General features: G+C 39.1%; 55 protein-coding genes, 1 tRNA gene, 1 pseudogene, 1 riboswitch and 1 other annotated feature (1 of these 59 running past the window's edge). Of the genes and pseudogenes, 44 read left to right on the top strand and 13 right to left on the bottom strand.

Annotated elements, in window-relative coordinates; translation table 11 throughout:
* The 4 genes from ACWATA_RS04735 to ACWATA_RS04750 all read left to right on the top strand — a co-directional run.
* Positions 1 to 80: the 3' portion of a GNAT family N-acetyltransferase gene (locus ACWATA_RS04735; protein ID WP_033579878.1), read on the top strand. The gene continues 403 nt to the left of window position 1, outside the view; 80 of the gene's 483 nt are visible here — the last part of the coding sequence; the start codon falls outside the window, past its left edge; its stop codon occupies positions 78 to 80.
* Positions 77 to 1003 carry a DMT family transporter gene (locus ACWATA_RS04740; protein WP_224980519.1) on the top strand — a complete coding sequence of 309 codons (927 nt, stop codon included), beginning with the start codon at positions 77 to 79 and terminating at the stop codon, positions 1001 to 1003. The genes ACWATA_RS04735 and ACWATA_RS04740 overlap by 4 nt, the downstream gene beginning before the upstream one ends.
* Before the next feature lie 24 nt (positions 1004 to 1027).
* A complete protein-coding gene (locus tag ACWATA_RS04745) occupies positions 1028 to 1966 on the top strand; it encodes an MBL fold metallo-hydrolase (RefSeq protein WP_028415077.1) in 939 nt (312 codons plus the stop codon).
* A 207-nt stretch (positions 1967 to 2173) separates the two neighbouring features.
* Positions 2174 to 3025 carry a VOC family protein gene (locus tag ACWATA_RS04750; RefSeq protein WP_034270678.1) on the top strand — a complete coding sequence of 284 codons (852 nt, stop codon included), beginning with the start codon at positions 2174 to 2176 and terminating at the stop codon, positions 3023 to 3025.
* Positions 3026 to 3498: 473 nt separating this feature from the next.
* On the opposite strand, the gene ACWATA_RS04755 is transcribed toward ACWATA_RS04750, so the two are convergent.
* Positions 3499 to 4884, bottom strand: coding sequence for a protoporphyrinogen oxidase (locus tag ACWATA_RS04755; protein WP_224980518.1), 1386 nt, complete (start codon positions 4882 to 4884; stop codon positions 3499 to 3501).
* A 221-nt stretch (positions 4885 to 5105) separates the two neighbouring features.
* On the opposite strand from ACWATA_RS04755, the gene ACWATA_RS04760 reads away from it, so the two are divergent.
* The 6 genes from ACWATA_RS04760 to ACWATA_RS04785 all read left to right on the top strand — a co-directional run bounded on the left by ACWATA_RS04760 (position 5106) and on the right by ACWATA_RS04785 (position 10810).
* Complete coding sequence (locus ACWATA_RS04760) at positions 5106 to 6431, top strand: metallophosphoesterase (RefSeq protein ID WP_033579882.1); 1326 nt, start codon at positions 5106 to 5108, stop codon at positions 6429 to 6431.
* Between the two features lie 158 nt (positions 6432 to 6589).
* Positions 6590 to 7009, top strand: a complete 420-nt coding sequence (locus tag ACWATA_RS04765) for a GtrA family protein (protein ID WP_033579883.1) — start codon at positions 6590 to 6592, stop codon at positions 7007 to 7009.
* A gap of 37 nt (positions 7010 to 7046) precedes the next feature.
* Positions 7047 to 8732 carry a DUF6044 family protein gene (locus ACWATA_RS04770; protein WP_473049601.1) on the top strand — a complete coding sequence of 562 codons (1686 nt, stop codon included), beginning with the start codon at positions 7047 to 7049 and terminating at the stop codon, positions 8730 to 8732.
* A 12-nt stretch (positions 8733 to 8744) separates the two neighbouring features.
* Positions 8745 to 9734 (top strand): glycosyltransferase family 2 protein, encoded by a 990-nt coding sequence (locus ACWATA_RS04775; RefSeq protein ID WP_048019921.1) that lies wholly within the window; start codon positions 8745 to 8747, stop codon positions 9732 to 9734.
* 107 nt (positions 9735 to 9841) lie between these two features.
* Positions 9842 to 10282 (top strand): YozF family protein, encoded by a 441-nt coding sequence (locus tag ACWATA_RS04780; RefSeq protein ID WP_473049602.1) that lies wholly within the window; start codon positions 9842 to 9844, stop codon positions 10280 to 10282.
* Between the two features lie 81 nt (positions 10283 to 10363).
* Complete coding sequence (locus ACWATA_RS04785) at positions 10364 to 10810, top strand: GNAT family N-acetyltransferase (protein WP_028415070.1); 447 nt, start codon at positions 10364 to 10366, stop codon at positions 10808 to 10810.
* A gap of 12 nt (positions 10811 to 10822) precedes the next feature.
* Here the strand turns inward: ACWATA_RS04785 and ACWATA_RS04790 are convergent, their stop codons facing one another.
* Positions 10823 to 11119, bottom strand: coding sequence for a hypothetical protein (locus ACWATA_RS04790; protein WP_033579886.1), 297 nt, complete (start codon positions 11117 to 11119; stop codon positions 10823 to 10825).
* A gap of 121 nt (positions 11120 to 11240) precedes the next feature.
* A riboswitch (SAM riboswitch) is annotated at positions 11241 to 11342 on the top strand.
* Positions 11343 to 11405: 63 nt separating this feature from the next.
* Here ACWATA_RS04790 and ACWATA_RS04795 point away from each other — a divergent pair.
* The 4 genes from ACWATA_RS04795 to ACWATA_RS04810 all read left to right on the top strand — a co-directional run bounded on the left by ACWATA_RS04795 (position 11406) and on the right by ACWATA_RS04810 (position 14808).
* Positions 11406 to 11750, top strand: a complete 345-nt coding sequence (locus ACWATA_RS04795) for a hypothetical protein (protein WP_230624677.1) — start codon at positions 11406 to 11408, stop codon at positions 11748 to 11750.
* Positions 11751 to 11850: 100 nt separating this feature from the next.
* Positions 11851 to 12009 (top strand): DUF1540 domain-containing protein, encoded by a 159-nt coding sequence (locus ACWATA_RS04800; RefSeq protein WP_016765258.1) that lies wholly within the window; start codon positions 11851 to 11853, stop codon positions 12007 to 12009.
* 315 nt (positions 12010 to 12324) lie between these two features.
* Positions 12325 to 13728: an alanine permease AlaP gene (alaP, locus tag ACWATA_RS04805; RefSeq protein WP_224980516.1), complete on the top strand. Its 1404-nt coding sequence runs from the start codon at positions 12325 to 12327 to the stop codon at positions 13726 to 13728.
* 240 nt (positions 13729 to 13968) lie between these two features.
* Positions 13969 to 14808, top strand: coding sequence for a GNAT family N-acetyltransferase (locus tag ACWATA_RS04810; protein WP_034270652.1), 840 nt, complete (start codon positions 13969 to 13971; stop codon positions 14806 to 14808).
* Between the two features lie 29 nt (positions 14809 to 14837).
* Here the strand turns inward: ACWATA_RS04810 and ACWATA_RS04815 are convergent, their stop codons facing one another.
* A complete protein-coding gene (locus ACWATA_RS04815; protein WP_034270649.1) occupies positions 14838 to 15236 on the bottom strand; it encodes a GNAT family N-acetyltransferase in 399 nt (132 codons plus the stop codon).
* 112 nt (positions 15237 to 15348) lie between these two features.
* On the opposite strand from ACWATA_RS04815, the gene pdxR reads away from it, so the two are divergent.
* Both pdxR and ACWATA_RS04825 read left to right on the top strand, forming a co-directional pair.
* Entirely contained in the window at positions 15349 to 16758 is a 1410-nt protein-coding gene (gene pdxR, locus ACWATA_RS04820) for a MocR-like pyridoxine biosynthesis transcription factor PdxR (protein ID WP_049166046.1), read from the top strand.
* 22 nt (positions 16759 to 16780) lie between these two features.
* Positions 16781 to 17290 (top strand): hypothetical protein, encoded by a 510-nt coding sequence (locus tag ACWATA_RS04825; RefSeq protein ID WP_034270643.1) that lies wholly within the window; start codon positions 16781 to 16783, stop codon positions 17288 to 17290.
* Positions 17291 to 17351: 61 nt separating this feature from the next.
* Here ACWATA_RS04825 and ACWATA_RS04830 read toward each other — a convergent pair whose 3' ends face one another.
* Positions 17352 to 18071, bottom strand: coding sequence for a poly-gamma-glutamate hydrolase family protein (locus tag ACWATA_RS04830; protein WP_034270640.1), 720 nt, complete (start codon positions 18069 to 18071; stop codon positions 17352 to 17354).
* Between the two features lie 55 nt (positions 18072 to 18126).
* Positions 18127 to 18225: pseudogene (locus ACWATA_RS04835) on the bottom strand (class I SAM-dependent methyltransferase); the annotation flags it as partial.
* A 105-nt stretch (positions 18226 to 18330) separates the two neighbouring features.
* Between ACWATA_RS04835 and ACWATA_RS04840 the strand changes: the two are divergent.
* From ACWATA_RS04840 to ACWATA_RS04850, 3 genes are all read left to right on the top strand, one after another.
* Entirely contained in the window at positions 18331 to 18993 is a 663-nt protein-coding gene (locus tag ACWATA_RS04840) for an MgtC/SapB family protein (RefSeq protein WP_034270637.1), read from the top strand.
* A 275-nt stretch (positions 18994 to 19268) separates the two neighbouring features.
* A complete protein-coding gene (locus ACWATA_RS04845) occupies positions 19269 to 19910 on the top strand; it encodes an NAD(P)-dependent oxidoreductase (RefSeq protein ID WP_224980515.1) in 642 nt (213 codons plus the stop codon).
* Between the two features lie 72 nt (positions 19911 to 19982).
* A complete protein-coding gene (locus tag ACWATA_RS04850) occupies positions 19983 to 20477 on the top strand; it encodes a GNAT family N-acetyltransferase (protein WP_098113626.1) in 495 nt (164 codons plus the stop codon).
* Between the two features lie 21 nt (positions 20478 to 20498).
* On the opposite strand, the gene ACWATA_RS04855 is transcribed toward ACWATA_RS04850, so the two are convergent.
* Complete coding sequence (locus tag ACWATA_RS04855; RefSeq protein WP_028415058.1) at positions 20499 to 21248, bottom strand: sulfite exporter TauE/SafE family protein; 750 nt, start codon at positions 21246 to 21248, stop codon at positions 20499 to 20501.
* A gap of 156 nt (positions 21249 to 21404) precedes the next feature.
* Here ACWATA_RS04855 and ACWATA_RS04860 point away from each other — a divergent pair, with 156 nt between their 5' ends.
* The 4 genes from ACWATA_RS04860 to ACWATA_RS04875 all read left to right on the top strand — a co-directional run bounded on the left by ACWATA_RS04860 (position 21405) and on the right by ACWATA_RS04875 (position 24984).
* Positions 21405 to 22304: a LysR family transcriptional regulator gene (locus ACWATA_RS04860; RefSeq protein WP_033579892.1), complete on the top strand. Its 900-nt coding sequence runs from the start codon at positions 21405 to 21407 to the stop codon at positions 22302 to 22304.
* Positions 22301 to 22939: a hypothetical protein gene (locus tag ACWATA_RS04865; protein ID WP_224980513.1), complete on the top strand. Its 639-nt coding sequence runs from the start codon at positions 22301 to 22303 to the stop codon at positions 22937 to 22939. The genes ACWATA_RS04860 and ACWATA_RS04865 overlap by 4 nt, the downstream gene beginning before the upstream one ends.
* Positions 22940 to 23060: 121 nt before the next feature.
* Positions 23061 to 23627: a TetR/AcrR family transcriptional regulator gene (locus ACWATA_RS04870; protein ID WP_033579894.1), complete on the top strand. Its 567-nt coding sequence runs from the start codon at positions 23061 to 23063 to the stop codon at positions 23625 to 23627.
* A 130-nt stretch (positions 23628 to 23757) separates the two neighbouring features.
* Complete coding sequence (locus ACWATA_RS04875) at positions 23758 to 24984, top strand: DUF819 family protein (protein ID WP_176343495.1); 1227 nt, start codon at positions 23758 to 23760, stop codon at positions 24982 to 24984.
* Between the two features lie 42 nt (positions 24985 to 25026).
* Here ACWATA_RS04875 and ACWATA_RS04880 read toward each other — a convergent pair whose 3' ends face one another.
* Positions 25027 to 26397, bottom strand: coding sequence for an amino acid permease (locus ACWATA_RS04880; protein WP_049166042.1), 1371 nt, complete (start codon positions 26395 to 26397; stop codon positions 25027 to 25029).
* 67 nt (positions 26398 to 26464) lie between these two features.
* Positions 26465 to 26696: a binding site (T-box leader), on the bottom strand.
* A gap of 246 nt (positions 26697 to 26942) precedes the next feature.
* Between ACWATA_RS04880 and ACWATA_RS04885 the strand changes: the two genes are divergently transcribed.
* The 7 genes from ACWATA_RS04885 (at position 26943) to ACWATA_RS04915 (ending at position 34276) form a co-directional block, all read left to right on the top strand.
* The gene (locus ACWATA_RS04885) at positions 26943 to 27818 is read left to right on the top strand and encodes a DUF4405 domain-containing protein (RefSeq protein ID WP_255219847.1); all 876 of its coding nucleotides are present in this window, start codon (positions 26943 to 26945) and stop codon (positions 27816 to 27818) included.
* A 109-nt stretch (positions 27819 to 27927) separates the two neighbouring features.
* The gene (locus ACWATA_RS04890; protein ID WP_033580328.1) at positions 27928 to 28113 is read left to right on the top strand and encodes a Fur-regulated basic protein FbpA; all 186 of its coding nucleotides are present in this window, start codon (positions 27928 to 27930) and stop codon (positions 28111 to 28113) included.
* Between the two features lie 194 nt (positions 28114 to 28307).
* On the top strand, positions 28308 to 29435 hold the full coding sequence (locus ACWATA_RS04895) for an NADH-dependent flavin oxidoreductase (RefSeq protein ID WP_033579898.1): 1128 nt from the start codon (positions 28308 to 28310) through the stop codon (positions 29433 to 29435).
* A 151-nt stretch (positions 29436 to 29586) separates the two neighbouring features.
* Complete coding sequence (locus ACWATA_RS04900; protein WP_047749974.1) at positions 29587 to 30486, top strand: DMT family transporter; 900 nt, start codon at positions 29587 to 29589, stop codon at positions 30484 to 30486.
* A 51-nt stretch (positions 30487 to 30537) separates the two neighbouring features.
* Positions 30538 to 30891 carry a cupin domain-containing protein gene (locus ACWATA_RS04905; RefSeq protein ID WP_028415049.1) on the top strand — a complete coding sequence of 118 codons (354 nt, stop codon included), beginning with the start codon at positions 30538 to 30540 and terminating at the stop codon, positions 30889 to 30891.
* 406 nt (positions 30892 to 31297) lie between these two features.
* Positions 31298 to 33220, top strand: coding sequence for a lipoteichoic acid synthase (gene ltaS, locus ACWATA_RS04910; protein ID WP_028415048.1), 1923 nt, complete (start codon positions 31298 to 31300; stop codon positions 33218 to 33220).
* Positions 33221 to 33307: 87 nt separating this feature from the next.
* Positions 33308 to 34276 carry an LCP family protein gene (locus ACWATA_RS04915; RefSeq protein WP_028415047.1) on the top strand — a complete coding sequence of 323 codons (969 nt, stop codon included), beginning with the start codon at positions 33308 to 33310 and terminating at the stop codon, positions 34274 to 34276.
* 37 nt (positions 34277 to 34313) lie between these two features.
* On the opposite strand, the gene ACWATA_RS04920 is transcribed toward ACWATA_RS04915, so the two are convergent.
* Positions 34314 to 34895 (bottom strand): YitT family protein, encoded by a 582-nt coding sequence (locus ACWATA_RS04920; RefSeq protein ID WP_013058630.1) that lies wholly within the window; start codon positions 34893 to 34895, stop codon positions 34314 to 34316.
* 200 nt (positions 34896 to 35095) lie between these two features.
* Between ACWATA_RS04920 and ACWATA_RS04925 the strand changes: the two genes are divergently transcribed.
* Positions 35096 to 35593 (top strand): GNAT family N-acetyltransferase, encoded by a 498-nt coding sequence (locus tag ACWATA_RS04925; protein WP_028415046.1) that lies wholly within the window; start codon positions 35096 to 35098, stop codon positions 35591 to 35593.
* Positions 35594 to 35635: 42 nt separating this feature from the next.
* Here the strand turns inward: ACWATA_RS04925 and ACWATA_RS04930 are convergent, their stop codons facing one another.
* A complete protein-coding gene (locus tag ACWATA_RS04930) occupies positions 35636 to 37678 on the bottom strand; it encodes a catalase (RefSeq protein ID WP_224980511.1) in 2043 nt (680 codons plus the stop codon).
* A gap of 172 nt (positions 37679 to 37850) precedes the next feature.
* Between ACWATA_RS04930 and ACWATA_RS04935 the strand changes: the two genes are divergently transcribed.
* Entirely contained in the window at positions 37851 to 38822 is a 972-nt protein-coding gene (locus ACWATA_RS04935) for an NAD(P)H-dependent flavin oxidoreductase (RefSeq protein WP_224980509.1), read from the top strand.
* 70 nt (positions 38823 to 38892) lie between these two features.
* The gene (locus ACWATA_RS04940) at positions 38893 to 39288 is read left to right on the top strand and encodes a hypothetical protein (RefSeq protein ID WP_028415042.1); all 396 of its coding nucleotides are present in this window, start codon (positions 38893 to 38895) and stop codon (positions 39286 to 39288) included.
* Positions 39289 to 39315: 27 nt separating this feature from the next.
* Here ACWATA_RS04940 and ACWATA_RS04945 read toward each other — a convergent pair whose 3' ends face one another.
* Positions 39316 to 40668 carry a cation:dicarboxylate symporter family transporter gene (locus ACWATA_RS04945; RefSeq protein ID WP_165636139.1) on the bottom strand — a complete coding sequence of 451 codons (1353 nt, stop codon included), beginning with the start codon at positions 40666 to 40668 and terminating at the stop codon, positions 39316 to 39318.
* 233 nt (positions 40669 to 40901) lie between these two features.
* Complete coding sequence (locus ACWATA_RS04950; protein ID WP_224980507.1) at positions 40902 to 41666, bottom strand: sulfite exporter TauE/SafE family protein; 765 nt, start codon at positions 41664 to 41666, stop codon at positions 40902 to 40904.
* A gap of 271 nt (positions 41667 to 41937) precedes the next feature.
* Here ACWATA_RS04950 and ACWATA_RS04955 point away from each other — a divergent pair, with 271 nt between their 5' ends.
* The 6 genes from ACWATA_RS04955 (at position 41938) to ACWATA_RS04980 (ending at position 49661) form a co-directional block, all read left to right on the top strand.
* Positions 41938 to 43212, top strand: a complete 1275-nt coding sequence (locus ACWATA_RS04955) for an ATP-binding protein (RefSeq protein ID WP_028415039.1) — start codon at positions 41938 to 41940, stop codon at positions 43210 to 43212.
* Between the two features lie 146 nt (positions 43213 to 43358).
* Positions 43359 to 44375, top strand: a complete 1017-nt coding sequence (locus ACWATA_RS04960) for a LacI family DNA-binding transcriptional regulator (protein ID WP_028415038.1) — start codon at positions 43359 to 43361, stop codon at positions 44373 to 44375.
* A gap of 87 nt (positions 44376 to 44462) precedes the next feature.
* Positions 44463 to 46583 (top strand): amylo-alpha-1,6-glucosidase, encoded by a 2121-nt coding sequence (locus ACWATA_RS04965; RefSeq protein ID WP_224980505.1) that lies wholly within the window; start codon positions 44463 to 44465, stop codon positions 46581 to 46583.
* Positions 46584 to 46655: 72 nt separating this feature from the next.
* Positions 46656 to 47897 (top strand): ABC transporter substrate-binding protein, encoded by a 1242-nt coding sequence (locus tag ACWATA_RS04970; RefSeq protein WP_224980503.1) that lies wholly within the window; start codon positions 46656 to 46658, stop codon positions 47895 to 47897.
* 23 nt (positions 47898 to 47920) lie between these two features.
* Positions 47921 to 48823, top strand: coding sequence for a carbohydrate ABC transporter permease (locus ACWATA_RS04975; protein WP_224980502.1), 903 nt, complete (start codon positions 47921 to 47923; stop codon positions 48821 to 48823).
* 16 nt (positions 48824 to 48839) lie between these two features.
* Complete coding sequence (locus tag ACWATA_RS04980) at positions 48840 to 49661, top strand: carbohydrate ABC transporter permease (RefSeq protein ID WP_014458643.1); 822 nt, start codon at positions 48840 to 48842, stop codon at positions 49659 to 49661.
* Positions 49662 to 49770: 109 nt separating this feature from the next.
* Here the strand turns inward: ACWATA_RS04980 and ACWATA_RS04985 are convergent, their stop codons facing one another.
* Entirely contained in the window at positions 49771 to 50691 is a 921-nt protein-coding gene (locus ACWATA_RS04985; RefSeq protein ID WP_224980500.1) for a TetR/AcrR family transcriptional regulator, read from the bottom strand.
* A 265-nt stretch (positions 50692 to 50956) separates the two neighbouring features.
* On the opposite strand from ACWATA_RS04985, the gene ACWATA_RS04990 reads away from it, so the two are divergent.
* The gene (locus tag ACWATA_RS04990; protein ID WP_224980498.1) at positions 50957 to 52480 is read left to right on the top strand and encodes a DHA2 family efflux MFS transporter permease subunit; all 1524 of its coding nucleotides are present in this window, start codon (positions 50957 to 50959) and stop codon (positions 52478 to 52480) included.
* A 32-nt stretch (positions 52481 to 52512) separates the two neighbouring features.
* Here the strand turns inward: ACWATA_RS04990 and ACWATA_RS04995 are convergent, their stop codons facing one another.
* Positions 52513 to 53565, bottom strand: a complete 1053-nt coding sequence (locus ACWATA_RS04995; RefSeq protein ID WP_028415032.1) for an aromatic ring-hydroxylating dioxygenase subunit alpha — start codon at positions 53563 to 53565, stop codon at positions 52513 to 52515.
* Between the two features lie 210 nt (positions 53566 to 53775).
* On the opposite strand from ACWATA_RS04995, the gene ACWATA_RS05000 reads away from it, so the two are divergent.
* From ACWATA_RS05000 to ACWATA_RS05015, 4 genes are all read left to right on the top strand, one after another.
* Positions 53776 to 53848 (top strand) — tRNA-Thr (locus ACWATA_RS05000).
* Positions 53849 to 54114: 266 nt separating this feature from the next.
* Positions 54115 to 55065 carry an ABC transporter ATP-binding protein gene (locus ACWATA_RS05005; protein WP_014458647.1) on the top strand — a complete coding sequence of 317 codons (951 nt, stop codon included), beginning with the start codon at positions 54115 to 54117 and terminating at the stop codon, positions 55063 to 55065.
* On the top strand, positions 55065 to 56588 hold the full coding sequence (locus ACWATA_RS05010; protein WP_071271486.1) for an ABC transporter permease/substrate-binding protein: 1524 nt from the start codon (positions 55065 to 55067) through the stop codon (positions 56586 to 56588). Before ACWATA_RS05005 ends, ACWATA_RS05010 begins: the two co-directional genes overlap by 1 nt.
* 168 nt (positions 56589 to 56756) lie before the next feature.
* On the top strand, positions 56757 to 57503 hold the full coding sequence (locus ACWATA_RS05015) for a YwaF family protein (protein WP_473049603.1): 747 nt from the start codon (positions 56757 to 56759) through the stop codon (positions 57501 to 57503).
* The last annotated feature ends 13 nt before the right edge of the window (positions 57504 to 57516 follow it).

A 57516-nucleotide genomic window follows, 5' to 3' on the forward strand; every position in this document is an offset into this window, starting at 1 on the left:
AAGAAATCGTACATAGAGGGGGAGTGAATATTCCCGTAGTAAATATGAAAAAAGAGATTCTAAAAGGAGTAATGGCATGAATAAATCAATTCTTCCTTTACCGCCTCCTGTCTTTCTTTTAATCGGTGTATTAGCCGTTTCCTTTTCTTCTATTTTAATTAAATGGTCGGATGCGCCTGCTTCTATTTTAGGAATGTATAGACTGCTGTTTACCGTCCTTTTATTTTTACCGTTTTTACCATGGAGAAAAATGAAAATTCTTTTTAAAAACAGCACGGTAAAAGAATGGCTAATGCTAGCTGTATCAGGCGTGTTTTTAGGGCTTCATTTTCTGTTTTGGATGGAATCTTTTTCACATACAACAGTTGCTAGCGCTATGATTTTGACTGCGCTCGAGCCGGTCTTCGTAGTGATTGGAGCTTATTTTTTATTTAAAGAAAAAACAAGCAAAGTAGGAGTCATCAGTATTTTAATGGCTGTTAGCGGCTCGGTGATTATCGCATCGGGCGATATCGGAGTATCTAAAACGGCTCTTTACGGAGACTTACTTTCTGTTTTAGGTACAGTGGCCGTTTCTGTTCATATGCTGGCGGGGCAAGATCTATGCAGGAAAATGCCTCCAATCATCTATAGCTTCGCCGTTTTTTTAATCGGTGGACTGGTTCTATTTGTTTACAATATTTGTACAAACGTATCGCTGACTCAGTATGACACAAAGGATTGGTGGATCTTTTTGCTTTTAGCGCTTATTCCTAATATTTTTGGTCACGCCTTATTTAACTGGCTGTTAAAGTATGTAGGTGCTACAACGATTTCGATGGCTATTTTAGGCGAGCCAATTGGTGCCATCATTCTCGCCTATTTCTTGCTTGGAGAAATGACAACCATTTCTCAGCTAGCGGGAGGAATGATTGTGATGATTAGTGTGATGATCTTCTTAAAGTACAAAGCAGCAGAGCCCGAAAAAGTTATAGCTTTTCAAGAAAAGTCGAATATCAGCTAATGGGATAGGCAAGCAGCACCGAGTATGATACAGTTTATTTATCATTATTTACCATTTAGTAAAGAGGTTTTTATTAAACTACATAAAGCAGGTGTAAATATGCTGAAAAAACTAACGGACCACGTTTATTACTTTCCTCATTCTGAAGAAACGGATCGGCCGGTGCTCGGGCTTATATGCGGGGAGAAGTATAGTTTCCTCGTAGATGCTGGGAATTCTCCTGCGCATGCATCATCATTTTTAGAAGAAGTGGAAAAAATGGGAGCCCCTCCAATCAAAGGAGTAGCTATTACGCATTGGCACTGGGATCATACATTTGGCATTCATGCAATGAACAAATATACAATCAGCCATCATTTGACGAAGAAAAAGCTGGCCTATTTAAAGACACTGCGCTGGGACGATGATTCCTTGGATAAACGCGTCCAGGAAGGGGAGGAAATCGAATTTTGCCGGGATATGATAAAGAAAGAAATGCCGTGTCGAGAGACGTTAATTTTACGGGAGCCGGACGTAACGTTTCATCATCATATGGAAGTTGACCTAGGTGGAATCACTTGTTGCATTCAGCATATTGGAGGGGTACACGCGCAAGACTCGTCCGTTGTCTACGTCCCCAAAGAAAAAGTACTGTTTTTAGGTGATTGTCTATGTCCAGATTTTTATAGCGGTGACTGGAGTTATGATAAAGAAGACCTTGAGCGGATTCAGAGAGAACTTAAAAAATATGATGCGCAGTATTATCTTTCATCTCATTTTGACCCTGAAACTTCTGAGGAACTTTGGAGAGATTTAAACCAATTGAGTGCGATTGGAGAAATTGTAGGAAATGAAGTCGATTTAGAAAAAGCATGTTTTCAGTTTGAATGTGAAACGTATAAGAAGCCAACAAATGAGCAAAAAGAGAGAATACAGTATTTTGTTAATGGAAATGTCAAACGTAAAAGCAGAGAACTGTTTTGATAGTTTATGCATAGCCTAATGGTAAGTAAGCCCGCCTGTTCATACTATATTATGAGCAGGCGGGCTTATTTAATTGGTTATGCTGTGATATGAGTTTTAAGTTATGATAGTAAAATAAATAACTTGACGAAACAAAGTTATAAAAATATAATAAGTTACATAAAGTAAGTTAATTAAAAAATGATCTATTTAAAAGGAGAAATAATCATGAACTTTCACCGTGCACCCCATGTATTTGTTGGGAAAGTAAATTTAAAAGTAGAAAATTTAGAGCGTTCACTTGCTTTTTATCAGCAAATAATCGGGTTTAAACTTTTAGGGAGAAAAGAGAACAAAGCCTTGTTAACAGCTGATGGACGCACGGCGCTTTTATCGATTGAACAGCCGGAAAACGTTACAGCAAAACAGCCTCGTACAACAGGCTTATATCATTTTGCTCTATTGTTGCCGACTCGTTCTGATTTAGGAAGTATTCTACAGCATCTGTTAAATAGCGGTTATCCGCTTCAAGGGGCGTCTGATCATCTAGTGAGTGAAGCGCTGTACTTGGCAGATCCAGATGGAAACGGCATAGAGATTTATCGAGATCGTCCGTCAAGTACATGGGAATGGAACGACAGTGAAGTAGTAATGGCTACAAAACCTTTAGACGCAGAAGCGATATTATCTGAAGGAAACGGTAAACCATGGACAGGATTACCTTCAGCTACCTTAATGGGACATATTCACCTTCACGTTTCTGAATTAGAGCAAACGGAAAACTTTTATCGAAATGGATTAGGTTTTGAGGTTGTGAGCAATTACCATAATCAAGCCTTGTTTATTTCAACTGGGCGCTATCATCATCACATCGGACTAAACGTTTGGAATGGAATTGGAGCGCCTAGTCCTCTTGAGAACAGCGTTGGTTTGGACTCATTTACACTTGTTTTTCCAGATGAAGAAGCAAGGGAGCAGGCAATAAATCAGCTTCGTGAAATTGGAGCAGCTGTGTCTAAAGAAAACCAAGATTTCATCACAAAAGATCCATCAGGAAATATAATTAGATTAGTCCTTTAACATAAAAGCTGCCGCAGTTGGCAGCTTTTATTTATCGCAATGTTCGTCAAAATAGGCAAGAAATGTACACTTTTTTCTCAAATAGTAAGATGATAATGGCGAAAATAGTGTTATTTTCAGGGAAATAAACGAAGAGTCTTATGCTTAAAAAAGTTTGTAAACAAGCGTGCGTGGGAATAAAATACATATCAAGCATCATTTCTTATCATTATTAAATCTTTATATAAAGTCTTTCCATATAAAACCTTGAAGGAAGGGAGCGGAAACCTGTGAGATATAAAGTGAAACATTGGCTTAGATTAACTTCAGACGAGCGCTATCTTGTATTGTTTGCTACTGCTGCTTTGCAAAAAGAAAAGCGATAAAAGAGTTGTTAATAGTAAGGAAAGTAGCTTTATATGCTAACGAAAAGGTAATAAAAGGCCTGAAAATAATATATTATTTTCAGGCCTTTTATTGTTTTCAAACCTTGTTTAAGTCAACTGTTGAGAGATAGCTTTGGCCGTTTGTTTGCCGTTTGTTATACACGCTGCAATCCCCACTCCATAGTAAGAACAGCCGGCTAATGTAATAGCGGGGTGCTTGTCATACAATTTTTGAGTCAAGCTGCGTACGAGTTCACCGTGTTTAAGGTGATAGGTAGGCATCAATTTATCCCAATTTGTTACGTCGCTTTCAATGGGCTGCTCTTTGATCCCTAAGCTGTTTTTAATGTCCTTTTGTGCCACTGCTAGCAGCTCTTCTTTTGACATCGTCCGCAGGCTGTCAAAATGGTGACTCGTGCTTTTATAAAACAGGCGAACTAACAAATTCCCTCGCTTAGAGGTGTGAGCCCATTTTTTGCTCGTCCACGTGCAGGCATTGGCGATTAAGTTGCTTGATTGAGAAGCAATAAACCCCGTGCCTTCAGCGGGAAGGTATTCGTCTGGAACGTTATAGCCGATGTACACGCTAATGAGAGAAGAATCTTTTAACTGCTCAAAGTCTTCGTTTAATTCGGGATCGTTCAACAGGTGCTGAGCAGCCGTGTGCGGTGTAGCTAACACCACGTAATCCGCTGAATGGGCTTGCCCCGGCGTACTGATTTGGTAGCGTTCACCGTTCCGTTTTATGCTGGTGGTTGGCGTATCTTTTAAAATCGTTACATCAGAAAGCTCTTCTTCTAAGCGGTGAATAATCGTTGATAAACCTTGTTTAAACGAAATGAATTTTTTATTTCCTGCCGTTTTAAATTTTTTTTCATTGGCGCCCATTCCTTTGATGATGCTGCCGTACGTGTTTTTGTAGTCGAGCAGATACGGGAGAGTTGAAGAAATCGTGAGCTTGTCTAAATCGCCAGAGTAGACGCCCGATAAAATAGGTGCAATTTGCTTTTCTACTAGCTCTTCTCCTAAAAAATGTTTTAAAAAGAGTCCAATCGAGCTGTCTTTCGTAAACGTTGTATTTTTAGTAATTAAGTCTTTTAAAGCTGTAATTTTCGCTTTTGAAGAAATCAGCTCGCTTTTAAAAAGAGATTCCACGCTTGTTGGAATACCGAACATGGTATCTTCAGGAATTGGAAGTAGCTCATTAGCAGAGTAAATAAATGATTTGCCCGTTTCGTTATAGACTAAATCGTTTGTTAAGTACAGCTCTTCTAGCAGAGGCATAACGTTTTCTTTTCGAGCCACAATAGAATCCGCCCCTGTTTCCATAATAAATTCCCCAGCTTCACGCGTATTGATTTTCCCTCCTAGATGGGGATGTTTCTCTAGTAATAATAATTTAAGCGGAAGATTACGTTCTCGTTTTAGTTTCTGCAAATAGTACAGAGTGGTTAAGCCCGTAATTCCTCCTCCAATAACAGCGACCGTTTTCAAAATATTCACTCCTACATTTTCAACAATTAGTCTGTAATATACGAAAATCATACCACTATGACTAGGAAAAGTGTAATGAATTGATTGTGAACATAGTGTATGCAAACACGAAAAGAAATATTGAAACTATACGATTAGATATTTTGAAATTACATAAAATAAAAGCTCATACACGTAGAGAAAATGACTGAGACGCAGCAGTGAAGGAAGGAGGAAGCATCATGCTCGGCGGTTTTATGGAAACGCTGAAAAAAGACTGGCTCGCTTTAGTATTAATAAGTGTTCTTATATGCGGGATTACCTTAAATGTACGAGCTGAAGAGAAGAGCGGACGAAGCGGATACATCGAACCAAAGCTAGTTTTTCCTGTGATCAGTGATGTTCATATTAAGGAAACAGGAACGCTTGATTTGCGTACTTTTCAACATGCATTAACGCAATTAAATGAACAGGCACCGAAACAAGATGCATTTGTAGTCGTAGGAGATTTGGCCGACACAGGCGCGTTAAAAGAATACGATCGCTTTTTTTCTATTTATAATCAAAATAAACAGTCGCAGGCCGTGTCTCTTTTTACAATTGGCAACCATGAATACCGGGACAGTGTAACCAATCAGCAAGCGCAGCAGCGTTTTTTATCTAAAACCAAAATGAAGTCTCTTTACTTTCATCAAGTGATAAAAGGATATCATTTTATCATGCTTGGAACAGAAAGCCGTCTGACCGCCGGTGATTATTCAATCAAACAAATTAACTGGCTTGCTGAACAGTTGAAGATAGCAAAGCGAGACGATCCTAAAAAACCGATTTTTGTCTTTATTCATCAGCCTATTAACAATACATTGTACGGGAAAAACAGATGGGGGATAGAAGTGAATGAACAGCTTCTTTACAATACGTTAAAACCTTATCCGCAGGTCATTACGTTTTCTGGTCATACCCACCATCCGTTGGACGACCCTCGTACTATTTTTCAAAGAGATTTCACCTCTCTTGCAACGTCTTCTGTTCGGTATATATGGCCTGGTGCTGGATATTTACAAGGTGAACTTCCTCCTGGCTACCGAGATGTGAGTCAAGGTCTTCTTGTAGAGGTTTATAATCGAAAAGTAGTCGTTAAAAGGCGGGATTTTCACGCAAATAAGTGGACGGGAGAAGCGTGGGAAATTGACATACCTGCAGATACAAAAAAATTTCACTACACGAATGAGCGAGATTTAGTAAAACCGATTTTTCTTCCAAGCTCTACTATTTCTGTTATACAAGAAAAAGCTTCAGCAAATCAGCTTTATATCCAGTTTACGCAAGCGGTGGATAATCTGATGGTTCATTCTTATCGCATTACCGTCAAAAATAAAGAAACTGGAAAAGTGGTCAAAACATATAATGCATTTTCTCAATATTACAGCGATCCTGTTCCGGATGTTTTAAGTCTTCCGTTATCCGGTTTGCAGCCTCATACTGCGTATCAAATAGAAGTAGCGGCAGTGGATGCGTTTGATAATCAAAGCGATCAAAAATTAATGATTGAAGGCTCTACTAAATAGCTGAAAGAATCCTGATTTTTATTGATTCTTTTAGCTTTTTTTCATCTGTTTTTAATGTTATTTTCATTAGATTTTTAAGTGGAGTTGCTACACTGAAACTGTATTTAAAGTCATAATATGTAATTTTTATGAAAGTATCAAAATCAAAAGGAGTTTATATGAAAGGATCTTTTGTACGTTTTTTAGTAGTGGGACTGGTCAATACAGCAGTAGGTCTCTCCATTATGTATGTGTTGCTTCATATCTTTCATCATTACTGGATAGCGACGTTCGTTGGCAATGCAGCGGGGGCAGTCGTCAGCTACGTGTTAAATCGAATATTTACGTTTAAAAGCGGAGTTCATTTATCAAAAAGCATACTGCGTTTTATTTTAGTTATTGGCATTTGCTACGGCTTGTCTTACTATATTGGACTGCAGTTCTCCAGCTGGTTATTGCATCAACTTCCTGTTGCGGTGCATCCGTTCAAAAAAGACGTCGGTATATTAATTGGAACAGGTCTGTATACGCTTTTAAATTATACGGGTCAAAAATACTTTGTATTTAATACAAAAAAAGAAGCAGTCGTCCACGATTAGCTTTTAGTCATTATGAAATGGAAATAGGTGTTAACAGATGAAGAAAGAAACAGCTATGAATAAAGAAAAAACATTGCTTATTATCGCTTTCCTTTTGCTGCTTGCGTATGTATCTCCTATGTTTTTGCTTGGGGAAAATTCACATATACGCGTGCATGATAATTTAGACTCAAATATTACGTGGTATAAAGTTCTGCATCGAAGCGGAGAGCTGTTTGGCTCCAGTCATGCCGTATTACCTCAAATTATTAACGGATTGCCGAGGAATACGTTTGGAACAGAATTTAGCGGTATCCAGTGGCTGTATGGTGTATTCCCGACCATGCTTGCATACAGCCTGAGTCAAACGATCACGCGCGTATTTGCTTTAATTGGAATGTATTTATTATTAAAAAAGCATTTTATTAAAAGCAAGGATGCGTATGCGATTCGAGTGCTTGTATCGCTTGCTTTTGCACTTACGCCATTTTGGCCTTCGGGCATGCTGAGTACATTAGGACAGCCGCTAGCGCTGTGGGCGTTTTTAACCATTCGAAACCGCGAAGGAACGTGGAAGGAATGGCTTACACTTTTACTGCTCCCGTTTTACGCGAGCTTTGTGCTCGGGTTTTTCTTCTTTTTAGCAGCGATGGGGCTGCTATGGCTAAGAGACGTAGTAAAAAAACGAGCGTGGAATATTCCTTTTTTAAGCAGTATTGCAGCGATGACTGCTGTCTTTCTGCTCATTGAATACCGACTTGTTGATTCGCTTTTATTTCCGGAGGCCCCGACGAGTCGAAATGAATTTTTAAGCTCTACTCTAAGCTTTGGACATTCCGTTCGCCTTGCTTTGAAGAACTATACGCTCGGGCATACGCATGTAATGACGCTTCATACTTTTGTCATTTTACCGCTTTCTTTTGTCGTATTGTGGTTTGTTGCTCGAAATCGCAAGGAAAAGCTTGACAAAACGTTTTTGCAGTTATTTATTCTTAATCTACTACTGTCGATTTGGTATGCGTTTTGGTTTTATAAAGGTTGGGAGCCGCTAAAAGAAAAATATCAGCTTTTTAATACGTTCAACTTTGCTAGATTTCACTTTTTACGCCCGCTCATTATTTATTTGATGTTTGCCGTTGGCAGCTATGTTTTATGGAAAAGGAGCAAGGCGTGGAAAAAGTTTGTGTGGGTATGTTTGATTTTACAGCTGCTTGTGTTATTTATAGCAAATCCTGAACTTTACTATCGCTACAATCACGAGCCTTCAGTCAAAGAATTTTATGCTGTGCATCAGTTTGATGAAATAAGCAGATATATTGGAAAACCTAAATCATCTTATCGCGTATCGAGCATAGGGCTTCATCCATCAATTGCTCAGTATAACGGCTTTTATACGCTAGATACGTATAACAACTTCTATCCGTTAACATATAAACATGAGTTTCGCAAAATTATTGCCAAAGAGCTTGATAAAAATAAAAAACTAGAAAGCTACTATGATCACTGGGGCAATCGCTGCTATGTGTTTGTTAGCGAGCTAGGTAAAAAATATGATTACCGAAAAGACTCAACGAAAAAAATTCGTCATTTGCAGCTTAATATCAGCCAATTTAAAAAAATGGGCGGTCGCTATATTTTTTCAGCTGTGCCAATTGAAAATGCTGAAAGCGACGGTTTGCACTTTTTAAAAGCATTTAACGATAAACAGTCCGCTTGGAAAGTGTATGTATATGAAGCAAAGTAAGGGGGCAATAACATGAACAGACCTATTTTAACGATCGTGGTTCCATGCTACAACGAAGAAGAAGTATTCACAGAGACGTCTTTTCAATTAACTACTGTAGTAAAAGAACTGATTAATGAACGACTTGTATCAAGTGAAAGCACTATTTTATTTGTAGACGATGGAAGTAAAGACAGCACGTGGTCGCTTATTGAAAAAGAAAGCTGCAGCAATTTGTTTGTAAAAGGGTTAAAGTTAGCGCGAAATGTAGGACATCAAAATGCTTTGCTTGCAGGACTAGAAGCAGCTCATAAGCAATCTGACTGCGTCATTTCCATTGACGCGGATTTGCAAGATGATATCAGCGTCATTCGTACTTTTGTAGAGAAATATTGGCTTGGGTATGAAGTTGTATATGGCGTTCGAGACAGCAGAGAAACCGATACATTTTTCAAACGAACCACGGCAGTAGGGTTTTATCGTTTTATGAACAAGCTAGGAATTCAGCTCGTTCAAAATCACGCTGATTTTCGCCTTATGAGCAAACGTGCTCTTGGTGAACTCATGAAATATAAAGAAGGAAACGTCTTTTTGCGGGGCCTTGTACCATTAGTAGGATTTCGCTCCACGGAAGTCACATATGACCGCAAAGAACGGACGGCGGGTGAGTCAAAATATCCGCTAAAGAAAATGCTCGCTTTTGCATTTGACGGGATTACGTCTTTTAGCGTAGCACCTATACGCTTACTGACGCTGCTTGGAGGAGCTTCGTTTCTCTTTAGTATTTTGTTTGGCATTTATGCGCTGATTCAAAAATATTTAGATCATACGCAAATTGGCTGGACGTCTCTTATTTTATCAATTTGGCTTGTAGGCGGCCTGCAGCTAATGGGAATAGGTCTTGTCGGAGAATACATTGGCAAGATTTTCAACGAAGTGAAACAGCGTCCTAAATATGCGATTGAAAGAGATTTATATACAAAACACTCGTTAGACACACAAAAAGATTTGCTGATGCATTAATTAAGAAGCTTCTCCTGAATGGAGAGGCTTTTTTGTTAAAGTGTTTATCATAATTTTTAAGGTAATAGGAGATGCTACTACTAAAATTTCTAAGGAGATCAAAATCTATGAAAAGACTACTTTATACAGTCAGCACTTTTTGTTTTGTTTGGCTTGCTTTTGCAACCATTCATGTCAGCGCTCTTTCGATTGAGAAACTTCCAATGAAGAAATCATCTGAACAATGGTCGGTCGAACTGACAAAAGCGAGCATGACGGGAGATAATCAGCTAAAGTGGAAAAATAACGTCTATCATACATATGGATTAACCGTTGAAAACATTGGAAAAGACGTAGAGCGTGTGCAGGTCCAAGCTTTTCGGCACGAAGGAAAAAATAAGGCGAAATACAGCTTGTTTTCTCCTATTGGAAGGTCTAACTTAAGCAAAAGCGGTCAGCGTTTTCGCTATGCCAATTTTGCTGTTCCTGGAAAAGCGGCAGGCTTAGACATCATGATTAACTGGACGGATGAACAAGGCAACCATCAAGAACATTTTGAATTTAAATAAAAGTCTTCGCTTAGGCGAAGACTTTTTTTTGCAGGAATTTATCTCTGTATGTGGAAAACGAACACGAAAGGAGAGATTGTGATGATTGCAAAAGCTACTGAAGAAGAAATACAGGAAATTCGGACGAAATCTGCTGATGCGCTGTTTGAAGGAACAACGCATCAGTTTCAACCGTCAACTGAACGCGTAAATGAACTAATTGATAATGCCCTTGAAAAAGGGTGTTATTATTTAGTATCTAGACAAGAAAATAAACTTGCAGGCTGGGTTTTTGTCGGTCCATCTGCCGACTTCTTTTCAAAAGCAGAAATTGGCTTTATCTACGAGTTATATGTTTTACCAGAATACCGCGGGCAAGGTCTAGCCAAGCCGTTAATGCAAAAAGCAATTGATGAATTGTCTATCAAAGGATACCCTGAAATCAGACTCAGCGTTCATGCTGGGAATTTTGCACAGCATGTGTACCGTGAACTTGGATTTGTAGATAAACAAATATCAATGAGCCTACAGGTGGCAAAACGTCCGTAATGTTGGTGAATGTCAGCGAGTCCATAAAACATAAGATGTTATACATGCGATGAGGTTCGGTAATGAAAGTAAAAGTAAATAAGTAGCCCAAACAGCGCCTTTATCTAGTACTTCAACAGCTCCTCTACCTGTATGATCTGAGGAGGGGGGATCTTCAAGTGCGTTCATAATCAAAGCCGCTGCTGCTAAAATAATCCCTCCAATGCTTCCGGTTGTTTTGACAATTGCAATATGGAAAGTAGATGAAAAAGCAATGCTGAGAAGCAGCAGCAAGCTTCCCAAAAAAGCAGATAACATATATCGTTTCATGTGCTCACCATCCTTTATGAAAGCATACCATATTTTACTTCTTTTTTCTTTTTATTGAAAAGCTATTGACATAACATATAAAACATATTAGAATAGTCAGAAATAATTTAAAAACGAAATATTCTTATCTAGAGAGGTGGAGGGACTGGCCCTTTGAAGCCTCAGCAACCACAATTATTGAATGGTGCTAATTCCAGCATAGCCTAGCTCTGACAGATAAGAAGAGGAATCTTTTTCTATGATGAAATCCTCTTCTTAGGAAGAAACATTTCGTATAGAAAAGGTGATGACATTGAAAAATACACAACAGGCGCTAAGCGTTGATGATTATTTAGATCTATACTTGTTAGCAAAAGAACTAAAAGACGAAACGTGGCAGCAGGAAATTTTAGCCGCGCTAAAAACGAAGCAAAATCGTTCATTTGAAGACAAACAATCCGCACTCGTTCAAGAAATATGGGAAGATTTTAAACAGTTAAATGAAGATATTTCTTTTACGTATCGCTTAATTCAAGAAGAGCCAACTAATGAACAGTTTCAAGTTAAATTAAGGAACTTGAGAGAACGGCGGATCACGCTGAGTCGTGAATTATATTTAGCTAAAAAACAGTATGTTGAACACACGCAGTAAAAGGATCCGCTTGATAAACAAGCGGTTTTTTTGCATGTAAATGTTAGAAGCGTTCTATTTCGGGTAGTAAATAGATAAGACAAAAAAAGGAGGGATAACAGTGGCCCAAGGTGTATTATGTGAAGTGAATGAGTGCATGTATTGGAAATCGGGAAATAAATGCAGTGCAGAGTCCATTTACGTTGTGAGTCCTGAAAGTAGTCACCATGTTTCTGAAACGGAAGAACCTGGCTGTAAAACTTTTGAACCCGCGAGATAAATGCTAGTTTTATAAAAAAGCATAAAATGAACGATGCGCTGACGGAGTTGAGTCGGCGTTTTTCTATTTTTTAAAAAATACTATTACTTAGGTGCGATAATAAATACATAGTAAAAAAGCAGTGTCTACGTCTAATTGTGCGTTTAAACAAAATGATACGATAATTTTTTTGTTTTTCGACAAAAGAAAAACGAGAGAAAGGTGATAGAATAAAAATATACAGCCTAGCTGACTTTTAGCATAAATTTATATGAAAGCGCTAACAAAAAGCTGTATTCATCTCGTTTTGACAGATTGGAAAAAGGGGAGACGTTTATGCAGGGGAAAACTCAGGGGAAAGAATTGAAACGCGGGTTAGAAGAAAGACATGTGACGCTGATGTCCTTAGGAGCAGCCATAGGGGTAGGGCTGTTTCTTGGATCTGCATCTGCTATTAAATTAGCAGGGCCGGGAATATTATTGGCGTACGGATTTAGCGGAATGATTATGTTTTTTATTATGAGAGCACTTGGAGAAATGGCGATTCAAAAACCTGTTGCAGGTTCATTCAGCAAGTACGCGCGCGACTATTTAGGGCCCCTTGCTGGTTATCTAACAGGTTGGAACTACTGGTTTTTATGGGTTGTAACATGTATGGCTGAAATTACAGCCGTTGGTATTTATATGGGATATTGGTATCCGGATGTACCAAACTGGATTTGGGCGTTATCGGCGCTTGTCATCATGACAACAGTTAACTTCTTAGCTGTTAAGGCATATGGTGAACTGGAATTTTGGTTTGCACTTATTAAAATTTTAGCGATTGTGTTAATGATTGCCGTTGGATTATTAATGATTGTGTTTGGAATCGGCAACGGCGGCGTTGCGACGGGTATTAAAAACTTATGGGACAACGGCGGGCTGTTCCCGAACGGATTCAAAGGTATTTTACTGTCGCTGCAAATGGTTATGTTTGCATATTTAGGAATTGAAATGATCGGCGTTACCGCGGGAGAAGTGAAAAATCCAGAAAAATCTCTAGCAAGAGCGATTGATTCGGTCTTTTGGCGTATTCTTATTTTCTACGTTGGTGCATTATTTGTCATTATGTCGATTTATCCTTGGCAAGAAATTGGTTCACAGGGAAGCCCGTTTGTATTAACATTTGAAAAAATCGGGATTCCAGCAGCGGCAGGCATTATTAACTTTGTGGTGCTAACAGCAGCTCTTTCTTCTTGTAACAGCGGTATTTTTAGTACAGGCCGTATGCTGTTTAACTTAGCAGAGCACGGAGAAGCTCCAAAAGGATACGGTCAGCTGACAAAAGGCGGCGTACCTGGAAAAGCTGTTTTAGCATCAGCGGGTGCGTTATTAGTCGGAGTAGCGTTAAACTACATTGTGCCTGCCAAAGTATTTACGTGGGTAACAAGCATTGCAACATTCGGTGCGATTTGGACTTGGGGAATTATTTTGCTTTCTCAAATTAAGTATCGCAAAACGCTAAAAAAAGGTGAAGAGGCAAAGTTAAAATACAAAATGCCTTTATTTCCGTTAACGTCTTATGTGTCACTTGCGTTCCTAGCGCTGGTGGTTGTTCTTATGGCGTACAATCCAGATACAAGAATTGCAGTTATTATCGGACCACTATGGTTTATCGGTCTTATTATCGCGTACTACGCAAAAGGATTTCATAAACGAAGTCAAGGTTCAGCTGGGACTGAGCAAAAGCTAGTGAAATGAACGAAAAGACCTCTTTCTTGGAAAGAGGTCTTTTTTCATTAGTTTATGTGCGAATGATTAGTTTTTTTGAAGGGATTATTGATACATATGAATAATGTAGAAAATATTCTATTTATTCTGTACTATTTAGTTAGAGAATTCATTAATGATTAAATGGTAATTGGAAGTGGATAAGTATGGTAGTTTTACGTTTTTTAACGCCACACAGTGCATCGAAAAGTTGGGAGGAAATAGGCAGAAATGATAGAAAGATTTAGTGAAAAAGACATAAAGGGTTTGCTAGTGCTATCTAAGTTGGAAAAATGGGATTATAGCGAAGCGGATTTACATACGATTTTTTCAACTGGAGACGTATTTGGACATAGAAATGAGAAAGGTGACATTGTATCAAGCGTAGCAGTAGTTTTATATGAAAATCAGTCAGCTTTTATAGGAATGGTAATTGTGAGAAAAGATTATCGAAAACAAGGGTTAGCCGGGCAGCTCATGAAGCACTGTTTGCAAATTCTTTCTCCTGAGGTGAATGCCTACTTAATTGCGACAAAAGAAGGTGAGCACTTATATAAAAAAGCAGGGTTCAAAACCGTGGACTATGTAAGTAAATATATAAGCAGTGAATACATACCAAGAGCATTTAAAGCTTCAGGGTTTTATACACGATCCTTAACGAGAAGGGACTTCAAAGAGGTTTTAAAGCTTGATGAAGCAGCATTTGGAGATAATAGAAAGCTATTTTTAAAAAGTAGAATTCAGCAAGCTGAAAAAGCAGTTGTCTTACAAAACGAACAAAATAAAATAATGGGTTATGGTTTAGCGGTTCGTACCCCGAGCAATATCGTGATTGGTCCCGTAGTTGCTCCACACGCTGAAGCAGCAATGCTAGTCATTGATGAACTAGCGAAGAGTTACAAAGAAAAGCTGAGAATTGACCTGTCTTCTCATGAGGAAACGTTAAAGAAACTTGTGGAAAATCACGGATTTCAGCTTCAAAATGAGCCTCCTGTTATGGCGTATGGCGTCAATTCCCTATCTGCTAGACAGGGCAACCTTTTTGCTATAGCAGCTCAGGCGTTTGGATAAAAAGAAAGGAGAAGCTCCTTTCTTCGCGTCTACCGAATTCTCCCAATTTTAAACCCATTATCAATCTGATGAAAGCCGACTTTTGGATAGTAGTTCATTGCAGAAGGAGCGGAAAGTAAAATGAGCGCGGCTTCTTCACCGATTTCTGATTGAACGTGCTTGATGAGCTGTGTGCCGATTCCTTGATTTTGATAGTCTTTTACGACAGCTAAATCCGATAAATAGCAGCAGTAGCTAAAATCTGTTAACGCTCTGGCTATGCCAATGAGTTCGCTGTCTTTCCAAGCGGTAATGGTAAGGGAAGCATGATCAAGCATTCTTTGAATCCGATCAAGATCTTGTGCCGGACGTTTAATACCTGAATGTACAAACACTTCAGCAGCTTGTTCGGCACGGATTGAGACGTTGGTTTTGTAAGTAATGGTCATTGTGTCATCTCCTTGATTTATAAGATATAGTCCAGTATATGAAGAATCTGAACTGAGAATAAGTGTCAGAAACAGTAAATTTAATAGTGTCAGTTAGAAAGGAAAGAACATCATGTTAGAGTTAATGCCTTTGCTCGATAAAAGAAAAGCAGATCCCTTATACATGCAGCTTTATACTTACATAAAAAAACAAATTCAAAAAGGCACCATTCCGCCTCATGAAAAACTGCCTTCTAAACGAAAGTTAGCTCTTCATTTAAGCATTAGCCAAAATACGGTTGAAGCGGCTTATGTACAGTTAGAAGCTGAAGGCTATATCGAGATACTAGCCAGGAAAGGAGCATTTGTAAAAGAGATAAAAAATGAAGTCGTGCTTCAAAAACAGCCTCCCGCCTATGTCTCTTTACCGCAAGAAGAAGGGAAATCAACTGTCATTGACTTTAGCCATGGAAAGGTAGACGTAGAAAAATTTCCGTATAACACGTGGAAAAAGCTAACGGTTCAAACAATTTATCATGATGAAAGCCAGCTTTTTTATAGCGGACATCCACAGGGCGAACTGCTTCTTCGTCAAGAAATTGCAGCGTATCTTTATCATTCAAGAGGAGTGCGCTGCACAGCGGAGCAAATTGTGATAGGTGCAGGTACACAGTACCTCATGTGGCTGCTTTCTGTCATTCTAGGAAAAGAAAAGATAATTGGGTTCGAAAACCCAGGCTTTCACCGAACGAGGCACGTTTTTCAAGAACAAGGCATGTCGGTCGTCCCTATTTCTCTTGATAGTTCTGGCTTGAAAGTGAAGGAACTGAAAGAAAGCGGAGCGGATGCGGTGTACATTACGCCGTCTCATCAATTTCCTGTTGGGATGGTCATGCCGATAGCAAGAAGACTTGAACTATTAGAGTGGGCGGCAGAAACGAATGGCTATATCATAGAGGATGACTATGACGGAGAATTTCGCTATAAAGGAAAACCGATTCCGGCCCTTCAAGGATTAGATCAAGACGATCGCGTTATTTATACGGGTACGTTTTCAAAATCGTTGATGCCTTCTCTTCGAATAAGTTATGCCGTGCTGCCACACCGGCTTCTTACAAGTTATATGAAACACTGTGGACTTTTTAAACAGCCTGTTTCAAGGCTTCATCAGCATACGCTTTTTCTGTTTATGAAAGAAGGGCACTGGGAACGTCACTTGAATAAAATGAGAACAGCATACCGTAAAAAACAAGCGCTGCTGCTAGATTGTTTGACTACTATTATGGGAGAACGTGTAGATGTTATTGGAGAACATTCTGGCTTGCATATTCTTCTTAAGGTAAAAAAAGGAATGAGTGAACAGAAACTAATAGAAGCAGCTGCCAAACAAGGGGTAACGATTTATCCAACATCTATTTATTATCATAGTGCGGGTGAAAACAACACGCCCTATGTATTGCTTGGATTTGCAGGACTGTCTGATGGAGAAATAAAAACAGGTGTAAACCTGCTGTTTAAAGCTTGGTTTGAACAGAAGGATTGAGAGGTACGCTGGGGGGATTTCTATGAAAGTAAAGCGGAAATTGTTTGGTTTATGGACAGGAGAGCTTACGGCAGCTTTACTGTTTGCTGCGCTGTGGATAGGGTACTTAAATGAGTTTTCTCATCTGGCTTTTTATTTAACAACGTTTTCAAGTGTGTATGCTTTTATTATACTTGAGTTTATCCTGTTTCAAGGAAGCTTGTACTGGTTTATGAAATGGAGGCGGGTGAGCCGAAAAGAAGATTCTCATTTGCCCTCCAGCTACATTCAGTTGTTTCTGCTTTTTAAAAAAATGAATAAAATTCTTCTTACGTTAGGTTTAGGTGTACTCATTTACCACTATATGCAGTTAGGGGTTAAGGGACTTGCTTTTTTTCTAGGCCTTTACGCGTTTGCTTGGATTGAATATATTAACTACTATGTGATTAGACTTTCTTATCAAAGTCCAAGTGAAATCAAAGAATTTTTTGAGCAAAAAGGCTTTAAACGATCTATTTTAGCGAGAGAAATAGATAAAAACCAGCGCGTTTGATTACACAGACTGCGCTGGTTTTTTTGTCTGGAAATCAAGGAATAAGGCAAGAGTCGATAAATTAGTGAACTTGAAGGTAAAGGAAAGTTTGATAGGAAGAAGATGCTTCTTGTAAGGAAGTAACAAATGTATAAAAAAGCGGTGTTACATTCATGCGGTTGTTTCTCGACCAGTCATGGTTTGCGAAAAATGATTTTCTTAGTTCGGCTGTGAGTTCAAGCTGCACTCCGGCTTTTAGCAGATTATCGTTCACAATGTTTTGTTCGCTTGTTCCCGCTATGTCAGAAGGAGCTTCACGGACGGTAAAGCCGTTTTTGCGCAGTGATTGCTTCATCAGCTCTTTATAAAGCTGATTTTTTCCACCTATATACACGATAGGCTGACTGCCGCTGTAGCCGTGAATCGTCAAAACGGACATGCTTTGCTGAGCCATTCCTCTAGCCGTCGGTTCATCAAAGTTTTCTGAGGTTATGTGCAGAACTCCGTTGTTAGTGGACTTGATGCCTTCAAATAAATAATAAGAAGCGGAAAAGCGATCGGCGAGTTCTTTGGCAACTTCTGATGTACCTGGTTCAATTCCGCCGCCGTGAATGGCCATAATGGATAAATAGCTAAAGCGCTGCTCGTAGCGAATGTCGTAGTCTTGGTGAAAAATTTCGTGCTGCTGCAGTTCTGCATAGGAAGAGTAATAGTCACCGCTTGCATAAGAAGGAGGGGGAATCAAAAAGCAGTACATCAAACATAGCAAAATGCTTGTACTCCATTTGAATAAACGGTTCATTAATAATCACCTCTATTTATTCTATGATAAATAGAGGTGATTATTAATTTTTTCGCTTTTTGATAAAATGCCAGTTTACTTGAAACTCAATAGGTTCTCGTTCTAACCGTCCCCACTCATCAAATCTGCTGTAATAATCGATAACTTTATCCACTTTGATTAGCCTCCACTTTAAAAATTAGTTATAGTAAATTATAACAAAAATAGAAATAGTTAATAGGTGCATTTGTGAAAAAGTGAAGAGAAAGAAGGAGAAAGAATGACCGCAGCTTTTATTAGTCGTCTAGCCCTATCAGGTTTGTTAGGAGCTTTGGTTGGTTTAGAAAGAGAGTTTAGAGCTAAAGAAGCAGGGTTTCGCACTCATTTTTTAGTTGCTGTCGGTAGCACGCTGATTATGCTAATTTCGAAATATGGCTTTTCAGATGTGCTTCATCAAGATCATATGGCTCTTGATCCGAGCCGGGTGGCCGCACAAGTAGTAAGCGGTATTGGTTTTTTAGGAGCAGGTATGATTATTATTCAAAAGCATCATATTAGAGGGCTCACAACAGCCGCAGGCGTATGGGCAACGTCGGGAATTGGTTTAACCATTGGGGCCGGTATGTATACAGTCGGCATTAGCGCAACTATATTAGTGCTGATTGGCTTAGAAATATTGAACGTAATGTTTACATCTCTTTCTACTCATTCCATTTTAATTAAGTTTCGTGCAGCAAATCAAGAGGATATTTATGAGCTGCTTGATAAGATTGAAAAAGAAAATATTATGATTTCGTCTTACGAAATTCACCAAGATCATCATCAAGGTGAGCTGCTCTATTTTGTTGAAATAAAAGGAAAGGCAAAAAAGAAAGGGAATAAAGTAGAATTGATTAAATCGATTCACTCTATGGCTCACGTGTTATTTATTGAAATTGAATAAGCATTCATTTATTTTTTCAAAAGAGACTGGAAGAAACGTATTTTAGTTGGCGGAACAGGTGAGACCCCGCAGGAGCGTAAGCGACGAAGAGGCTCAGCGGCCGCCCCCGGAAAGCGAAGCCTTGCACGGGAATTAACCTCGGTGTTAAAAGTAATCCATACTAACTCATTTATCCAATTTGTTCTCTCTATCTTGCTTAAACCGTTTTGCTGTGTTTTATCATAGCAAAAAAAGGCTATTACCTAAATATAGAGAATTTTACTGGAGGTTATAAAATGAAAATTGGAGTTGTAGGTGCTACAGGAAAAGCAGGAAGTTTTATCGTGAAAGAAGCTTTAAATCGCGGACATGATGTAACGGCAATTGTACGTGATGCGAGCAAAGTAGAGGAACGAGATGTTCGTACACTTGAAAAAGACATTTTTGATATCACGGCAAAAGATATCGAAGGTTTCGATGCCGTGGTCAATGCGTTTGGAGCTCCCGAAGGAAAAGAACATCTACATGTAGAAGCGGGGCAATCGTTAATTCATGTATTTAAACAAGCTCCGGACGTTCGTCTTCTTGTTGTAGGAGGAGCAGGAAGTTTGTTTGTAGATGAAGAGAAAACGACGCGTCTAGCAGATACGCCTGATTTTCCAAAAGAGTACAAAGCGACAGCTGACAACCAAGCCCAAAATTTAAAAGACTTAGAAAGTACAAGCGATATTAATTGGACGTTCATTAGCCCAGCAGCATTTTTTAATCCTTCAGGAAAACGAACGGATGCTTATAAAACAGGGAAAGATCATGTTATTTTAAACTCAGAAGGAAACAGCCATGTCAGCTATGCGGATTACGCCATTGCAGTTATTGATGAAATTGAGCGAGGAGAGCATGTAAACGAACGCTTTACCGTTGTATCCGACGCTAGATAAAGGAAAAGCCGCTTTATGCGGCTTTTTTTGTGCATGTTATACTATGGAAAAAGAAAAGGAGTCCAGCAGAAAATGGAGAATAAAGAAAACGTAGCACTAACGTTTTATAGTGAAGCCTACGAGTCATCTATACATAGCTATACGCTGCCTGAAGAGCAGCTCATTTACACGGCACTTCCCGCTGAAGCTATAGCTAAGTGTAAGCAGGAAAGAGATAGAACGCCCGTTTTGATTTTGGCAGAAAACAAACTAGCCGGCTTTTTCGTGCTCGACGCAGGGGAAGCCGTTAAAGCATATACCGAGGGATCCGGCGCGCTTTTAATACGGTCTTATTCCATTCATCCTGATTATCAAGGAAAGGGAGTTGGCAAAAAGTCATTGAAACTTCTTCCTTCTTTTATCAACCATCACTTTCGCACTAAAAATAAAGTGGTGCTAGGCGTGAACCATAAAAACACGGCGGCGCAGCACCTATACAAACGATGCGGCTTTGTCGATACAGACCGGCATGTTTTTGGAAGCCAAGGAAAGCAGTTTGTTTATCAGATGAACATAAAAAAAGCTTGAACAAGAGTTCAAGCTTTTTTCTTATATAACAAGGAGAAAGCTAGAGCAAATAGGCAGCGCTACAAGGGACGTTTTTAATACGGGAGCAGGTACACGATTTGTAAATTTTGCTCCAATATATGAACCGACCATTGTGCCGACAACTACTTGAATCAACAGCGGGATATCTAAAAAGCCCTGCTGATAATAGCCCATTCCTCCGCCAATTGCAATCGGAATAATAACGAGCATCGTCGTTCCGGCCGACTGGCGAATAGACAAGCCTAACACCATCATAAGGCCAAGCTGGATAAATGGAGTTGAGCCAATTCCAAACATTCCGGACAGAGCGCCCGTAATTAAGCCGATTAGTAAAGAGTAGACGACAAATTTAGCTCCTGTTGGAACAGTACGTTCTTTTTGCTGACGGGAAAATAAAAACATTCGCAGCCAAAGTAAAACACCAGATAATAAAAGCATGCCGGCTGTGAGCCATTTTAGCTCGCCTTCTGGGATAAAGGATGAAAGGTTAGACCCAATCCAAGCGCCTAATGCACCGAGGATACCAACAGAGATACCGGATTTTAAAGATACGTTACCTTCGCGGTAATGACTGACGGCGCCAGATAAAGAAGAGAAAATCATTGCGGTAAGAGCCGTTGCGAGTGCAACGTGTACAGATACGCCGTACAGCAGCGTTAAAATTGAAATAATAAAACCTGATCCGCCTGCTCCGACAAATCCTAAGATCAGTCCGACGGCTAACATTGTTAAAATAATTGAAACATCCATAAACGAATTCCTTCTTTCAACACTTATTCTATGCAGACACATAACATTTTCGGCAAGTGCTACGTTCTTCATTTAAACATGAATTTTTTATGACGTCCAATGTATAATTTATATGAAATCGATAGTATTATGTAATAAGTAAAGGATGTGAAAAAAATGGAATGGCAGCAGCTCGAATATTTTAATGTTGTAGCTCAAACGGAACATTTCACAAAGGCAGCGGAACAATTATCAATTGCGCAGCCTACGCTCAGCCGCTCAATTTCTAAATTAGAATCAGAGCTTGGCGTGCCGCTATTTGAAAGAAAAGGAAGGCAAGTTATTTTAAATCGATACGGAAGGCTTTTTTATGAACGAACGGCTAAAGTATTAAACGAAATGGAAGAAGCGAAACGTGAGCTTTCAGATTTGATTCATCCTCATCGCGGCAGCATTTCGTTTGCTTTTTTAAAATCATTAGGCGCTTCGTCCGTCCCGAAACTAGTTCATGCTTTTTTACAAGAGTATCCGAACGTTCAATTTCAAATTTTTGAGAACGCGACGAACATCATGCTCGATCAGCTTCAAACGGGAGAAATTGATTTTTGTATGTCTTCCGTAACGGAATCTAGGGCAGGAATTCAGTGGGAATATTTATGGAAAGACGAGCTGTACGCGTATGTCCCTGATACACATTCTTTTGCCTCAAGACAAGTGCTTTCGATTTCAGAGTTGGCTCATGAATCGTTTATCGCGTTAAAAAAAGGATACGGAAGCCGAACAATTTTTGATCAGCTGTTCGAAGAAGCTGAAATTGTCCCAAATATTACGTTTGAAGGAGAAGAATTTTTGACGGTGATTGGTTTTGTAGCGGCTCATTTAGGGGTTGCCTTGCTTCCTGAAATAAAGGGAGTGGACTTGCGAGGCATTAAAAAAATAAAGCTCAAAGAAGACACAGCTTCAAGGGTAATTGGGATTGCGTGGAACAAGGATAAATACTTAACTCCTGTTGCGAAAAAGTTCCAGGAATTTTTAATTCAGTATTTCAAAGACCATCATACAGGAGGAAAACGATGAAGAAAATTGCTTGCCTGCACGCTCATCATTCGAACATCTCTTATATAGAAAAAGCGCTGCCGTTTGTGAGCTGTATGCATTTCGTAGACCCTGGACTTGTACATCGGGTAAAAACCAATCCTAAATTTGCAGCGGAGTCAGCAGGTGCAAAAGTAGAGAAGCAGTTAAAGTGGATGGAAGAATGTTCAGCGGATGCCATTTTACTTACGTGTACGAATTACATTGCTCTTTTACCAGAAGCATTTACAAGTGATGTTCCAATTATTAAAATCGATGAGCCTTATTTTCGCCGAATATGTGAAATAGAAGAACCGCAGCTTATCGTGTTTACAAATCCGGAGACCGTAGAAGGAACGATGAAGCGTCTAGACGAATTTGCATTTTATCAAAATGTAAAGATAAAAGTTCACCCTGTTGTGATAGAAGGTGCTTTTGAACTAGTAATGACTGGAAACATAGAGAAGTATAAACAGAAGGTGAAACATGTCTTAGATGAGCTAGTAAAAGACCTTAACACTGTTGTTTCAGTGGCCCAGCTCTCGATGGTAGAAGCGGCTGAGGAGGTAAGCGACCGTATTATTACGCCTCTTCAACCGTTAGCGGAAGAAGTAAGAAAAACAATTATTAGGTCATAAGAAATGAAAATAAGGAAAAATAAATGGTAAAATATTCACTTTATTTTGACAAAAATTTCATTTCCTTATATGATAAGTAGTGTTATAGAAACCACTTATTATATAGGGGAGGCATCGTTTTGTGAAGAAAGCAAATGCACGCGATAAGATTTTAGAAACAGCATCGCGGCTTTTTCAGCTGCAAGGCTATCATGCAACGGGATTAAATCAAATTATTAAAGAGAGCGGGTCGCCAAAAGGGTCTCTTTATTATTATTTTCCAAAAGGGAAAGAAGAACTGGCGATTCACGCTGTTCAATATACGAATAAATACGTCCAAGTTCAAATTAAAGAAAGTTTAAATAAATCTTCTGACGCGGCACAGGCTATTCAGTATTTTATTGAAGAATTGTCCAAGCAGTTTGAACACGAAGAAAGTATTGCTGGTATGCCTGTTGGACTGATGGCTGGAGAAACGGCGCTTATTAATGAACCGCTTCGCGAAGTCTGCTATGCAGCGTTTCAAGATTGGGAAAAACTTTTTAGAGAAAAAATGATAGAGAGCGGATTTCAAGATAAGCAGGCAGGAGAGCTTGCAGTTGTGATTAACTGTATGATCGAAGGAGGAATCTTGCGTTCGTTAACAGAGAAAACAGGTGCTCCTTTGCAGCAGATTCAGCAGCAAATTCCGGTTTTGATTCGCAAATAAAAAAAAGCTTTTCACTTTTAGAGTGGAAAGCTTTTTTTATAGATTGACGGAATTTGGCATATATTGATAAAATTTAAAGGTGTATTTTCTGAAAATTCTATTTCTTGAAAAAGAAAGAAAGGAGTAGCGTGTGATTTTTACTATTATTCAAGCTGATGATACGTGGGCACTATGGGGAATTCTAGCGATTTGGGCTTCTGTTAGTATTTTTCTCGAACAAAAGTATAAGTGGGCTTCTTTTCTGTCAGGAGCTATTATTGCGCTAGCAGGAGCTCTTATCCTATCAAATTTAAAAATCATTCCAACAGAGTCTCCGGTTTATGATGCTGTTTGGGCGTATCTAGTACCGCTTGCCATTCCATTATTGTTATTTCAAGTCAATATGAAAGAATTATTTCAAGAAAGCCGGAAACTGCTTTTTATTTTCTTAATCTGTGCAGTAGGAACGGTTATAGGGAGCACGGCAGGCTTCTTGTTGTTAAAAGATTATATTCCTGAACTAGCAAAAATTGCAGCTGCTATCGGCGCTTCTTATGTAGGCGGAGGGGTTAACTTTGCTACCGTTACGGCCAAATTTGAACCATCAAGTCAAATGGTTTCCGCGACGGTGGTTGCTGATAATATGGTCATGGCTTTACTGTTTGCCGTGTATATGTTTGTTCCTTCTATGAAGTTTTTTAGGAAACATTTTAAGACGCCTCATATTCAAGAAGTAGAGGCCGGGCAATATGGAGAAAATGATCGTCATACGCTTGCAGAAAAATATTGGGCAAAAAAAGAAATTTCGTTAAAAGACGTGGCAGCTTCAATTGGTACATCATTTTTTCTAGTGGTTGTATCGTTTAAATTAGCCGAATGGTTTGGAACAATCATTCCAGCCGGTCCAAATGTTTCCGTAGTTCAAACGTTACTACATACTATTTTGAGCGAAAAATACTTATTGCTTTCCACACTTACGTTTCTTGTCATTTATCTGTTTCCTTCTTATTTTAAAAACATTAGCGGAAGCCAAGAAATCGGCACGTACTTCATTTATATTTTCTTTGTTGTCATTGGAGTGCCGGCGTCCATTCCATTAATTGTTGAAAAAGCACCTCTTTTGATTCTATTTGTGCTCATTGTGGGACTGAGTAATTTAATAGTGGGGCTGCTTTTAGGAAAAGTATTTAAAATTGATTTAGAACATATTTTACTGGCGAGCAATGCAACGGTAGGGGGACCTACGACAGCAAGCGCGATGGCGATTGCTAAAGGATGGGGAAGTTTGGTTGGTCCTATCTTGGTAGTAGGAACGCTTGGCTATATTATTGGTAACTATATCGGCTTTGCACTTGGCTATTGGTACTTAACATTTTAAATAAAAAAACGCCTCCTCTGATGACTCAAAGGAGGCGTTTTTTTATTTAGCGTGCTTGACTGCTGAAGATTGATAAAAGCGACCTTTAAAGATATACGTAGCTGTAATAAATAAATAGATAGCTAGTGTAATAGTCGTAATAACAACGGATGTTGTGCAGATAACACCAATTAAAATAGCGCTTAGTGCAATAAGGGCAGCCCACGTTGTATAAGGAAACCATTTAACAGAGTAGCTGCTCGATGCTTCTGACTGAACTTTGCGGGACTTTAAGTGTGCAATCGCAATAATCAACCAAATAAACAACACGGTATACCCTAAAGATCCCATCAAATAATCAAATGTCTTACTTCCTGCAAATAAGGAAATCAATACGCCGACATAAAGGGATGATGTACACATTAAAATTGCATAGACAGGAACTTTGTTAACAGAAAGTTTCGAAAATATCTTCGGCACTCGACCGTCTACTGCTTGCGTATACAAAATACGTGATGAACCGTAAAGTCCTGAGTTCATAGAAGAAATAACGGCTAACAAGATCACGGCATTCATAATATGATCTGCTCCGGGAATGCCAATCATTTTAAATACCATTACAAAAGGACTTTGAGAAACGCCGTTCACTTCATTCCAAGGAATCAAGCTCACGATGATAAAAAACGGGAACAGATAAAAAGCAATGATACGCGTTAATGTACTGCGCACAGCCTTAGGTACTACTTTTTCAGGGTTTTTTGTTTCAGCTAGCGTTACTCCGATGATTTCAGTTCCACCGTATGAGTAGATGACAACTAACATCGCCGTAATTAGCCCGGTTGGTCCCTTTGGGAAAAAACCGCCGTGATCGCTTAAATTTGAAAAACCCGCTGCGGTATGATGACCGAATGATACAAACAATAATAAAAGTCCAGCGATAATAAAGATCACAATGACCGTGATTTTAATTAAAGCTAACCAGTATTCCGTTTCAGCAAATGCTTTAACTGAAAGCAAGTTAATGGCTGTAACAATAACGGATACGCCTAAAGCAAGCATCCAAATTGGGTAATCAGGAAGCCAGTACTGAATAAAAATAGCGGCTACAACGGCTTCAGCTGCAATGTTTAACACCCACATTTTCCAGTAAATCCAGTCCAAAAAGTAAGCGGGATAGCTTCCTAAAATCGACTGAACTAAATCACGAAACGTTCGTGCTTCACTATTTCGAACCGCCATTTCAGCAAGACCTTGCATGATGAATAGTAAAATAATTCCGCCAATTAAATAGGCAATAATAACTGATGGTCCTGCCATATCAATAGCCGAGCTGCTTCCTTTAAATAAACCAGCGCCAATTGCTCCACCTAGCGCCATCATCATAATGTGACGTGAAGTCATTGTTCGCTGCAAACCTTGGTTGTCCTTCTTCATGACTTTTCCCTCCACTTTTTTATAAAATAAAAAAAGCTTATCGTCTCCTACCTCATTATCAAATGAGAGAAGAGACGATAAGCTTTAGCTAACCGCGGTACCACTCTTGTTGGCTCTTAAAGAACCCTGCTTAAAACCTGATAACGAAGGTTAGACGTTAAAACTTAGAGAACACTTCTGCATTCTTTCTGAATTACCACTCCTGGGCGAGTTCAAAGTATTATTGGACTACGTCACACCAACCCGTAGCTCTCTTGACCGAATAATAAGCTTTTACTACTCCCAATCGCTGTGTTTTTGATTAAAATCTGAAAGTTCTTGATGAATAACCATTACTATACGTGCTTCTTTTTTCTTTGTCAACAGCTATTTTCGAAAAAATAAAAATGATTCCATTCTACTTTTATAGAACTCAGGACTGGTTATTTTGGTAAAAAAATCAGTCGTTTCACCTAATTTTCACCAACTCTGCTTACATTAAGAAATATGAAAAAGGAGTTGTTTTGACAAATACATAGGTGAGGAGAATGAATAGAGTGAAAAAGATGATGTACGTCCGGTTTGGACTGGATCTTTTAATGGCCGTTACGTTTGTTTTGTTTTTTAACAAGCAAGTATTGGGAGGGTTAACATTTCATGAAATTGCGGGGTTGGCGATTGCCGTCGCCTTTTTTACCCACGTGCTGCTAAACTGGCAGTGGGTAAAGAAAGTTACGGTTAAGTTATTTGACCGCAGGCTTCCGCGCAGAACAAAGTTCGGTTACTTTTTAAATATCATGCTGTTGATTACGATGTCATTTATTATGATTAGCGGTATTTTTATTTCAAGAGTAGTATTTCCAAATATTAATGTTGGGAACGAACAGTGGTTTAAGGTTTCGCATATTTCCGTATCATTTTTAGTGTTAATTTTAGTAGCCGCTCACATAGGTCTTCATTGGCAATGGGTTATAAATGTATGTAAAAATATGACGAAATTCAAAAAGTCAAAGAAAAGCTTGAGCATAGCAGCTAAGCTCACAACCGCTGCGCTGTTAGTCATTGGCATATACGAAATAAATGAAACGGGTTTTCTTGGAAAACTTGGAGGAGTAGCGAGAGTACTGAATGTAAGTTCCTCAGATATGCCGCAAAAAGGCGGTGGGAAGCCGGATTTTGATCGCCATTCATTTAGCGAGAACAAATCTTCTGCGACGGCATCTGCTGGTCACGAACGTCCAAACTTTGATCACGATGGCGGAGGTCCGGAAAGAGGAATGAAAGGAAAAGAAAGCGGTTTTGAAAGTCCAAATCCTTTTGTTGTAATCGGTACTTATTTTGCTATTATGTCAGTTTTTATTATTGTTATTTATTATATTGAAAAAATATTAGCAAGTGTGAAGAAACGTAAAAAAATAACGGGTCCTGCTGCGGAAATTTAAAATGAAAAAGCTTTCTATTTCACCGTTTTTTCATCGTATAGAAGTAAAATCATTTATGTAAAAGCGAATGCTTTGCAAAATTAAAATGAGAGAACCTTAGGTGGTGGAGATCGTGAAACAACATACACAGCCTGAAACGGAACATAAGAAAAATTGGTTTATTAATGCGCTATTGAATTTTGGTATTTATAAAAAAGGAAATCGGCATCTATACGAACTGACACTTCAAGAGTTAGAAGCTCAATATGTAAAAGTAAAATCATTTATGTATAATCAGGAACCTCTTTCGCAATGATAAAAAAGCACTCAGTATATGAGTGCTTTTTTGTGTTAGAAAGTCTTATTCTTTGACAGGTAAAACTGTACAGATTAAAATCACAGTATATTTTAAAGTTACAGTTTTAAATGACACATATTATAGGAAGGAAAACAGTCTCTACCTATAATATGCCACTATTTTTGACCGTATCATTTTTGGAGGGAAATAAAATGACAAATAAAAAGTATGAGCCGCTTTTACAGCCATTTACTTTTTCAAATGGCATCAAATTAGATAACCGCGTTATTCTTGCTCCTATGACAAATTTTTCATCAAATGAAGATGGGACAGTATCAAATGCAGAAGTAGACTACTACGTACGACGTTCAAAAGGTGTTAGCATGGTCATTACAGCATGTACATACGGAACGGCGAACGGAAAAGGATTTCACGGAGAGTTTGCTGCAGACAGCGATGAAATGATTCCTAGCCTGCGTCGATTAGCAACAGCCATTAAAGATCAAGGAGCAAAAGCAGTTCTTCAAATTTTTCACGGAGGCCGCATGTGTCCGCCTGAGCTTGTTCCAAATGGAGAGGTTGTTAGCGCAAGTGCTGTTGCTGCAGAACAAGAAGGAGCTCCGGTACCGCGAGAGTTAACAAATGAAGAAATTGAAGGCATTATTCACGATTTTGGTGAAATGACGCGCCGTGCCATTGAAGCAGGATTTGACGGAGTTGAAATTCACGGAGCAAATAACTATTTAATTCAGCAGTTCTTTTCTCCGCATTCTAATCGCCGCGAAGATAAATGGGGCGGCAGCGTAGAAAAACGCTTAACATTCCCGCTTGCAATCGTAGACGAAGTAAAGCAAGCCGTTTCTAAGCATGCAAAAGAATCATTTTTAGTAGGCTATCGCTTCTCGCCAGAAGAGCCTGAAACGCCAGGAATTACAATGGCTGATACGTTGAAGTTAGTCGATGCACTAGCAGAAAAAGACCTTGATTACCTTCACGTATCGCTAATGGAATTCTGGTCAAAACCGCGCCGAGGCGTGGAAGATACTCGTTCACGTATTGAAATTATTCAAGAGCGAGTAGGAAGCCGCGTACCTGTGATGGGCGTAGGTTCTATTCATACAGCAGACGAAGCAGCAGCCGCTCTTGAAACGGGCATTCCACTGCTTGCGATTGGCCGCGAATTAATTATGGATCCAGACTGGGTTCAAAAAGTAAAAGAAGGCCGTGAAAATGAAATTGTGACAACATTAAGCAAAAAAGATCAGGAAAAGCTTGTGATTCCTGACCCGCTGTGGCAAGCCGTTATTAACACACCAGGCTGGTTCCCGGTTGAAGATTAAAAGAAAGGCAGAAAAGCGCAAAGACGATGGGACTGATCCCATGTCTTTGCGCTTTTTGCTTTTTCATGGAATAGCGCTTTTGAACCATTAATTTACAAATGGGCTTCTTTATGTTTGAATAGTAATAGTTTTCTGAAAGTGAGGTGAGAGAATGAAAGCAGGGCCAATGGTGAAAATGATGATTTCAATGAGTATTTTTGGTTCAATTGGCTTTTTCTCCACACAAACTGGACTGCCTTCTTTTGACTTAGTATTCGTTCGCTGTATTTGTGCAACACTTTTTCTCGGAATGTGCTGGTTCGTAACGGGTGAATATAAAAGGGAAAAATGGAATGCCAAAGAAATAAAGCAGATTTTACTGTGTGGGATATTTCTTGTGTTTAACTGGGTGTTTCTATTTAAAGCATTTGAAATGATGTCCGTTACGGTTGCTATTTCTATTTATCATCTTGCACCCGTTTTAGTATTGCTTCTGGGGAGCTTTATGTTTAAGGAGAAATTAACGGTTCTTGGCGTGATGTCTATCTTCATTTGTTTTGGAGGAACACTTCTAATTATTGGAGTGGAGCAACTTACGATTGACGGCTTCATGTCTTCAGGAATACTCTGGGCGCTTTTAGCCGCTTTGTTTTATGCATGCACGACGCTGCTTGGTAAAGGCATTATTCATACGAGTGCTTATGCTGTTACATTTCTTCAGACTTTTTTAGGGATTTTTCTATTATTGCCGTTTGTTCATTTTACTGATTTTCATTTCCTAACAACGGCCAACTGGACATCTATTTTAGTAACAGGCTTTGTACATACTGGTTTAGTGTATTATTTGTTTTTCGACAGCCTGCGCTATTTAAAAACTCAGGTGATTTCGGTTCTGGTGTTTTTAGATCCAGCCGTTGCCATTTTATTAGATACAGCATTCACGGGATTTCGTCCTACGCTTTTGCAGCTTGCAGGCATTGTTTTGATCTTTTTAGGAATGCTTTTTACTTTGAAGCCAAAGCCTTCATCTGAAAAAAATATTTCCAATAGCAAGATTAAAAAGATCACATAGAATTTCTATGTAATCTGCAGGTGTTCATTTATTAAAAAAGGGGAGCTAGTCATGAAAGTTAGTAAGCAAAACGCAGAACACTACGTGTGGGGAGGAAAATGCGATGGGTGGCACCTAGTGAAAAATAAAGACGTAAGTATTATTCATGAGCGCATGCCCCCTTATACGGAAGAGGTAAGGCATTATCACTTGAAAGCACATCAATTTTTCTTTGTACTAAAAGGAACAGCTGCTCTAGAAATAGACGGAGTTATTTACGATGTAAAAGCACACGAAGGAGTAGAAGTATTTCCTTCGATTCTTCATCAAATGATGAATCGTTCGAGTGAGGAGATTGAGTTTCTTGTGATTTCACAGCCTTTTGCACAAGGAGACCGCATAGCTGTTGATGAAGATAAAGACTAAGCATAGATAAGTCTATTTTTACTAGTCCTAACAGTAAGCGAAGAATACCGTCCAGTACAATAGTACCTTTTCATTCAGCAAGTGAAATATTATGCCTAATAAAATAAAAATACTTTTATTGCAGAGCAGAAATGTGGTAAATTAATATGTATGCAATATAGGGAGAACAAAATTTACAAATTAACAATTGTGTAATATTAACATCACGATGAAAAATAAGAGATTACAAGTTAAAATGTAAATTTTGTAGATGACTAAAAAAAGAGATGAAGATGATATTGTTTGACAAATTGAATCATTTTCAGGTAATCTTTTGCAGGACGTAACCGTTACGATTTAATGTAGGGGACTTTCCTGAGGTTAGCTGAACATGAAATCTCTACTTTTTAGTGAAAGGAATTTGAAAATGAAAAAACTATTTTCAAAGCCGTTGTTTTACTTTTTTATAGCGGTTTTATTCATGTGGATCAAGTCTTACATGTCTTACAAAGTGGAGTTCAACTTAGATATAAGTGACTCAATGCAAAAAACGTTATTGTTTATTAATCCAATTAGTTCAACTTTGATCTTTTTAGGGTTAGCATTGTTTGCAAAAGGAAAAAGAGCCATCGTTTGGACGCTTATCCTTAGTACAATCATGACGGTCATTTTGTACAGCAATATTTTATATTATCGATTCTTCAATGACTTTGTGACATTGCCTACTTTAACGCAAACAAGCAATGTGGGTCATTTAGGAGGCAGTATCGCTGATTTAGTAAAAGCTCACGATATTTTTTACTTTGTAGATATCATTTTACTGATTGCGCTATTGTTTGTTAGAAAAATCGAATGGCCAAAAGCACGTCTTAAATTCCGCTATACGTTCATGGTGTTAGCGGCAGGAGCTGTCGCATTTGCAATTAACTTGCACTATGCTGAAAAAGATCGCCCTGAATTATTAACAAGAACATTTGATCGCAACTACCTAGTGAAATATTTAGGAGCATACAACTACACGGTGTATGATGCAGTTCAAACGTTTCAAAACTCAAAGCAACGAGCATTCGCAAGCAGTGATGACTTAACAACAGTGAAAAACTTCAGTACAAGTCACTATGCAGCTCCGAATATTGAGTATGCGGGTAAAGCAAAAGGAAAAAATATTATTAAAATTCATCTAGAATCATTTCAGTCATTCCTAATTAATTACAAGTTAAATGGACAAGAAGTAACGCCGTTTTTAAATTCATTAGCAAATGGAAATGAATTTATGTATTTTGATAACTTCTTCCATCAAACAGGACAAGGTAAAACAGCTGATGCAGAGCTTATGATGGATACGTCATTATATGGCTTGCCTCAAGGATCAGCATTTAGCTTAAAAGGCCGCAACACGTACCAAGCAGCACCAGCGATCTTAGATCAAGAGGGCGGCTATACAAGTGCTGTGTTACACGGAGATTATAAAACGTTCTGGAACCGTAATGAAATTTACAAACAGTTCGGTGTGGATAAATTCTTTGATGCAAGTTATTACAATATGACTGGTGATAACAAAGTAAACTATGGATTAAAAGATAAGCCATTCTTCAAAGAATCTATGCCAATGCTACAGTCATTGAAGCAGCCGTTCTATGCGCATATGATTACATTAACAAACCATTTCCCATTCGTTCTTGATAAAGGTGATGCTAGCATTGAACCGGCGAACACAGGAGATGGAACGGTAGACCGTTATTTCCAAACGGCTCGTTATTTGGATGAATCACTGCAAGAATTCTTTACAGAGCTAAAAGCTTCAGGTTTATATGACAACTCAGTTATTATGATTTACGGTGACCACTACGGTATTTCTGAAAATCATAACAAAGCAATGGAAAAAGTTCTTGGCGAGAAAATCACGCCATATAAAAACGCTCAGCTTCAACGCGTACCGTTCTTCCTTCACGTACCAGGTGTAAAAGGTGGAGTGAACCATACGTACGGCGGTGAAATTGACGTAGTGCCTACGCTTCTTCACCTAGTGGGAATTGATAGTAAAGAGTATGTTCAATTCGGTACAGATTTATTATCAAAAGACCATGATCAGGTAGTAGCATTTAGAAACGGTGATTATGTTTCTCCGAAATACACGTCAATTGACGGCAAGTATTACGATACAAACACAGGAGAAAGAATCACAGCAACAGACGAAGCGAAAGCTTACAAAAAGAAAGTTGGAAGAGAGCTAGAACTTTCTGATAAAGTGTTATACGGTGATTTATTACGATTTAATAAATTAGATGACTTTAAACCGGTCGATCCATCAAAATACATGTATGGAAAAGACCAAGAAACAGAAAAATAATGTAAGCTTTCACACCATACAATCCAAACAAGCAAGTAGAGGAGCTTTTTAAAAGCTTAGCTACTTGCTTGTTTTATGAGAACTTCATTGAAAAAGAAAGCTGGTGACAGAAACGTGGAGCGAACAAGACGCAAAAGAAGAAGAAGAGTTCGATGGGGCAGAGTGTTCTTTGCTTTGTTGTTCCTTTTTATTATCGTTGGGGGCATATACAGCTATTTCCAATATAAGCAAGGGCTATCGATAGCAAGCGATGGTAAATTTGCGGATGACGGCACGACATTTGAACAGTTTCAAGGCAGTCTCCCGAATAACGGAGAAGTAAATATGCTGCTGTTAGGAAGTGACTCGCGCGGGGAAAAGCATTCTCGTACAGACTCTATTTTAATTGCTCACTACGATTCTAAAAGCAAACACCCGAAAATTGTTTCTCTTATGAGGGATATGTACGTGGATATTCCAGGACACGGCAAGCAAAAGCTGAATGCTGCTTACGCGTTCGGAGGTCCTGAGCTGCTGCGTCAAACGATCAAACAAAATTTTGATATTGATATTAACTATTATGCAGTTGTGGACTTCGAAGGATTTTCAAAAATTGTAGATACGATTGCGCCTGATGGCATTGAAGTAACCGTGCCTCACGATATGTCTTCGGGAATTGGTATGACGCTTCACAAAGGTACCCAAGTTTTACACGGTGAACAGTTGCTTGGCTACGTACGTTTTCGCCATGATAACATGAGTGATTTTGGACGCGTTCAGCGCCAGCAAGAAGTCGTTTTAAAGCTCAAAGATGAAGTAGCAAGCCTAAACAGCGTGTTTAAAATACCGAAGCTTCTCGGCGTAATGGATCCTTACATCGATACAAATTTAGATACAAAAAGCATGATGCTTCTAGCTAAAGATGTGGTAACAGGAAACATGAAAGACGTTCAAAGCCTACGACTGCCTTTAGACGGATCATTTGAAAACAAAACGTATAGCGGCGTTGGTATGGTGCTTGATATTGATTTAGATAAAAATAAAGAAGCGCTGCAAGAATTCTTAAATGACAAATAAAGAAAAGCCTCGAGACGCATGTCTCGAGGCTTTTTCCTTATACATAGACGATGATGCGTTTGAATGACGTAATTAAACTGGTCACTATACCAGAGCATACAACAATGAATAATGAATAAATAGCTGTATCGTTTTGAAGCAGTAAAATACCTGAAATAATAATAGATGCGTCAATCACTAAAATGATGATGCCAGGGTTTAAAGATAACCATTTTGCAAGTATCAGAGAAAATAAGTCGACCCCGCCTTGACTTGCGTGCTGCCGGAGCATGATGCCAGTTCCAATTCCGTTAAAAACGCCTCCAAGGCAAGCGCTTAAGATAATGGGAAGGTGAAAAATTCCGTGAAGCGGAAACAGCAAATCAATCATAACGGCTGAGAGAACCATGCCATAGATAGCATTTAAAAAATAAGAGCGGTTAAAACCTAGAGCGAGAAGGTAAATCGGCAAGTTTAAGCAAAAAATCATCACGCCTACTTTATAGCCAAGTAAATAATTAATGATTAAGCTAATTCCCGTAATGCCTCCTGTTACAAGCTGAAGCGGAAGAATAAAAACGTTAATTCCAATACTAACAAACACACTGCCAATTCCAATTGCAATTAATTTTTTGTACATGCTGTCTCATCCTTGTCTATGAATCTCTTTATATGTATATGAAGACAAGCAGAGTTTCAGCACAAAGACTGCTTCAGAAACCATAATGCACGGATTAAATATATGCAAAGGAAGCTGTTTCGCAATGCAAATGTGTTGCATAAACATTCTTCACCATAGACAATAAGAATTAACGAAGAAGGTAAATGGAGGAGAAAAAATTGATCGTTCGAAAAGCTAGAGAAGAAGAAACATCATCTATTGAAACAGTAACGCTTGCTGCTTATGAGCAATATGCAGCTGTAAAATCGGAAGCACACTGGAAAAGATATCGAAAGGGAATTTTACATACCCTGAGTGAAGAAAAGAAATTTGAATGCATGGTAGCTGAAATCGATGGAGAAATGGCAGGAAGCGTTTTGTTTTATCCGCCGAATACGGATGTATATGGAGGGTTATTAAAACCATTTCCATGGGCTGAAATTCGTCTGCTGGCAGTTGCTCCATCTCATCGCCGAAAAGGAGTCGCCAATGCGCTTCTTGAAGCGTGTGAAAAAAAATCTCGGGAGCTAGGGTGTTCTTATTTAGGTTTACATACAGATCATTCAATGGAACATGCCATTAAGCTGTACACTAAAAGAGGTTACGTTCGCTTTCCTGATAACGATTTTTATCCGGTAAAAGATTTGCATGTTATGGCATTTAGAAAATCAGTTTAATAAAAAAGCCTTTGAAATCATTGACTTCAAAGGCTTTTTTATTTATATAACGTAACGATTCCAGTGGCGGTGAGCTGAAACAGCTTCAACAAATTCATCTGTAAAACGTGTAGAATCTCCAGTTACGACACCGGGACTACTATCTAAGCCAGCAGCTTTTAGCCACTTAATACCTTCATCTGTGGCGCCAATTGGTTTAAAATGCTCGAATGCTTCTTGAGCAAACGTCAGTGCTTCTTTACGAAACTTCTCATCAGCTGACGAACTTCCGACAACATAAACCGCATCGAATAAGACAGAATCACTTGTTAAGAACGTGTGCTGTACTTCAAGTTCTGACCCGTCTGTTCCTTTTACGTTTTGGAGGGTTGTGCTTACAATTTCAGGCTGAATGCCCTGTTGTTTTAAACTGTTTAACACTTGTGGTAGGTCACCGCTAAAGTCATTAGCTACAATGACAGCTACTTTACGCGTATTCGGCTTTTTAATCGTCTGTTCCTGACTAAGAGCCGGAGACGACTTGGTCACTGGCGCGTCTTCTCCCGATGGAGGCGTTGCACCAATCGCTTGTGCCACTTGTTTAGCTAGCACTGTACTGACGTTGGCAAACATATCAACAACCTGTTGCTGAACAGACTTGCTTTTCACTTTTCCAAGCTCAAAGCTGAAAGCACTGATAATATGCTCTTTTTCTGGGTCGCTCATGCTATTCCAAAATAGCTTTGCCTGTGAAAAGTGGTCTTTAAAACTTTCGCTTCGGCTTCGAACTTTTCTTCCTTCCACTTTTTCTTGGTAGTGAGCATAACCGCCTTCTGCCTCTGGGACAGGAGCCGGCGTATTGGCTGCAAGAGAGTTTCTGTGGTAGCTGACAGGCCCTTTGTTGATCGTTTGACGTCCGTAACCGTCTCGTTGATTGTTATGAAACGGGCATACTGGACGGTTGATTGGAAGTTCGTGAAAATTCGGACCACCAAGACGAATAAGCTGGGTATCCGTGTATGAAAACAATCTTCCTTGTAAGAGAGGATCATTGGAAAAATCAATTCCCGGTACCACATGCCCCGGATGGAATGCGACTTGTTCCGTTTCGGCAAATACGTTGTCTACATTTCGATTTAAGGTCATTTTTCCAACCAATTTGACGGGAATGTCTTCTTCTGGCCAAAGCTTAGTTGGATCAAGAATGTCAAAGTCGAATTTAAATTCATCTTCCTGAGCTATGATTTGAATGCCTAGCTCATATTCAGGGTAGTCTCCGTTTTCAATTGACTCCCATAAGTCGCGGCGATGAAAATCAGGATCTTTCCCAGAAATGGTTTGAGCTTCGTCCCAAACGAGGGAATGAGTTCCGAGTACAGGCTTCCAGTGGAATTTGACAAAATGAGCTTTTCCTTCTGCATTAACTAAGCGAAAAGTATGTACGCCGAAGCCTTCCATCATACGTAAGCTGCGAGGAATTGCGCGGTCTGACATTGTCCACATGACCATGTGGGCAGACTCTTGATTATTAGCGACAAAATCCCAAAACGTATCGTGTGCTGAAGCCGCCTGAGGCATTTCGTTGTGAGGCTCAGGCTTAACAGCATGAATTAAATCTGGGAATTTAATTGCATCTTGGATGAAAAACACGGGAATGTTATTGCCAACTAAGTCATAGTTTCCTTCTTCTGTATAAAATTTTGTTGCAAAACCACGTGCGTCGCGAACCGTTTCAGCTGAACCTTTAGAACCTGCTACAGTAGAAAAACGGACAAATACAGGTGTTTTTACAGACGGATTCTGTAAAAATTTAGCTTTTGTATATTCACTGAGCGAGTCATACAGCTCAAATTCTCCGTGAGCAGCGAAGCCTCGTGCATGAACGATGCGTTCAGGAATGCGCTCGTGGTCAAAATGCGTCATTTTTTCACGGAAATGAAAGTCTTCCATAAGGGTTGGACCACGTTCGCCTGCTTTTAAAGAAAATTCATCTTCGGAAAGCTTTAACCCTTGATTGGTTGTGAGCGCTTGGTTTCGATCGTCTGTTTTAAACTGCTCGAGCTGTTCTTGCTTGCTTTTTTCATTTACAGGGTGCTTTTTTGTCATACTTGTCTTCCTCCTTGATCTTCAGTTAATAATCATTACAAAATGTGTACCCTATCAAAAGTTGAAGCAAACAGAAATGTTGGAATTTTTTCGTAGGAAATCCGTTATTTTCTTGTTATGATTATGAATAAGTATTCATAAATACAAAAATAAAAGGAGAGGGGATACATAGATGAAAACACGGGTAACAGATTTATTAGGAATTCAATATCCAATTGTACAAGGAGGTCTTGCGTATCTAGCGTACGCAGAACTTGCGGCTGCTGTCTCAAATGCAGGCGGGCTTGGACAAATTACAGCTATGACGCTCCGAACACCTGAGAAACTTCGAGCTGAAATTAAGAAAGTACGTTCTTTAACTGAGCGTCCTTTTGGCGTTAATTTTGCTGTTGGAGGTCAAACAGAAGGTTCTTATAAAGAACTTCTCGACGCAGCAGTAGAAGAAGGTGTTCCGGTTATTTCCATAACAGGAGCAAATCCCACACCTATTTTTGAAAGATTAAAAGGAACGGGAATTAAAACGCTCGTGCTGGTAGCCAACGTACGTCAAGCTCAAAAAGCTGAGAAGCTAGGAGCAGATGCTGTCATGGCAGTAGGGCAAGAAGCCGGAGGACATATCGGGCGTGAGGATCTAGGCACAATGGTATTAATTCCTCGAGTAGCTGCGGCTGTGTCAATTCCGGTCTTGGCAAGCGGAGGGATTGGAAACGGACAAGGATTATTGGCAGCGTTATCATTAGGCGCTGAAGGGATAGAAATGGGAACACGTTTTATCGTGACAAAAGAATGTGTAGATGCCCATGATGCGTATAAACAAGCTATTATAGAAGCAAAAGAAACGGATACTGTGGTTATTAAACGTTCGTTCGGGGCACCTGGACGCGTATTGAAGTCCCACTACACTCTTGACATTATTAAGCGTGAGGAGCAAGGAGAGAGATACGAAGAGTTAAAAGACGTCATTAGCGGAGGGGCAAACTGCCGGTATATTTATGAAAATAAAATCGATGAAGGCTATGGATGGGCAGGCCAAGTCGTTGGACTGATTGATAGTATTCCAACGGTGCAAGAGCTGTTTGACAGTATAATAGAAGAAGTGCACGCCGGTTCTAAACGACTGTTGAGTATAGTAGAAAAGAAGTAGATATACAAGCCGTCATACTGTAGCAATTGTTCGCATATTTATAATCTATATCTCTAAATGAGGTGAGAGAATGAAAAGAATGCGAGCATTTGCTATCATGACGTTTTTAATAGTAGGTTCAGGATATGCAGTTTTTATTAAAAAAGAAGAAGTTTCCAAGACTCAGCAAGCACAAGTGTACGAAGAAGCAAAGCCTGTTATTAAACAAATGGACAAACTGGATATTTGGCATAAAATCAGCAGCGGTTTAACTGAAGCGGGCTATGAATCAAGGGGTGTGAATTCTTCCCTTTATTCAAAGGACAGAGTAGAGCTGGATGTGTATATGGAGCCTTCCGTTTCAGCTGATGCCAAAACGCAAGAAACGATTAAACAAATGGTATATAAAATACTGGAAGAAAATAAATTTCAGCAAAAGGCCTTTCATGTAACAATTAAATTCCTGCCCGAAAAACAAGCAAAATAGACTTGTCTCGGCCAGGAATTTTTTTTATTAAAATGCTTTTTCATTGGCTGCTGGAATACTCTCAGGGAGAGAAATTTCAGCATTTTTGGGCTGATACGTAATTTTTCCGTCAAGCACATCATTGGCTTTTTGTAGGTCTAATAAATTTTCCCATCGTGCGATAATAAAAGCAGCTACCGCATAACCAATAATATTAACTGTGGTCCGGTAATTACCCATAAAGCGATCAGGAGCAAGCATCAGAGCAACGGCAGCTACCGGAATGGATCCGGTTGCTGCTGCGGTAGCAGACAGAGCAACAAAAGCTGATCCTGGAATGCCAGCCATTCCTTTAGACGTAAGAAGAAGAACACCAAGCATTAAAAGCTGATCAGTGAGGCTCAAGTCCACGCCCGTTGCTTGTGCTAAAAAGACGAGAGCAAGAGACAGGTAGATAGAAGCACCGTCTAGATTAAACGAATAGCCCGTAGGCACAACAAGGCCAACGACTGCTTTGTTGCATCCTGCTTGTTCAAATTTCTCCATGAGCTGCGGCATAACGGCTTCAGTAGAACCCGTAGCAAATGCCAGCATAATTTCTTCTCGTATATATAGAATAACTTTCCACAAGCTTAATTTTAAATAGGTTCGTAAAATAACAGCTAAAACAAGAACAAATGCTAGACAAGCAATTGTCATAGCGATAAATAGCTTTCCAAATGCAGCAAGTGTTCCAAGACCGTACTGACTAACCGCAAATGCCATGGCGCTAAACGTGGCAAGAGCCGTTAACTTCATGATGTATCCCATAATTTTAAATAACACATCATTTACTTTTTCTAATACGTGTAGAAGGGTCTCCGCTGTTTTTCCACCTATATGGACAAGAGCGATTCCGAACAAACACGAAATTAAAAGCACTTGAAGCATGGAGTTGTTTGAAAAAGCACCAACTGCACTGTCTGGAATCATATTAAGAAAAAAATCACCTTCGCTCGGAAGTTCGGAGCCGTTTGTCTTCGCGTCCACTTCAGTTGTGCTTAAGCTTGAAGGGTCAACATTCATACCGGCCCCGGGGTTCATTACGTTTGCTACTAATAGACCGATAAGTAGAGCGAATGTTGTGACAATTTCGAAGTAAAGAATGGTTTTTCCACCGATACGCCCAACTGTTTTAATGTTTCCAACCTTGGCAATTCCGACAACGACTACCCCAAAGATAAGAGGAGCAATCAGCATTTTGATGAGCTTAATAAAACCGTCTCCAATCGGTTTCACAGCATTTCCAAAGCTTGGCCATAGATATCCTACGGCTACGCCAAGTACAATTGCCATCATAATTTGAAAGAAAAGACCTTTATAAAAAGGTTTTTGCTTACTTTTTGCCGCTGTTTGTGTCATGTGTTCTCCCTTCGTCGTACAATTTTTTTGATGTTACAATAGATGTTATGTTTTTTTACATTTTAACGTAAGGTTGTTTGAGGTGTCATTGGTCTCTTTGACTAAAATTCAATAAAAATATTAGTTGAAGTGTATAAGAAGGGAAGGGAGTGGTTTAAAACATTATTATTTTTAATGTAGATCTTTAAAAAAACTAATAAAAAGCACATGCAAAGGCATGTGCTTTTTATTTATTAAATTAGTTTAATTCCGCTAATTAAAATGATGGTCGCCATAATGGCTTGAAGCGGTCTTGAAGGCACTTTCGTTGATAAACGGCTTCCGAGTAACACACCCGGAATAGATCCAGTTAATAGGTTAGCAGTCAACATATAATCAACGCTTCCAAAGCTTGCATTTAAAATACCAGCCACCGTAACGAGAAGAAACGCATGTGCAATATCAGTACCAACCAGCTCAGATGTTTTTAACTTAAATAAGTACAGCATTGCAATGGCAAATAATGAGCCAGAACCAATCGATGTTAGTCCGACAACGAACCCAAAGACTACGCCAATTCCGATTGTTAATCCTTTTTTCTGATTTAAGTCCATTTCCTGAAACCGATTTGGGCGAATTAATTTATCAAAAAAGACGCGAAAGATAATTGAGATGGCAACCAGCGTCATGACGTACCCGAGAGCGTGCTTAATAATCGTTTCTTGATGCTCGTGAAAAGATGGGAATGCATGAAGTGTGACAATAGCCAGCACAGCGCTCGGAATACTTCCGAAAGCTAAATATTTTGCTAATTTAAAGTTAATGGTTCGCTGTTTGTAGTGCTGAGCGACTCCGAATAATTTTGTGATAGAATTGTAGACAAGATCTGTTCCTACGGCAATGGAAGGGTTAATGCCGAGTACAATCAGTAAAGGTGTTAATAAAGCGGCACCTCCAACCCCCGTTAAGCCTACAAGGGTTCCAACGAATAATCCCATTAAGGTAATTGATAGTTCCATATTTTGTCCTCCTACTCTCAAAACCAAGTACATTGATCTGATTATAGAGCATTGTAACTCATATGTAAATAAAATTCTGAATATTTTTAGTGAAGTTGAAAAGGTTTTCTTAGTCTTCACTATTTTAGGGAACGGACGATAAAGTCATAGGAAGTTATAAAAAAGTAAATAGAATACGTTTATTTATCTATGATTACGCTCTAATTTGTGTTACAAATGTAAATGCAATAAAAGAGTTTATTTTTATCTCATTTGAAAGACCGGTGAATGCATGAGTTTTGTTACGAAAGATTTGTTAATTAATTTTTTATTTATTTTATTGGCGCTGTTTTTAGTGCAGATGTTTTATTTGATCAAGTATGCTAAAAAAGTTCATTGGTGGAAAGATCACTATATCGCGGTATTTCCGATTTTAGCTATTACCTTTTGCCTTTTGTTTCCGGTTAACGGAGCTTATGTCCCGGATGACTATCGAATGGATTTACGAAGAATTCCTTATATTTTAGGAACGTTATATGGAGGCTGGCCGCTAGGAAGCTTGCTTTTCGTCTTTATTTTACTGCTGCGCTTGCTAATTGGCGGGTACGATGTAGGGTTTTTATCAACATTAATTGCTCTTCCGATTTTATCCATTCCTTTATTTTTCATAACAAAATACTTTTTACATTTCTCATTAAAAAATAGAATTATCGTGAGCACCTGTCTTAGTGTAATTGGTTCTTTATTAGCTATGCTTGTATCTATTTTTGTTTTACACGTAACAAGCATTCCTATTAGCGTGTGGGTTCAGTTCGCTGTTTTAGATGTGGCAGGCATGTTTGTGATTACCATACTGTGGGAAGCGATACGGGCAAATTTATTAGTGCTGCAGCGCCTAATGAAAGCAGAAAAGCTAGAAATTGTCAGTCATTTAGCTGCCAGCATCTCTCATGAGGTGCGAAATCCTCTAACTGCAAGCAGAGGATTTATGCAAATGCTGCAAGAAGATGAAAAAGAACCTGCTAAAAAACGCTACATTTCGATTGCTATTAATGAACTAGACCGCGCAAAAGAAATCATTGATGATTACTTGCTATTTGCCAATTCCGCTCCAGAACGAAATGAAAAAATGAATATGTCAGAAGAAATTCATCACGTCACCCATATTATGACGCCTCTTGCCAATATGAACGGAGTCGCGATTGATTTTACATTCGATGAAGAAGTGAAGTTCTTCGTAATGGGAGAAAGAAGAAAGCTTCAGCAGTGTCTAATCAACTTATTTAAAAATAGTATTGAAGCCATGCAAAACGGAGGCACGTTAACTATTAAAGTAGGAAAAGAAGGCGGAGTTGTGATCGTTGATATTATGGATACAGGCTGCGGTATGACGCAAGAACAAGTCAACCGGTTAGGCGAACCGTATTTTACAACAAAAGAAAAAGGTACGGGGCTTGGAACGATGGTATCTTTCAGTATTATTCATTATATGAAGGGAAAAGTAAGTGTGTCTAGCGTAAAAGGAAAAGAAACGTGCTTTTCACTTCAATTTCCTCTTTGTGAGTAAAGAGCAGCTTTAGGGCTGCTTTTTTTATATGCAAAAATTTTAAAAATAGATAAAAGTAAACTGATTATTAAAAAAGTATTGAATTTAAGAAATGAAAGCGTTACAATCTATTTAAAGTTATCCGAAACGTTTTGGAGGAATTTTGATTGACAACGATTAAAGATATAGCGCGAGTTGCCGGCGTATCTGTAACAACGGTGTCTCGGGCTTTAAATGGTTATTCAGATGTAAATGAAAAAACAAGGCAAAAGATTGCAGCCGTAGCAAGAGAGCTGGACTATAGCCCCAATACGTTAGCTCGAGGATTGGTTATGCAAAAGTCAAAGACAATTGGACTACTAGTTTCAGGCATCAGCAGAGAGAGCGTAAAAGATAATTTCACGTTTGAAGTATTGTGCGGTGTAAATGAGCGTGCATCTACTTTGGGGTATGACTTGATTTTATTTAATACAAACACGATGATGCAGCGAGAAAAAACGTATACTCAGCTTTGTCGAGAGCGAAGAGTGGACGGGGCAATTATTCAGGGCATCAAAAAAGAAGATCCTTATTTAAAAGAAGTAGTAGAAAGCGATATTCCTTGTGTTTTAGTTGATATTCCCGTCCATTCTAGTTCAGTAGGCTATGTCACCACCGATAATGCCTTGGGAGCTAAAAAAGCGGTTGAACATTTAGCGAGTCTTGGCCATCAGCATATTGGGATGATTAACGGACATGAAGACGCATTTGTCAGCCAAGAACGTCTCAACGGATACAGACAAGCCCTCAAAGAATGCGGTTTGTCGTTTCGGTCTGAATGGGTTGTAAGCGGAAAGTTTGAAGAAAAGAAAGCAGAGAAAGCTGCCAGTGAGCTTTTAAATAAGTATGAAGAGCTCACCGCTATTTTTTGTGCAAGTGATTTAATGGCACTGGGAGCATTAAAAGCATGCAAAGAACTTGGCCTTGATGTACCAAAAGACGTTTCGATTGTCGGATATGATAATATTGTTCTTGCTTCTTACTCGTCTCCAAATTTGACGACTGTAGGGCAGGAAGTATATCAGATTGGCTATGAAGCTGCAGATTTACTAATTGAGATGCTAGAAGGAAAAGAAACAAATATGAAGCGTTATCTTGATACACAGCTGATTATTCGAGAATCAACAGCTAAAAACCACGGCTAGTGGTTTTTATATAATGTAAAAACCGAAACGTTTCGGTTTTGTGTTTCGTTTTTCCAAAACGTTTCGGTGAAATTTTGGGGGATGGAAATGGATTACCGTGTGATTAAAGAAAATGACTTATTTTTACTAACAGATCAAGCAGGAAATATCACTGAAAACCATCAGTATGGTTTAGGGCTATATATGAAAGATACGCGTTTTTTGAGCAAATTTCATTTGAAAATTAACGGTACAGATCCTGTGTTATTGTCCTCAAGTGCCGACGAAAACCTGTTAGCCACAATTCTTCTTACTAATCCGCATATGGAAAAAGAAGGAGAACTATCGCTGTGGCGAGAGTCTGTAGAAATAGAAAGAAAGCGCTTTATATATGAGGGTATTTTCTATGAAAAAATAAAATTGAAAAGTTATTTTCCTAAAAAAATTGCTTTTACATTAAGTATCCAAGCAGATGTCGATTTTAACGATATGTTTATCGTAAGAGGTTTTCAAACTGGAAATGTCGGAAAACGAACAGGGCAAATAAAAGGGGAAAGCAGTTTAATATATACATACGAAGGATCAGATGATATCAAGCGTTCGACACGGATTTCTTGGGATAAAAAAGCCTCACACGTGTATGAACAAGGAGAGGTTATGTTTTCTTTCGAACTGAACCATCAGGAAGAAGAAGAAATTACATTAATGGTTCAGCCGCAAATGGGCGAAGACATCAATGAAAATATTTTATCAGCTGGTGAAGCATTTAGTTTACTAACGCAGTCATATAAAAAGTGGGAAAAATCTTCTACAAAAGTGACAACCGATCATCCGACAATGCAGCGCCTTATTACAAGAGGACTTAACGACCTGCGCGTACTGCTAACGGATGTAGGATTCGGTGCTTTTCCTGTAGCTGGATTGCCTTGGTTTGGTGTGCCATTTGGAAGGGATAGTCTAATTGCAGCGCTTCAAATGCTGGCTTTTAATCCGGAAGTAGCAAAAGGAACGCTACGTACTATGGCAGCATATCAAGGAACGGCAAATGATCCATGGCGTGATGAACAGCCGGGTAAAATTATGCATGAAATACGTTACGGAGAACTAGCCAACACAAATCAAATACCTTTTACTCCATATTACGGAACAGTTGACGCGACACCATTATTTTTAATTTTGTTAACGGAATATGTGAAGTGGACGGGAGACTTCGAGTTTGTAAAAGAAATGCAAATGACTGTCGATGGAGCTTTGACATGGATCAATGAATATGGAGATCGAGACGGTGATTTATTTCTTGAATACCATCAAGAATCAAGTAAAGGAATTGCTAACCAAGGATGGAAAGACTCAGGGGATTCTGTTGTCCATCGCAGCGGTGAATATGCAAAAACTCCTATTGCTTTAGTGGAAGTACAAGGCTACGTATATCAAGCGAAAATGGGTATTGCTTCTTTATATGATCAGTTAAACAAAACAAATGAAGCAAATAGTTTACGTGAAGAAGCTGAGCTGCTGCGTAAAAAGTTCAATGAAGCCTTTTGGATGGAAGACGTGTCATTCTATGCCATTGCACTTGATGAACATAAACATCAAGTAGGAACGATTACGTCAAATCCAGGTCATGTACTTTTAGCCGAGATGATGGATGAGGAGAAGCTGAACAAAGTAGCGGAAAGGCTAGTATCAGAATCTATGTTTTCGGGATATGGAATTCGTACAATGGCAGAAGGAGAAGCGGGTTATAATCCAATGAGTTATCATGACGGGAGCATTTGGCCGCACGATAATAGTTTAATTGTTCTCGGTTTGAGTAAAGCGAACAAGCAAACAGAAGTCAATAAAGTGATAAAAGGGCTGGTTGATGCAGCTGAGCATTTTGAATACGACCGTCTTCCAGAGCTATTCTGCGGCTATTCAAGTAACCTTGGCAAGCCTGTCAAATATCCCGTTGCCTGCTCACCTCAAGCTTGGGCAGCCGGCACGCCTTTAGCTTTCGTACAGGCGATGCTGAGACTGTTTCCTGATAGTACAGCAGGTACTATACAGATAAATCCTTTGCTCATAGACGATATGAATGAAATCTCTGTAGAAAACCTTGTGATTGGCAGTGGGAAACTTTCATTAACGGTTAAAAAAGAAGAAAGCGAAACTATTATTTACGTGAAAGAAAATACGACAAAATACGAGCTTCTATCTCAATGTAAGGTAAGAAATTATGTAGGTTAATGTTACTTCGACCGCGGCTTATTAAGCGTCAATTAATAAGCCGCAGGTCAATGAAATGAAAGGAGACAGCTAATGAAGAAGTGGATACTCGCTTTAAGTTTGGTTCTGGCAGTGGCTGGAGCAGCTTTAACTGGATGTTCAAATGTACAAGAAGTTTCCGGGGAAAATGGTCAAGTCGAAATTGTATTAGCCGGCTGGGGAGGCAACCCAACAGAAACGAAGCTGCTTAATCAAACTATTCAAGACTTTGAAAAACTCCATCCATCAATTCATGTGAAGCATGAAGTAATCACTGATCAATACATGGATATTTTAAAAACGCGTTTAATAGGTGGAAATGGTCCAGATGTTTTTTATCTTGATGCACTTGAAGCGCCGGGTCTTATTAATACAGGGGTTTTAGAACCTTTAAATTCTTATGTAAAATCTGATTTTGATGTTCAGGATTTTGAGAAACCATTATTGAAAGCGTTTCAAAAAAATGGAGAGACTTATGGTTTTCCGAAAGATTACTCCACATTAGGCTTATTTTACAACAAAAAGCTATTTAAAGAAGCAGGAGTAGAAGTACCAAAAACATGGGGTGAGTTTAAAGAAGTTTCAAAAGTATTTAAAAAGAAAGGGATTCAAGCGTTTGGTGTCACGCCGGAATTAGCGCGTATCTTCTACATGGCGCAGGCAAACGGAGGAGACGTTGTAAAGAACAATAAGGCAAACTTTGCTACGAAAGAAGTCGTGGATTCTCTTCAGCCGCTCATCGATCAGCATTTAAAAGATAAAACGTCTGTACAGCCCTCTGATGTAGGCGCGAATTCAGGTACGGACATGTTTGCACAACAAAAAGTAGCTATGGTGATTGAAGGAAATTGGATGATTCCATTTTTACAGGAGTCCTTCCCAAAACTTGATTACGGTACAGCGGAAGTTCCGACAATAAACGGTCATAAAAATACGATGGCATTTACGGTCGCGTATGTAATGAATGCCGACTCAAAAAAGAAAAAAGCGTCTTGGGAGCTCATCCAGTACTTAACCGGGAAAGAAGGAATGGAAACTTGGACAAGTAAGGGTTATGCATTGCCAACAAGAAAATCCGTAGCGGATAAGCTTGGTTTTGCTGAAGACAAAAAACGAGGTCCATTAGTAAAAGGAGCTGCTTATGCAACTGTCTGGCAAGATGGTCCGTATTTGCCTATTATCATGAATAACTTTAATAACCAGTTTTTAAGCGCCTTTTTGGGACAAAGTGATTTAGAGACAGCTTTGAAAAAAGCACAAAAGCAGGCAAATCAAGAGATTAGTATTTACGAATAAGGCTCGGCGGGGGAGTGGAGGAAATGAAAAACGGAAAAATACGAACGTACAAACCTCGTGATGTAGGGCAAGGATATGCTTTTATGACACCTACACTGTTTGTACTATTGCTGTTTGTTATTGCACCTATTTTTTATGCCATCTTTTTGTCTTTACATAAAGTTCAATTGCTGGGAGGAACTGAGTTTCATTTTCGAGGGCTTGAGAACTACATGAAGGTTCTTGAAGATGACAAAGCTAAAATTGCTCTTTGGAATACGGTGAAGTATGTAGTAATTGTTGTACCGGTACAAACCGCATTGGCACTTATACTGGCGGCCACATTAAATGCAGGGCTAAAAGCAGAAAAAGTTTTTCGCATTATTTATTTTTTACCTACACTTACATCATCGGCTGTATTAACGCTTATTTTTATGTGGATGTACAATCAAAATGGAATTGTGAACGAGTTTTTAAAGTTTGTTGGTCTTCCAACTTACAATTGGCTTGGAGATCCTCAGGTCGCTTTGATTGCCATTATGATTATGAACATCTGGGCAACAGCTCCATTTTTTATGGTTATTTATTTGGCAGCTTTGCAAGACGTACCAAATTCGCTTTATGAAGCAGCTCAGTTAGATGGGGCTAATGTGTTTCAACGGTTTTGGCATATTACAGTTCCGAATCTGCGACCGGTTACATCATTCGTAGTGATCATGGGACTGATTGGTACGTTTCAGTTATTTGATCAATCGTTTATTTTCTCAGGAGGTTCAGGAGGTCCTAATAACTCGACTCTGACTGTTGTTCTGCTTATTTATCAATATGCATTTAAAAATTTAGGTACTATGGGGTATGCTGCAGCACTAGCCTTTATGCTGGCGTTCGTGATTTTGGTGGCAACGGTTATTCAGAGAAAGTTTTCAAAAGAAGAAAGTATGTACTAAGGGGGGGAAGAAAAAGATGAAGAAAAAAACAGGAGTCCTCATTTTATATACAATTTTAAGCATATACGCGCTGATTACTCTGATTCCATTTATTTGGGCGCTGTCCGCTTCTTTTAAAACGCTAGAAGAAATTGTGTCAGGTACGGTGAACTTTATTCCGAAACACTTTACGCTAGACAATTATAAACAAATTTTTGTGGAACAAAAGCTGTTCCCTCGCTGGATGTTTAATAGCTTATTCATTGCCGTAGTAGGAACAGCTCTGAATTTGCTATTTAACTCAATGGCTGGTTATGCCCTTGCACGCCTCAGTTTCCCGGGAAAGAAAAGTTTATTTATTATTATTTTAGCGGTGCTTATGATTCCTGGACAAGTAACGATGATTCCTAATTTTTTAATTTTAAAAGAGTTAGGCTGGTTAAATACCTATCAGGGAATGATTGTACCGGGAATGGTAAATGCGACTTTTATATTTATGATGCGTCAATTTTTTATTAATTTCCCAAAAGAGCTTGAAGAAGCAGCGGAGTTGGATGGGTTATCGAAGTTTGGAACATTCTTCAAAATAGTCCTTCCACTTGCAAAACCTGCCTTAGCAGCACAAACGATTTTTGTATTTATGGGGTTTTGGAATGATTTTATGAAGCCTTTAATTGTGATGTCTGATGAAAATATGTTCACGTTGACTTTAGGCCTTAACACATTTAAAGGTCAGTATATCAGTTATTGGAACTATATTATGGCAGCTTCCATGGTTTTTACACTTCCAATTTTGCTCATTTATGCGTTTTTTAACAAATATTTCATTAAAGGAATTTCGTTTACTGGAGGAAAATAAAAAAGAGGCTGGGATAAAAGTATTTTAGTTGGAATGACAAACGAACGATTAATTAAAAAATCATAATCGTTCGTTTTTTGTTGTTATGGTGAGCGTGAATTTCATATGTTTAGTTGCTTCTAGCTGTTGATTGAAGTTCACTCACATACTGATCAATCATCGTTTGCAGTTCCTCTAGGTTCGTTTTACTGTTGTTAACAGGCAGCTGCTTTAATGAATGAAGGGCACTATCCACAACAAACTTGCGGGGATTTGATTGTTTAAACAGCTCTTCTTCAATAAAACTAATAAGCTCTGTGCATTTTTGACGTTCGAATTCATCCGTAAATTGTTTGTGAGCTTGCTTTTTTAAATCGATAAGTGCTGCGGAAATGTCCTGTTCTATTTGATTTTTAGTATTTGGGCAAGATGGAAGCCATTCTTTGATCGTTTGCGGATCGAGCAAAATGTCTCCTGAACTTGCTACTTCGTCTACAAGAGGAAGCAGACGCTTAACGCTGTAAGTTATAATCTCATGGGGATCAGTCTTTGTACCATTGACCATAAAATTATAGTGAAAGTTGCGGTGAAGCATGCCAAGAAACATAATTGCACAATCTAGCAGATAAGGTTTCTTTTCTTGTCCAAATAAATCAATAAACCGTTTATAAATCCAGTTTACTTCAATGAACTGGGTTTTTTTTATGTATGCTTTTAAATCAGGATCATTAGAAACAAATACTTCTTCAAGTAATGTAAAAAATTTATGTTTGTGATGGTTTTTCATCTGCGCATCGATCTGTTTAATAAATACATCTACATCGGTCAGACTTTTACCAACCAGCAGCTGATTTCGCTCTTGTTCAATGGTCGTATGAAGCCATGTAAAAACAGCGATTAATAATTCATTTTTTGAAGAAAAATAGTTGTAGAATGTTCCTTTTGAAATGCCGCTATAATCAATGATGTCTTGAATAGAAGTAGCTTGAAATCCTTTTTCAACGAAGAGATGGTGTGCATTTTTTACAACTTGCTGTTTTCGATTATTCATTATTATCACCTAAATGTAAAATTAGACTCATGGTCCAACTTTATGATACATGATTTAAAGCGTTTACACAAATGTTCTTTTCGAAAAACTGAACGATATCACGACAATATATTGGTATAAAAGGATTATAGGACTAAAAAAGTTGAGAAAATAAAGAACGTGAACGTAAGATTTTTCACTTGCATAAATTGAACTCACAGTATAATATACTCTATGTAGAACACGTGTCTAAAAAAATGAACCTAAAGTATAAGGAGGTACAATAATGAGTCGATCGATAAATCAAATGGAAAAGCCGCCTTATGGCATAATTGCTATTTTGTTAATTGGCGCTTTTATCTCATTATTGAATGAAACGTTATTAAATGTGGCGCTGCCGTCTATTATGAAAGACTTAGATGTGACAACGTCAACTGTCCAGTGGCTTTCTACTGGTTATATGTTAGTGAATGGTATTATGATTCCAACTACCGCTTTTTTAATTCAGCGCTATTCTGTCAGAGGCTTATTTTTAACGGCGATGACTTTATTTACAGCAGGAACAATACTTGCAGGTGCTTCGCCCGTATTTTCTGTGTTGTTAACCGCTCGTATTATTCAAGCGTCAGGCGCAGCTATTATGATGCCGCTTTTAATGAACGTATTGCTCACAAGTTTTCCATTAGAAAAACGCGGAGCTGCGATGGGGATTTTCGGTTTAGTTATGATTTTTGCTCCGGCAATTGGTCCTACATTATCAGGATGGCTAATTGAACACTATGAGTGGAGAATGCTGTTCCACCTTGTTACGCCAATCGCAGCCATTGTATTAATAGGCGCTTTCTTCCTATTAAAAGACAAAAAAGAAAAAGTGGAAATCAATTTGGATTTTTTATCCCTTTTGCTATCTACAATTGGATTTGGCGGACTTCTATACGGGTTTAGCTCAGCAGGGGATAAAGGCTGGGATTCTGTGGAAGTATACGGTACCATTATCGTAGGAGCTGTGGCTCTGATTTTATTTATTACGCGTCAGTTCAAGCTTAAAACACCGATGCTTGAATTCCGCATTTTTAAATATCCAATGTTTGCTTTATCATCAACGATTTCGATGGTAATTACAATGGCATTATTCTCAGCCATGCTGCTAATGCCAATTTATGTTCAAACGGTACGAGGCATCTCTCCGCTTCATTCAGGATTACTAATGCTTCCAGGTGCGCTGCTAATGGGTGTGATGTCACCGATTACCGGAAAATTATTTGATAAATTCGGAGCGCGTGCATTGGCTGTAACGGGTCTAACGATTACAGCCGTTACGACGTATTTCTTCAGTAACTTAGAGCTTGATACGACCTATACAACGCTCATTACGCTTTACACGCTTCGTATGTTCGGAATGTCTATGGTGATGATGCCGGTTATGACAAACGGATTAAATCAGCTTCCGCAGCGTTTTAATCCGCATGGTACTGCGATGAACAATACGCTTCAACAAGTATCGGGAGCTATTGGTTCGGCTCTTTTAGTAACGGTGATGTCAAACCGTACAGCTACTCATGCAAAAGAGCTCGCTCAAGATGCAATGAGCGGAGCAGGAGCAGCGAATGCAACCGCAGCCGGGGCAGCTCAAATGAAAGAACAGATTGGGATGCAGGCAATGGTACAAGGGATTAACGATGCGTTTGCTGTCTCAGTAGTCCTAGTGGTGGTTGCCTTAATTCTTTCATTCTTCATGAAACGCACAACGCCGGCAAGTGAAGATGAAGTGATAAAGGAAAAAGCAGCACGCGAGCAGTTTGCTAAATAAAAAAAATCCCCGCTGAGACAGCGGGGATTTTTTTAGCTTGTATATCTAAAGCTTAAGCCCATTTTCTTTAATAATTTCCGGTAACCGATGGACGTTTGATCAGCCATAATATGCGCTTCCATCTGCAGGTCTAAAGGCAAGTCTTCAGGTTTTTGGTTTTCCACCATTTCACGGTCTTCGTCAAAGACGCGAAGGTTAAAGTCATACACACCTTCAACGGGAGAATCTTTGTCAAAGTTTCGAGCGATTGGCGCGAATAAACGTGTTTCGCGGGCTGAAATAGGAGAGACTGCATTCATAATCCACAGCTCTGCGCCTTCTGGGAAGTATACTTTTAGCGTAGCTGTAAACGGGGGATAAACATCAAAGACGCGAAGCCATTTAAAATCAGGTGGATTTAAATGCTGCTGTTCTTTGGAATAATTGCTCACGGTGCTCGTATATTCTACATGAAGCCCATAGTCTGTATCGCTTACTTTATATTTAGGCACAAAGGCGTTGTTTCGATCACCAAATGTGTCTGTGTGAACCCAAGCAAAATGAGCTACGTCTAAAAAGCCTTCCATTTGACGACCGGCTGAACCCATGATATCAAAGCTTGGACAAACAATTTGCTGAAAATCAGGGTCCTCCCACGCATCGAAATAAGGCAGGTTATCTTGTTCTCCTGTCAGGGACGTCCACACTAATCCATATCGTTCGATAACTGGATAGACGGCCATACAGAGACGGGGAGAAATGTTGGCGTCAGGGTGAGCTGGAATTGACGTGCATGCGCCGTCCGTTGCGTAGCGGAAGCCGTGGTAAGGACAGACAATTTCATCATCTTCCACCCAGCCCATGCTAAGCGGGGTGCCTCGGTGAACGCATAAATCACGTGCCGCTACAACTTTGTGTGTGGTGCGGTATAAAACTAGATTTACATCTAGTAATTTTACGGACGTTGGTTTTTCTGTTACATCACTGCAGCGTGCGACGGGGTACCAATACTTAGCAAGCGTCGTCCAATCTTCCAGGCTGAACGTGCAGTCTCTTGGGTAGGGAGTTGCCGTTTTTGATTTTGTCATGGTTGGTTGTTGTTCCATCTATTTTCTTCCCTTCTTTTGTAAGCTATTTTACTAAGGGTAATATAAAAAAAGAAAATTCACACAATTTATGTAAGAAGTTCTAACATGAAATATGGAACTTTGTAGAAAGTGCGAATTTCAGAAGACGCAAATTAGAGAATATACCAATAAAAAAATTTTAAAAAGCGCTTCCTAAATAAATTTAAACGTGATATAATTTTCCAAGACGCTGGTGTAGCTCAGTAGGTAGAGCACTTGCATGGTAAGCAAGAGGTCGCAGGTTCGATCCCTGTCGCTAGCATACTCAAAAACCTTCTTTCTTGTTGAAAGAAGGTTTTTTTATTTGGATTGGCTTTAAATTTATTCTCCGAATTATTCTTCCCCCGCCTTGTGAAAACTTTAACAGTTTGATAGCCTTATTAGGAGGCTGTTAGAAAACATGTGTATCTTTTCCACTATGTCTTATGAATCATATTTAGAAATATTCTTAAAAGAATGTTTATTGCCTCTAAGTATTGGGTACACGAAACTAGGGGTTAAATTTCAACAGGGAGTGTGAACGATAATTTGATTACGTTTAAGAATGTGTCAAAGCAATATCCAGACGGTACGACCGCCGTGAAAAATATTAATCTAGAAATAAAAGAAGGAGAGTTTTTCGTTTTAATTGGTCCGAGTGGATGTGGGAAAACAACCACCTTAAAAATGATTAACCGTCTTCATGATATTACCGAAGGAGAACTATACATAAAAGATAAGCTCGTATCGGACCACAACATACATGAGCTACGCTGGAACATTGGTTATGTGCTACAGCAGATTGCTCTTTTTCCTCATATGACCATTGCTGAGAATATAGCCATTGTACCGGAGATGAAGCATTGGAAGAAAAACAAAATCAAAACGCGTATTGATGAACTGCTTACCTTGGTAGGACTAGACCCAAAGCAATATCGAAACCGAAAGCCGTCTGAGCTCTCAGGTGGCCAGCAGCAACGTGTAGGTGTAGCACGTGCCCTCGCAGCTGATCCCCCCGTTATTTTAATGGACGAACCCTTTAGTGCCCTCGATCCGTTAAGCCGCGAACAGCTTCAACAAGATGTTATTAGCTTAAAAGAAAAAATCAAAAAAACATTTGTGTTTGTTACGCATGATATGAGCGAAGCCATGACGCTTGGAGATCGTATCTGCCTGATGAAAGATGGGGAAATTGTTCAAGTTGGCACCCCGGAGGAATTCATTCAAAAGCCTAAAAATGAGTTTGTGAAAACATTTATTGGAAATCAAGGAAATGCTTTATTTGAGACATTAGATATGTTTGTCAAAGAAAGTGAACAGCCAGACGTAGAACCTACTGAAGAGCTAGCTTCAACCGCCACTGTTCAGCAGGCAATGGACGCCCTTTACGACCATGAAGCAATAGCCGTGAAAAAAGGGAGCAAACGCATTGGCGTTGTAACGCGCAAAACTCTATTAGCGTTTCTTTCTGATAAAACGAAAGAAGGAGGAACGCTGTAATGAATGCACTAAGCACATTATTAAATCAACGAGGAGATGCACTGTTTCAAGCTCTTCTTGAACACATTCAAATTTCAGTACTGGCTCTTGTTATCGCCGTATTAATTTCAGTGCCGCTCGGACTCTACTTAACGAGGCATGACCGCATTGCTGAACCGATCATTGGCGTAACAGCCGTACTGCAAACCATTCCTTCACTCGCTTTATTAGGATTACTGATTCCTCTTGTCGGAATTGGAACCTTTCCCGCGGTTATTGCACTGTTTTTATATTCGCTTCTTCCTATTGTACGAAATACATATACCGGAATTAAAGAAGTCGACCCATCTTTAATTGAAGCATCCAAAGCCATGGGGATGAACTCGTGGAGACGATTAATCAAAGTAGAACTTCCTCTAGCGCTTCCTGTCATTATGGCCGGAATTCGCACAGCGATGGTACTCATTATTGGTACAGCGACAATCGTGGCTCTTATCGGAGCGGGCGGACTCGGAAGCTTAATTTTGCTTGGTATTGACCGAAGCGATAATAGTTTGATTTTATTAGGAGCTATTCCAGCAGCATTATTAGCGCTTATTTTTGATGGAATTCTGCGAACGATTGAACACTCAGCAAAAAAAGGGTCCAAAAAACGCTCGTTCATTATGATTATCGTATTAATACTCATTCTTGTTTCTCCGTTTGCAGCGATGAGCGCAACAAAACCAGACCTTGTTATCGGAGGGAAAATTGGCGCAGAACAAGATATTTTAATTAATATGTACAAAGAATTAATTGAAGATCAAACCGATATGAAAGTAAATCTTCGTTCGTCGCTTGGAAAAACGGTATTTGTATTTGAGGCTCTGCGTAACAAGGAAATTGATTTGTACCCTGAATATACGGGTACAGCCATTGTGACGCATCTAAAGGAACAGCCGGACAGCAAAGATGAAACACAGGTGTACAAGCAGGCAAAAGAAGGATTTCAAAAGAAATTCGGCCTTGTCTATTTAGATCCAATGAAGTTTAATAATACGTACACATTGACCGTTACAAAAGAATTTGCTAAAGAAAATAATCTAACGACCATTTCAGATTTGGCAAATGCAACAGATAAAGTAAAAGCAGGATTTACGCTTGAGTTTAAAGATCGTGAAGACGGCTACGTAGGCCTTCAAAAAGAATATGGCCTTACCTTCCCGAATATTAAAACGATGGAGCCGAAGCTTCGCTATCGCGCTGTAGAAAAAGGCGATATTAACATGCTTGATGCTTATGCAACGGATCCTGAAATCAAACAGTTTGGTTTAAAAGTCTTAAAAGACGACCAGCAGTTCTTCCCACCGTATCAAGGAGCGCCTGTGCTTCGTGAAGATACGCTAAAAGAGCACCCTGAACTGAAAAAAATCTTAAATCAACTGGGTGGTAAAATCAGTGACGACGAAATGCGTGAAATGAACTATCAAGTAAACGCAAAAGGAAAAACGGCTGAAGAAGTCGCTCATCAATTCTTAGTGAAAAAAGGATTAATTAAAAAATAAAAATGAAGACAAAAAGATCCGAACGATTTATCGTTCGGATCTTTTTTTAGGCGTGATTTCGTTATGTTTCAATCTCTTTTTAATGTGAGAGAAGCGTTAATGAAAATGAGGTCTTATGAACAAGCTAAAGGTACCAAATTTGTTTTCTGATGGAGAGGAGGCGCCGTTATGAATTCATTTTTTACGTGTCATCCTGTACAACATTCTTTTCAGCTTTTTTCAGTTGAACATCTTGTAACTTTAGCCATTATTGTGATCATAGGAGCATTTATTTTTTTATGTCGAAAGCAGCTGCGAAAAAAGAGGTTTGCGTTCGTTTTGCTTTCACTCATTCTAATTGCTTCAGAAACGGCCTACCAGGCTTGGGAAATCGGATGTCATCAGTGGTTCGTTGAAACTTCTTTGCCTCTTCAGCTGAGTGATATAGTCGTGCTGCTGGCTGTTGTTATGCTGATAACCAAAAGCAGATTTCTTTTTTATTTTGTGTACTTCGCAGGAATCAGCAGCTCTGTTCAAGCGATGATTACCCCAGACCTTGGCGGCTATGCGTATGCCCAGTTTCGCTATGTGCAGTTCTATGTATCGCATGGCGGTGTGGTACTTGCTTGCTGTATGCTAATTGCTGCCTGCAGATATGAGCCGACGTTTCGTTCTTTATGGGTAAGCGTAGTATTTGTTAATCTGTACGGAGGTTTTATCTATGTCATGAATCGTTTACTCGGTGCGAATTATTTATACATGATGAAAAAGCCAGAGCACGCTTCCTTGCTGGATGTTCTTGGACCTCATCCTTGGTATTTAGTATGGATTGAAGGAATCATGATTCTTAGCTTTCTTGTCCTTTATCTTCCGTTTTGGGTACATAAAAAAATTAAAGGTGATAAAAGCAAAGTCAATTTTATTGAAGCAGAATGATAATACTGGTAAT

It is taken from the genome of Priestia sp. USM5 (assembly GCF_058323215.1).

Excerpts from the sequence above, each read along its gene's own strand:
- ACWATA_RS04740 (WP_224980519.1), top strand. The coding sequence starts at position 77 with ATGAATAAATCAATTCTTCCTTTACCGCCTCCTGTCTTTCTTTTAATC.
- ACWATA_RS04745 (WP_028415077.1), top strand. The coding sequence starts at position 1,028 with ATGATACAGTTTATTTATCATTATTTACCATTTAGTAAAGAGGTTTTT.
- ACWATA_RS04750 (WP_034270678.1), top strand. The coding sequence starts at position 2,174 with ATGAACTTTCACCGTGCACCCCATGTATTTGTTGGGAAAGTAAATTTA.
- ACWATA_RS04760 (WP_033579882.1), top strand. The coding sequence starts at position 5,106 with ATGCTCGGCGGTTTTATGGAAACGCTGAAAAAAGACTGGCTCGCTTTA.
- ACWATA_RS04765 (WP_033579883.1), top strand. The coding sequence starts at position 6,590 with ATGAAAGGATCTTTTGTACGTTTTTTAGTAGTGGGACTGGTCAATACA.
- ACWATA_RS04770 (WP_473049601.1), top strand. The coding sequence starts at position 7,047 with ATGAAGAAAGAAACAGCTATGAATAAAGAAAAAACATTGCTTATTATC.
- ACWATA_RS04775 (WP_048019921.1), top strand. The coding sequence starts at position 8,745 with ATGAACAGACCTATTTTAACGATCGTGGTTCCATGCTACAACGAAGAA.
- ACWATA_RS04780 (WP_473049602.1), top strand. The coding sequence starts at position 9,842 with ATGAAAAGACTACTTTATACAGTCAGCACTTTTTGTTTTGTTTGGCTT.
- ACWATA_RS04785 (WP_028415070.1), top strand. The coding sequence starts at position 10,364 with ATGATTGCAAAAGCTACTGAAGAAGAAATACAGGAAATTCGGACGAAA.
- ACWATA_RS04790 (WP_033579886.1), bottom strand. The coding sequence starts at position 11,119 with ATGAAACGATATATGTTATCTGCTTTTTTGGGAAGCTTGCTGCTGCTT.
- ACWATA_RS04795 (WP_230624677.1), top strand. The coding sequence starts at position 11,406 with ATGACATTGAAAAATACACAACAGGCGCTAAGCGTTGATGATTATTTA.
- alaP (WP_224980516.1), top strand. The coding sequence starts at position 12,325 with ATGCAGGGGAAAACTCAGGGGAAAGAATTGAAACGCGGGTTAGAAGAA.
- ACWATA_RS04810 (WP_034270652.1), top strand. The coding sequence starts at position 13,969 with ATGATAGAAAGATTTAGTGAAAAAGACATAAAGGGTTTGCTAGTGCTA.
- ACWATA_RS04815 (WP_034270649.1), bottom strand. The coding sequence starts at position 15,236 with ATGACCATTACTTACAAAACCAACGTCTCAATCCGTGCCGAACAAGCT.
- pdxR (WP_049166046.1), top strand. The coding sequence starts at position 15,349 with ATGTTAGAGTTAATGCCTTTGCTCGATAAAAGAAAAGCAGATCCCTTA.
- ACWATA_RS04825 (WP_034270643.1), top strand. The coding sequence starts at position 16,781 with ATGAAAGTAAAGCGGAAATTGTTTGGTTTATGGACAGGAGAGCTTACG.
- ACWATA_RS04830 (WP_034270640.1), bottom strand. The coding sequence starts at position 18,071 with ATGAACCGTTTATTCAAATGGAGTACAAGCATTTTGCTATGTTTGATG.
- ACWATA_RS04840 (WP_034270637.1), top strand. The coding sequence starts at position 18,331 with ATGACCGCAGCTTTTATTAGTCGTCTAGCCCTATCAGGTTTGTTAGGA.
- ACWATA_RS04845 (WP_224980515.1), top strand. The coding sequence starts at position 19,269 with ATGAAAATTGGAGTTGTAGGTGCTACAGGAAAAGCAGGAAGTTTTATC.
- ACWATA_RS04850 (WP_098113626.1), top strand. The coding sequence starts at position 19,983 with ATGGAGAATAAAGAAAACGTAGCACTAACGTTTTATAGTGAAGCCTAC.
- ACWATA_RS04855 (WP_028415058.1), bottom strand. The coding sequence starts at position 21,248 with ATGGATGTTTCAATTATTTTAACAATGTTAGCCGTCGGACTGATCTTA.
- ACWATA_RS04860 (WP_033579892.1), top strand. The coding sequence starts at position 21,405 with ATGGAATGGCAGCAGCTCGAATATTTTAATGTTGTAGCTCAAACGGAA.
- ACWATA_RS04865 (WP_224980513.1), top strand. The coding sequence starts at position 22,301 with ATGAAGAAAATTGCTTGCCTGCACGCTCATCATTCGAACATCTCTTAT.
- ACWATA_RS04880 (WP_049166042.1), bottom strand. The coding sequence starts at position 26,397 with ATGAAGAAGGACAACCAAGGTTTGCAGCGAACAATGACTTCACGTCAC.
- ACWATA_RS04885 (WP_255219847.1), top strand. The coding sequence starts at position 26,943 with ATGATGTACGTCCGGTTTGGACTGGATCTTTTAATGGCCGTTACGTTT.
- ACWATA_RS04895 (WP_033579898.1), top strand. The coding sequence starts at position 28,308 with ATGACAAATAAAAAGTATGAGCCGCTTTTACAGCCATTTACTTTTTCA.
- ACWATA_RS04900 (WP_047749974.1), top strand. The coding sequence starts at position 29,587 with ATGAAAGCAGGGCCAATGGTGAAAATGATGATTTCAATGAGTATTTTT.
- ACWATA_RS04905 (WP_028415049.1), top strand. The coding sequence starts at position 30,538 with ATGAAAGTTAGTAAGCAAAACGCAGAACACTACGTGTGGGGAGGAAAA.
- ltaS (WP_028415048.1), top strand. The coding sequence starts at position 31,298 with ATGAAAAAACTATTTTCAAAGCCGTTGTTTTACTTTTTTATAGCGGTT.
- ACWATA_RS04920 (WP_013058630.1), bottom strand. The coding sequence starts at position 34,895 with ATGTACAAAAAATTAATTGCAATTGGAATTGGCAGTGTGTTTGTTAGT.
- ACWATA_RS04930 (WP_224980511.1), bottom strand. The coding sequence starts at position 37,678 with ATGACAAAAAAGCACCCTGTAAATGAAAAAAGCAAGCAAGAACAGCTC.
- ACWATA_RS04935 (WP_224980509.1), top strand. The coding sequence starts at position 37,851 with ATGAAAACACGGGTAACAGATTTATTAGGAATTCAATATCCAATTGTA.
- ACWATA_RS04940 (WP_028415042.1), top strand. The coding sequence starts at position 38,893 with ATGAAAAGAATGCGAGCATTTGCTATCATGACGTTTTTAATAGTAGGT.
- ACWATA_RS04945 (WP_165636139.1), bottom strand. The coding sequence starts at position 40,668 with ATGACACAAACAGCGGCAAAAAGTAAGCAAAAACCTTTTTATAAAGGT.
- ACWATA_RS04950 (WP_224980507.1), bottom strand. The coding sequence starts at position 41,666 with ATGGAACTATCAATTACCTTAATGGGATTATTCGTTGGAACCCTTGTA.
- ACWATA_RS04955 (WP_028415039.1), top strand. The coding sequence starts at position 41,938 with ATGAGTTTTGTTACGAAAGATTTGTTAATTAATTTTTTATTTATTTTA.
- ACWATA_RS04965 (WP_224980505.1), top strand. The coding sequence starts at position 44,463 with ATGGATTACCGTGTGATTAAAGAAAATGACTTATTTTTACTAACAGAT.
- ACWATA_RS04970 (WP_224980503.1), top strand. The coding sequence starts at position 46,656 with ATGAAGAAGTGGATACTCGCTTTAAGTTTGGTTCTGGCAGTGGCTGGA.
- ACWATA_RS04975 (WP_224980502.1), top strand. The coding sequence starts at position 47,921 with ATGAAAAACGGAAAAATACGAACGTACAAACCTCGTGATGTAGGGCAA.
- ACWATA_RS04980 (WP_014458643.1), top strand. The coding sequence starts at position 48,840 with ATGAAGAAAAAAACAGGAGTCCTCATTTTATATACAATTTTAAGCATA.
- ACWATA_RS04985 (WP_224980500.1), bottom strand. The coding sequence starts at position 50,691 with ATGAATAATCGAAAACAGCAAGTTGTAAAAAATGCACACCATCTCTTC.
- ACWATA_RS04990 (WP_224980498.1), top strand. The coding sequence starts at position 50,957 with ATGAGTCGATCGATAAATCAAATGGAAAAGCCGCCTTATGGCATAATT.
- ACWATA_RS04995 (WP_028415032.1), bottom strand. The coding sequence starts at position 53,565 with ATGGAACAACAACCAACCATGACAAAATCAAAAACGGCAACTCCCTAC.
- ACWATA_RS05010 (WP_071271486.1), top strand. The coding sequence starts at position 55,065 with ATGAATGCACTAAGCACATTATTAAATCAACGAGGAGATGCACTGTTT.
- ACWATA_RS05015 (WP_473049603.1), top strand. The coding sequence starts at position 56,757 with ATGAATTCATTTTTTACGTGTCATCCTGTACAACATTCTTTTCAGCTT.